General features: G+C 38.5%; 46 protein-coding genes and 2 pseudogenes (1 of these 48 running past the window's edge). 15 read left to right on the plus strand and 33 right to left on the minus strand.

The features are described 5' to 3' along the window. Nucleotides 1-245: 245 nt before the first annotated feature. Complete coding sequence (locus tag BN2425_RS18345) at nt 246-932, minus strand: response regulator (protein WP_042462496.1); 687 nt, start codon at nt 930-932, stop codon at nt 246-248. Between the two features lie 97 nt (nt 933-1,029). After that, entirely contained in the window at nt 1,030-2,172 is a 1,143-nt protein-coding gene (locus BN2425_RS18350; protein WP_042462498.1) for a sensor histidine kinase, read from the minus strand. A gap of 246 nt (nt 2,173-2,418) precedes the next feature. On the opposite strand from BN2425_RS18350, the gene BN2425_RS18355 reads away from it, so the two are divergent. Next, nucleotides 2,419-3,060: a YigZ family protein gene (locus BN2425_RS18355; protein WP_042462500.1), complete on the plus strand. Its 642-nt coding sequence runs from the start codon at nt 2,419-2,421 to the stop codon at nt 3,058-3,060. Between the two features lie 154 nt (nt 3,061-3,214). Here the strand turns inward: BN2425_RS18355 and BN2425_RS18360 are convergent, their stop codons facing one another. The 13 genes from BN2425_RS18360 to BN2425_RS18420 all read right to left on the minus strand — a co-directional run bounded on the left by BN2425_RS18360 (nt 3,215) and on the right by BN2425_RS18420 (nt 16,446). Continuing rightward, nucleotides 3,215-4,135, minus strand: coding sequence for an acyltransferase family protein (locus BN2425_RS18360; protein WP_042462502.1), 921 nt, complete (start codon nt 4,133-4,135; stop codon nt 3,215-3,217). 101 nt (nt 4,136-4,236) lie between these two features. After that, nucleotides 4,237-5,298, minus strand: coding sequence for a glycosyltransferase family 4 protein (locus BN2425_RS18365; protein ID WP_042462504.1), 1,062 nt, complete (start codon nt 5,296-5,298; stop codon nt 4,237-4,239). Nucleotides 5,299-5,436: 138 nt separating this feature from the next. Further along, nucleotides 5,437-6,501 carry a glycosyltransferase family 4 protein gene (locus tag BN2425_RS18370; RefSeq protein ID WP_042462505.1) on the minus strand — a complete coding sequence of 355 codons (1,065 nt, stop codon included), beginning with the start codon at nt 6,499-6,501 and terminating at the stop codon, nt 5,437-5,439. Nucleotides 6,502-6,831: 330 nt separating this feature from the next. Beyond that, complete coding sequence (locus tag BN2425_RS18375; RefSeq protein ID WP_042462507.1) at nt 6,832-8,286, minus strand: oligosaccharide flippase family protein; 1,455 nt, start codon at nt 8,284-8,286, stop codon at nt 6,832-6,834. Between the two features lie 29 nt (nt 8,287-8,315). After that, on the minus strand, nt 8,316-9,062 hold the full coding sequence (locus tag BN2425_RS18380) for a LicD family protein (RefSeq protein ID WP_052352955.1): 747 nt from the start codon (nt 9,060-9,062) through the stop codon (nt 8,316-8,318). A 44-nt stretch (nt 9,063-9,106) separates the two neighbouring features. After that, nucleotides 9,107-9,958, minus strand: a complete 852-nt coding sequence (rfbD, locus tag BN2425_RS18385) for a dTDP-4-dehydrorhamnose reductase (RefSeq protein ID WP_042462510.1) — start codon at nt 9,956-9,958, stop codon at nt 9,107-9,109. After that, a complete protein-coding gene (gene rfbB, locus BN2425_RS18390; protein WP_042462512.1) occupies nt 9,958-10,980 on the minus strand; it encodes a dTDP-glucose 4,6-dehydratase in 1,023 nt (340 codons plus the stop codon). The genes rfbD and rfbB overlap by 1 nt, the downstream gene beginning before the upstream one ends. A 10-nt stretch (nt 10,981-10,990) precedes the next feature. Continuing rightward, entirely contained in the window at nt 10,991-11,551 is a 561-nt protein-coding gene (rfbC, locus tag BN2425_RS18395; protein WP_042462514.1) for a dTDP-4-dehydrorhamnose 3,5-epimerase, read from the minus strand. A 14-nt stretch (nt 11,552-11,565) separates the two neighbouring features. Further along, nucleotides 11,566-12,444 (minus strand): glucose-1-phosphate thymidylyltransferase RfbA, encoded by an 879-nt coding sequence (rfbA, locus tag BN2425_RS18400; protein ID WP_042462516.1) that lies wholly within the window; start codon nt 12,442-12,444, stop codon nt 11,566-11,568. Between the two features lie 115 nt (nt 12,445-12,559). Then, nucleotides 12,560-13,270 (minus strand): glycosyltransferase family 2 protein, encoded by a 711-nt coding sequence (locus BN2425_RS18405; RefSeq protein ID WP_042462518.1) that lies wholly within the window; start codon nt 13,268-13,270, stop codon nt 12,560-12,562. A gap of 14 nt (nt 13,271-13,284) precedes the next feature. After that, entirely contained in the window at nt 13,285-14,121 is an 837-nt protein-coding gene (locus tag BN2425_RS18410; protein WP_042462520.1) for a glycosyltransferase, read from the minus strand. Then, complete coding sequence (locus BN2425_RS18415) at nt 14,118-15,470, minus strand: hypothetical protein (RefSeq protein ID WP_042462522.1); 1,353 nt, start codon at nt 15,468-15,470, stop codon at nt 14,118-14,120. Before BN2425_RS18415 ends, BN2425_RS18410 begins: the two co-directional genes overlap by 4 nt. 190 nt (nt 15,471-15,660) lie before the next feature. Beyond that, on the minus strand, nt 15,661-16,446 hold the full coding sequence (locus BN2425_RS18420; RefSeq protein ID WP_042462524.1) for a glycosyltransferase family 2 protein: 786 nt from the start codon (nt 16,444-16,446) through the stop codon (nt 15,661-15,663). A 478-nt stretch (nt 16,447-16,924) separates the two neighbouring features. Here BN2425_RS18420 and BN2425_RS18425 point away from each other — a divergent pair, with 478 nt between their 5' ends. Continuing rightward, nucleotides 16,925-17,920, plus strand: a complete 996-nt coding sequence (locus BN2425_RS18425; RefSeq protein ID WP_081798130.1) for an LCP family glycopolymer transferase — start codon at nt 16,925-16,927, stop codon at nt 17,918-17,920. Between the two features lie 181 nt (nt 17,921-18,101). Here BN2425_RS18425 and BN2425_RS18430 read toward each other — a convergent pair whose 3' ends face one another. The 5 genes from BN2425_RS18430 to BN2425_RS18450 form a co-directional block, all read right to left on the minus strand. After that, the gene (locus BN2425_RS18430) at nt 18,102-20,123 is read right to left on the minus strand and encodes a DUF2142 domain-containing protein (protein WP_042462526.1); all 2,022 of its coding nucleotides are present in this window, start codon (nt 20,121-20,123) and stop codon (nt 18,102-18,104) included. A gap of 20 nt (nt 20,124-20,143) precedes the next feature. Next, the gene (locus tag BN2425_RS18435) at nt 20,144-20,494 is read right to left on the minus strand and encodes an EamA family transporter (RefSeq protein WP_154663549.1); all 351 of its coding nucleotides are present in this window, start codon (nt 20,492-20,494) and stop codon (nt 20,144-20,146) included. Between the two features lie 5 nt (nt 20,495-20,499). Then, complete coding sequence (locus tag BN2425_RS18440; RefSeq protein ID WP_042462528.1) at nt 20,500-20,868, minus strand: DUF2304 domain-containing protein; 369 nt, start codon at nt 20,866-20,868, stop codon at nt 20,500-20,502. A 30-nt stretch (nt 20,869-20,898) separates the two neighbouring features. Next, complete coding sequence (locus BN2425_RS18445; RefSeq protein ID WP_042462530.1) at nt 20,899-21,597, minus strand: glycosyltransferase family 2 protein; 699 nt, start codon at nt 21,595-21,597, stop codon at nt 20,899-20,901. A gap of 185 nt (nt 21,598-21,782) precedes the next feature. Then, on the minus strand, nt 21,783-24,659 hold the full coding sequence (locus BN2425_RS18450) for an Ig-like domain-containing protein (RefSeq protein ID WP_042462531.1): 2,877 nt from the start codon (nt 24,657-24,659) through the stop codon (nt 21,783-21,785). Between the two features lie 265 nt (nt 24,660-24,924). Here BN2425_RS18450 and BN2425_RS18455 point away from each other — a divergent pair, with 265 nt between their 5' ends. From BN2425_RS18455 to BN2425_RS23575, 7 genes are all read left to right on the plus strand, one after another. Continuing rightward, entirely contained in the window at nt 24,925-25,914 is a 990-nt protein-coding gene (locus tag BN2425_RS18455) for a winged helix-turn-helix transcriptional regulator (protein ID WP_074433092.1), read from the plus strand. Continuing rightward, complete coding sequence (locus BN2425_RS18460; RefSeq protein ID WP_052352957.1) at nt 25,901-27,517, plus strand: phosphotransferase; 1,617 nt, start codon at nt 25,901-25,903, stop codon at nt 27,515-27,517. The genes BN2425_RS18455 and BN2425_RS18460 overlap by 14 nt, the downstream gene beginning before the upstream one ends. A gap of 37 nt (nt 27,518-27,554) precedes the next feature. Further along, nucleotides 27,555-28,802: an ethanolamine utilization protein EutH gene (eutH, locus tag BN2425_RS18465; RefSeq protein ID WP_042462533.1), complete on the plus strand. Its 1,248-nt coding sequence runs from the start codon at nt 27,555-27,557 to the stop codon at nt 28,800-28,802. Nucleotides 28,803-28,871: 69 nt separating this feature from the next. Further along, nucleotides 28,872-30,491, plus strand: coding sequence for a phosphotransferase (locus BN2425_RS18470; protein ID WP_052352958.1), 1,620 nt, complete (start codon nt 28,872-28,874; stop codon nt 30,489-30,491). A 43-nt stretch (nt 30,492-30,534) separates the two neighbouring features. Beyond that, nucleotides 30,535-31,800, plus strand: a complete 1,266-nt coding sequence (gene eutH / locus BN2425_RS18475) for an ethanolamine utilization protein EutH (RefSeq protein ID WP_042462537.1) — start codon at nt 30,535-30,537, stop codon at nt 31,798-31,800. 55 nt (nt 31,801-31,855) lie between these two features. Continuing rightward, entirely contained in the window at nt 31,856-32,545 is a 690-nt protein-coding gene (locus BN2425_RS18480) for a CTP--phosphocholine cytidylyltransferase (RefSeq protein WP_042462540.1), read from the plus strand. Between the two features lie 333 nt (nt 32,546-32,878). Continuing rightward, nucleotides 32,879-33,046, plus strand: coding sequence for a hypothetical protein (locus BN2425_RS23575; RefSeq protein WP_406603205.1), 168 nt, complete (start codon nt 32,879-32,881; stop codon nt 33,044-33,046). A gap of 353 nt (nt 33,047-33,399) precedes the next feature. Here the strand turns inward: BN2425_RS23575 and BN2425_RS18490 are convergent, their stop codons facing one another. The 8 genes and pseudogenes from BN2425_RS18490 to BN2425_RS18520 all read right to left on the minus strand — a co-directional run bounded on the left by BN2425_RS18490 (nt 33,400) and on the right by BN2425_RS18520 (nt 44,387). Next, nucleotides 33,400-33,903: a hypothetical protein gene (locus BN2425_RS18490; protein WP_042462543.1), complete on the minus strand. Its 504-nt coding sequence runs from the start codon at nt 33,901-33,903 to the stop codon at nt 33,400-33,402. A gap of 440 nt (nt 33,904-34,343) precedes the next feature. Beyond that, a pseudogene (locus tag BN2425_RS18495) lies at nt 34,344-36,233 on the minus strand (RHS repeat-associated core domain-containing protein); the annotation flags it as partial. An 819-nt stretch (nt 36,234-37,052) separates the two neighbouring features. After that, a complete protein-coding gene (locus tag BN2425_RS18500) occupies nt 37,053-37,301 on the minus strand; it encodes a MafI family immunity protein (RefSeq protein ID WP_042462545.1) in 249 nt (82 codons plus the stop codon). A 22-nt stretch (nt 37,302-37,323) separates the two neighbouring features. Then, nucleotides 37,324-37,788: an EndoU domain-containing protein gene (locus tag BN2425_RS23580; protein WP_406603206.1), complete on the minus strand. Its 465-nt coding sequence runs from the start codon at nt 37,786-37,788 to the stop codon at nt 37,324-37,326. After that, a pseudogene (locus BN2425_RS23625) lies at nt 37,768-39,555 on the minus strand (RHS repeat-associated core domain-containing protein); the annotation flags it as partial. The pseudogene BN2425_RS23625 and the gene BN2425_RS23580, both read right to left, overlap by 21 nt. A 787-nt stretch (nt 39,556-40,342) precedes the next feature. Beyond that, nucleotides 40,343-41,218 (minus strand): UTP--glucose-1-phosphate uridylyltransferase GalU, encoded by an 876-nt coding sequence (galU, locus tag BN2425_RS18510; RefSeq protein WP_042462547.1) that lies wholly within the window; start codon nt 41,216-41,218, stop codon nt 40,343-40,345. Between the two features lie 120 nt (nt 41,219-41,338). Then, nucleotides 41,339-43,957, minus strand: a complete 2,619-nt coding sequence (locus BN2425_RS18515; protein WP_052352961.1) for an Ig-like domain-containing protein — start codon at nt 43,955-43,957, stop codon at nt 41,339-41,341. Nucleotides 43,958-44,090: 133 nt separating this feature from the next. Continuing rightward, the gene (locus BN2425_RS18520) at nt 44,091-44,387 is read right to left on the minus strand and encodes a hypothetical protein (protein WP_042462549.1); all 297 of its coding nucleotides are present in this window, start codon (nt 44,385-44,387) and stop codon (nt 44,091-44,093) included. Between the two features lie 312 nt (nt 44,388-44,699). Here BN2425_RS18520 and BN2425_RS23380 point away from each other — a divergent pair, with 312 nt between their 5' ends. Next, the gene (locus BN2425_RS23380) at nt 44,700-44,828 is read left to right on the plus strand and encodes a hypothetical protein (RefSeq protein ID WP_264757818.1); all 129 of its coding nucleotides are present in this window, start codon (nt 44,700-44,702) and stop codon (nt 44,826-44,828) included. Between the two features lie 331 nt (nt 44,829-45,159). Beyond that, nucleotides 45,160-45,783: a hypothetical protein gene (locus BN2425_RS18525; protein WP_042462551.1), complete on the plus strand. Its 624-nt coding sequence runs from the start codon at nt 45,160-45,162 to the stop codon at nt 45,781-45,783. Between the two features lie 39 nt (nt 45,784-45,822). Here BN2425_RS18525 and BN2425_RS18530 read toward each other — a convergent pair whose 3' ends face one another. Both BN2425_RS18530 and BN2425_RS18535 read right to left on the minus strand, forming a co-directional pair. Next, complete coding sequence (locus BN2425_RS18530; protein WP_042462553.1) at nt 45,823-46,731, minus strand: CPBP family intramembrane glutamic endopeptidase; 909 nt, start codon at nt 46,729-46,731, stop codon at nt 45,823-45,825. Nucleotides 46,732-47,050: 319 nt separating this feature from the next. After that, nucleotides 47,051-48,061 carry an acyltransferase gene (locus BN2425_RS18535; RefSeq protein ID WP_042462555.1) on the minus strand — a complete coding sequence of 337 codons (1,011 nt, stop codon included), beginning with the start codon at nt 48,059-48,061 and terminating at the stop codon, nt 47,051-47,053. A gap of 308 nt (nt 48,062-48,369) precedes the next feature. On the opposite strand from BN2425_RS18535, the gene BN2425_RS18540 reads away from it, so the two are divergent. Then, on the plus strand, nt 48,370-48,666 hold the full coding sequence (locus BN2425_RS18540) for a hypothetical protein (RefSeq protein ID WP_042462557.1): 297 nt from the start codon (nt 48,370-48,372) through the stop codon (nt 48,664-48,666). Nucleotides 48,667-48,705: 39 nt separating this feature from the next. On the opposite strand, the gene BN2425_RS18545 is transcribed toward BN2425_RS18540, so the two are convergent. The 3 genes from BN2425_RS18545 to BN2425_RS22605 are packed head-to-tail and all read right to left on the minus strand — an operon-like array spanning nt 48,706 to nt 51,560. Beyond that, nucleotides 48,706-50,472 (minus strand): hypothetical protein, encoded by a 1,767-nt coding sequence (locus BN2425_RS18545; RefSeq protein WP_042462560.1) that lies wholly within the window; start codon nt 50,470-50,472, stop codon nt 48,706-48,708. A 13-nt stretch (nt 50,473-50,485) separates the two neighbouring features. Further along, on the minus strand, nt 50,486-51,418 hold the full coding sequence (locus tag BN2425_RS18550; RefSeq protein WP_042462561.1) for a hypothetical protein: 933 nt from the start codon (nt 51,416-51,418) through the stop codon (nt 50,486-50,488). Continuing rightward, nucleotides 51,411-51,560, minus strand: coding sequence for a hypothetical protein (locus tag BN2425_RS22605; protein WP_154663551.1), 150 nt, complete (start codon nt 51,558-51,560; stop codon nt 51,411-51,413). Before BN2425_RS22605 ends, BN2425_RS18550 begins: the two co-directional genes overlap by 8 nt. Nucleotides 51,561-51,780: 220 nt before the next feature. Between BN2425_RS22605 and BN2425_RS18555 the strand changes: the two genes are divergently transcribed. The 3 genes from BN2425_RS18555 to BN2425_RS18565 form a co-directional block, all read left to right on the plus strand. Continuing rightward, the gene (locus BN2425_RS18555; protein ID WP_042462563.1) at nt 51,781-53,550 is read left to right on the plus strand and encodes a vWA domain-containing protein; all 1,770 of its coding nucleotides are present in this window, start codon (nt 51,781-51,783) and stop codon (nt 53,548-53,550) included. A gap of 112 nt (nt 53,551-53,662) precedes the next feature. Continuing rightward, on the plus strand, nt 53,663-57,046 hold the full coding sequence (locus BN2425_RS18560) for a tubulin-like doman-containing protein (protein ID WP_042462566.1): 3,384 nt from the start codon (nt 53,663-53,665) through the stop codon (nt 57,044-57,046). Between the two features lie 93 nt (nt 57,047-57,139). Beyond that, nucleotides 57,140-57,671, plus strand: partial view of a hypothetical protein gene (locus tag BN2425_RS18565; protein ID WP_042462569.1) — the start only. It continues 1,820 nt past the right edge of the window; the window shows 532 of its 2,352 coding nt (coding positions 1-532); the start codon lies at nt 57,140-57,142; its stop codon lies beyond the right edge, outside the window.

Consider the following 57,671-nt stretch of genomic DNA (forward strand, 5'->3'; position numbering starts at 1 on the left):
GGGACTGGGGAGACCCCGCAGGCGCTAAAGCGCCGAGGAGGCTCCCCGGCACGCCCGCGGAAAGCGAAGCACCTGGAGCGGAAATCAATAGGCCCCATTGCAGGCGATAATCAATTCTAAAAATCATATTTTAATTCAAGTAAAATGAAAAATTGCCGAGAAAAATAACCTTTCTCGACAATCTGACAGCATACATCAAGTATGCCCTTTTATACATCTGCCATCATTTATTGTGTTGTTGTTTACTATCGAACTTCTACCCAGCCATTTTTAATGGCAGATACAACGGCTTGGGTACGGTCATTAACATTCATTTTCTGCAAGATATTACTTACATGGTTTTTAACTGTTTTTTCACTGATATATAAGGCTTCTCCAATACCGCGGTTGCTTTTTCCATCAGCCAGCATTTGCAGGACTTCACATTCGCGGCGGGTTAATAAATGCAGCGGACGGCGAATTTCGACTGTTTGAGCGTAAGCACCGCCTCTGGAAACCCCCGCTGCCAGTTTACGATATTCATTTACAAGATTATGTGTCACCTTTGGATGTAAATAGGAACCGCCATCAGCTACCACACGAACTGCCTCAATCAAGGCATCTGCATCCATTTCCTTTAGCAAATAACCGCTGGCACCGGTCTGCAATGCATGGGTCACATAGTTTTCATCATCATGAATTGATAAGATAATAACCTTTGTATCTGGGTATTTTCCAATCAAATCACGAGTTGCCTCCACACCATTCACTTGTGGCATATTAATGTCCATGATGACGACATCTGGACGGTGCTCCTCAACAATGGTTAACGCTTCACTGCCGTCGTCTCCTTCGGCAACCACTTTAAATGATTTTTCAAATTCTAGTATCCTTTTAACGCCTTCTCTAAATAGTTGATGGTCATCAATAATTGCAATTTTAGTAGTAGTCATATGTAACTCCTCCTAGTTTCTCTGTTTTTCCACGTGAAAGTCTTTATATACATTAATTTTTAGCATGTAATATAAATATTCATAAAGCCCAGAAATATTAACTATTCAATGGAACAGTTATAAATACCTCGGTTCCTTTTCCAATTTTAGAACTTATGGTGATTTCTCCGTCAAGCAAGTCAACACGTTCTCTCATTCCGATTAAGCCGAAAGATTCCGGTTTTTTGTGAGAAGGATCAAAACCAACTCCATTGTCCTTGATTAACACGGTGATTCCATTATCGGCTATTTCGAGCTGTACTTTAATTTGGCAGGCCTTGGCATGCTTCAATGCATTTTGGACCGATTCTTGTATTAAACGGAACAGGGCCACTTCATATTTAGCCGGTAATCGGCACTCAAGACCACTGTTGATAAATATAATTTCAGACTGATTATGATACTCCTCAATCGTCTGGAGATATTTTCTTAGTGTTGGCACTAGTCCTAAGTCATCCAATGCCATTGGACGCAAGTCATAAATGATTCGCCGGACTTCGTAAAGGGCAGCGCGTACCATTTTTTTAAAGCTGCTGATTTCAGAGAAGCCTTCCTCAGGTCCCTTTTCACGAAACACCCGTTCCACTAAATCAGAGCGGACGATGACGTTGGCAAGCATCTGTGCCGGCCCATCGTGAATTTCTCTTGATAGCCGTCTGCGCTCCTCTTCTTGTGCTTCTATGATTTTAAGGCCAAAATCCTCTCTGGCTTTGGCATTTTCAAATGCTTCCCCAAATTGTTTTAAATCACTCTGCAGATAATTCATCACCACAGAAATCTGTGAAATGAGCTGCTCCGCTCGATCAATGGTAGAATGTAGTCCGATTAACCTTCGCTCGAGTTCGTCCCTTTTCTCGAGCAATTGCTTTTTATACTGCCAGTTAATGGAGAGGTCCATTTGCAATTGATGTGCTTTTTCGTAGGCATCTCGAATTTCTTCTTCTGAATAGAGCTTAAAATTCTTGCTGACTTCCGAAAGCTTTTGCCTTGCTTCACTAACTAGAATCTCTAGCTCCTCACCTTCATCCATCAATTTCACCATCATTTGCTGAATGGAAGTAAGTTCATTCGTAATGTTCTCATAGTCATCGCGGCATTGTTCACTAATTCGAAAAATGTCACTCTTACTGCATGTTACCGTATCAAGCATTTCTTCACGGATTTCATCAATAGATTTCACATTCATCTGTTTAATCTTCATTTTGGCTCCTCCAGGGGATGATTTCCCTTTAGGTCTGTTATGCACCTGACATTGTATTGAAAAAATAAAATTGTTACAGCCATTTAGACCCAAGCCTTGTTATGCTTTAAAGTAGTATAATAAATGAAGAATTCATCTTCTACTCCTTTTTGCCTATTACGACTGTATTTATTATACCATTCGAACTTTACACCCAGATTAAAGGTATATTACAGAAACTTTTTTAAAAAAAGGAAGGATTTCACGATGCTGCCTCGTTATTTAACAGTTAAACAATATGGAGAACATGAAATTACCATCCAAAAGTCCCGCTTCATCGCTCATGTATCAAGAGCGGAAACTGAACAAGAAGCTCAGGAATTCATACAAACGATTAAGAAAAAACATTGGGACGCTACACATAATTGCTCCGCCTACCTGATTGGCGAGAACGACCAGCTCCAAAAGGCAAATGATGATGGTGAACCCAGCGGAACTGCAGGTGTACCGATTTTAGAAGTCTTAAAAAAGCGAAAGCTAAAAGATACAGTAGTTGTCGTTACCCGCTATTTTGGCGGAATAAAACTAGGTGCAGGCGGCCTCATCCGCGCTTACGGCAAAGCCACCTCAGAGGGTCTGGATACAACAGGCATTGTCGAAAGACGTCTCGTACAAGTCATGACTGTCAAACTTGATTATACATGGCTTGGGAAAATTGAGAAAGAAATACGGGCCTCTGAGTATAAGCTTAAAGATATACATTATCTAGATATCGTCAATATTGAAACCTTTGTAGATGGTAGTAAGACCCAATCATTTGCTGAGTGGATGGTTGACTTGACGAACGGCCAATGCACGATTGAGGCAGGAGAGTCCGTTTATCTAGAAGAAAACTTTGTAAGAAATTAACAATATCTTTAGGGAAATTATAATAGGACTCGAAAAGGAAAACAATTGGGAAAATTATTGCTTAACGATGATAAATAATGGCTTACGTAAGCAGGATATAATAAAGGCTAACTCATAAAAAGGAGTTAGCCGAATTTCTTTTTGTTAATGCAAACTATATTTTCTTACTTTTAAAGCTTATATTTTTCCCTAAAATAAATGGTAAGTACTTATTAATAATAATAATAACGGGAAGCAATATGACAATGGCGAGGATTGTAAAAAATAATCCCAAAAAGTTAGGATTTTCTATTTTCACGCCAAGTTTCCCCAAAAAGATTAAATTAACCAAACTAAACCCCAGACTAACATGCAATGCTAGCAATATGAGTGAGTTTTTCCCCAAGAAGCTTAGTATGGATATCCTGGTAATAAACTGTGATAAATAAATGACGAAGGAGATCGCAATTAGAGCCCACATAATGGTTACGAGATAAGTCACAACGGCAGATGGCAAATGAATCATATTTAATGCCTGAATCCAGGCTGTATAGATGTTTGGAAATAGTAACATTAGAATATAAAGTATAGAAAGACCGATTAGCCAATAGGACTTCATTAATTTCCCAGCCAATACTCCACTATTTTTAAGCAAGTATCCCAGTCCAAAGTAAAAAATGTAGTAAAGAGACTGATCGAAACTCCACGGGAGAATATTTCCTCCGGCTATAACATCTAGCCTTAAAACGGCAAAGAAACTTACTCCAATAAGCACAACTAAAATCATATAGTTATTTTTAATATATTTTAATAAAAAATAATAAATAACCTCAATTGAAAATAAAGAGGTCAGAAACCATAGTGGGTCATCAAAATAAATATTATTACGACGAGATAAGAGGAGCGAATGGAGAAAGGTCCCGATATTTACAGGCTCATGAAAAAGGATTCTTAGCACCAGAACAGACAGTATCGCAAAAGAAACATAAGGGATAAGCAAAGACTTAGACTTTCCGCTAATCATTGTATGTCCAATTACTACCAGTATAATGCCAATTCCTTTACAGGTATCCACCCATTGTATTCTCTGGGACATTTAGCTTCACCTTCTAAATTCTTGATGTTCTCTTTAATAACCTATTAAGAATACCATGAACTTAGAAATTTTTAAAATATATCAAAAGAATGATTTTAATATCACCGGTTCTTCCCTGCCGGCTCAAGAAAACCACGGATGAATTTTAATAATGGGTGGAAATCCTTTCCTATCAATCCCACAGATTCTGCAAATAATTCAATTAGCAATAACAAAACAATAATTAATAATAATGCACCCCATAACTTTGCAAACGAAAATATTAATGCAAATAATCCAAAACAAGCTGCCATTGCATAAATAATTAATACTGTCTGACGGTGCGAATAGCCAATTCTAAGCAAACAATGATGCAAATGAGATTTATCAGGAGCTGATAATGGTTTTTTCTCAACAATTCTTCTTATTATGGCAAAGATGGTGTCTGATATCGGAACGCCAAGGACGATAACAGGAATAATGAATGAGATAAATGTAACATTTTTAAATCCAAGAAGTGAAAGCACAGAAATGATAAATCCGAGGAAAAGAGCGCCAGTGTCACCCATAAATATTTTGGCTGGATGAAAATTATAAATTAAAAACCCAAGGGTACTAGCCAGAACAACCAATCCAACTGCAACAACAAATAAATTTCCCTGAATAAAGGCGATTACTGAAATGGTTATTAATGCAATGGAAGATACTCCTGCTGCCAGACCATCTAGACCATCAATTAAATTGATAGCGTTGGTAATTCCTACAATCCAGAGTAAGGTAAAAGGAATACTGAATAGTCCAAATTGCAATTGTCCTCCAAAAGGCAAGTTAATGAACATAACTTGCAGGTTACCAACAAATATCACACTAAGTGCCGCAAAAACTTGGCCAATGAGCTTATATTTAGCTGGTAATTCATACAAATCGTCCAATAGTCCAGTTAAAACAATAATTAAGCATCCGAGCAAAATAGCTGGTAAGGAGTGATTTTCCGGTTGGAGTATGATCATGCCTGTCAGAAAGCTGATAAAGATAGCTAACCCCCCCAGCCTTGGCATGATGGATTGATGAACCTTACGTTGGTTAGGCTGGTCAGTGGCACCAATAACGAAAGCTAATTTTTTGATGAGTGGTGTTATGATTACTGATAGGACAAAACACAATATCAAGGTAAGATAGAACATGGCTAAATCCTCCTTGATATAAAGTTTGCCCATTAAACAGCAATAGAAACATTGCAGATTTTGTCAAAAATCCCCCTAAAAAATGAAAAAAGCCTAAAAGGCTCCGAGCTTTTTAGGCTTTAAACATCTCTTTAATTTTTATCGATTCCGGATGTTAATGGGCTTTAACCCCTTCATAAACTTTAATAGTGGTTTATAGTCTTCACGAACCAATCCTATTTTTTCAACGATTAGTTCAATCATAATTAATAGTACAAAGATGACAATTAACGATCCCCATACAGTTGATTGCGAAAAGATAAACGCACTTAAACCAAAAACGGCAGCCATCGCATATATTAACAGAACCGTCTGGCGATGGGTAAATCCTGCTCTCAATAAACAGTGATGCAAATGGGATTTATCCGGAGCAGAGATTGGCTGTTTATTAACCACACGGCGAATAATCGCAAAGAATGTATCAGAAATTGGCACTCCAAGAATAATAATAGGAATAACTAATGATATGAATGTGACATTTTTATATCCTAACAAGGATAATACGGCAATCATATAACCAAGATATAAGGCCCCCGTGTCTCCCATAAAAATCTTTGCAGGATGGAAATTGTAAAAGAGGAAACCTACAGTACTTACGGCGACTATCAATGCCATAACTGTTACATAACCATTTCCCATAACTATTGACATGCCCGCAATTGAAAATAAGGCGATAGATGAAACACCTGCTGCTAATCCATCCAAACCATCTATTAAATTAATGGCATTTGTAATCCCGATAATCCAAATCATAGTCAAAGGAATGCTTAAGTAGCCGAAATCAATTGTTCCGCCAAAAGGCAAATTAATAAACTCCACCTTAAGGCCACCATATATGACTACTACAGCGGCTGCTGCAACCTGACCAGCTAATTTTAGCTTAGGTGAAATCTCTTTTATATCATCTAATATCCCTGTAAGAATAATAAGTATGCTGCCTAATACAATCGGAAGATGGAACTCTCCTGCTGGTTTTAGTATAGCGATCCCGATGATAAAACTTAAAAATATCGAAAGTCCACCTAACCTTGGCATAATTTTTGAATGGACCTTTCTGTAATTCGGTTTATCGGTTGCCCCAATTTTAAAAGCTAGTTTTTTTACTAGCGGAGTGAGGAGTATTGCTGCAAAAAAACAGATTGCTAGATTCATATAAAATAACATAAGCCCCTCCGTGGATTATATCTCAAGCTAATCAGCGTGGATATCTCTGTATTTTAAATTTCAAATTTCAAATCGATAGCAAGTTTACCTTCCCCAATGGATTATAGCACACAGTATTGCTAAAATAAACAGTCTATTGTTAGATAGTTAATGGGAAAAGCCGTGTTTAATAAGTCATTATCTTTCCTTCTTATGTATAGACGATAAACCTTAGTAAAATGTTTCACAATATAGTTCGAAGCTGCCATTTTAATTTTGACCGGATCACACGAATTTGACCAGGAATAAAAGAACCCCTTCCAGTATCTGAATCCGAAAGAGGTTAAAGGATTAAGCTTTACCAAACCGTTTCTTTACTTTATCAAGTAAAATCTGGAGCACAAGATCCTTTGTAATAATTAATATAAGGCCATAAATCAAAACATTAATGGCAACAATGGCGATAAACAAAGGAATCGGCCCTTCAAGAACCTGTCTTATTAGTAAAGATACAGGAATAAAAATCAGTGAATAGAGCAAATATTTAAGTTTGCTAAAATCAAATAATTTAAAATCAACTTTCAAATACCGGCGAATATATCCATATTCCAATAATATAAGGAAAAAGTTTGCTCCTGCTGTTGTAATGATTGCATTCCTTGGTGTGAAAATTCCCAGTTTAATAAGGACAATCTTTAATATTAAATTAATAAAGCCACATAGGAAAACCAACCGTACCAGGATATTTTCCTTCTTTTTCACATAAATGACCTGGTTGGATAGGATGGACTCAAACCCTAGGACCACCATATAAAAAGCAAACACACTTAATACTGGTGCTGCACCAATATATTCCTTCCCGCCATAAATCATTACGCCTATATCAGATAGAATATAGAGTCCTACTGCTGCTGGGAATACGATTGAAAAATAAACCTTAGAGATGTTATTCAAAAGGATATGATAAGAAGCTTCATCATCTGAACTTAATAAATACGAAAGTCTTGGTATCGTTACCTGAATAACGCTAAGCATCAATGTATTAATAATCCCCATAATTTGTTGAGGAATGACGTAAAAAGATACTGCCTTTGAATTAAGAAACTCTCCAAGCATATAGCGGTCAAGTAAGGTATAAAGAACATTGGCGTTAGAAAAAATGACCACAAGAAACATTGGTTTTAAGTGCTTTTTAATTTGTAAATTGGAAAAATCAAATTTAACTTTTCTTTTAATGTAAACAAAGCTGATGACATTGTTCAAAAGGACAGATAAAACCAATAACATCGCATAATGCTGGTAATCTTTTGCCGTATTTACAAAGATAAATATTAATACAAGATAAATACTTCTTACGATGATGGTTTTGATCGTAATAAAGTCGTAGTTCTCCATTGCTTCATTAACCCATTCAACGTAAAAAACATTAATAATAAAGTTTAAGCTGAAGATCCATAAGATTGGATATATGGCAGAATGCTGATAGCCAAAATAAGTTAAACCCACATACAATAATAAAGTGGTAACACCTGTTACAGAGCTTATGGTAAACAAGCTGGTAAACAATTGGCCAACCTTTTGTTTATCATCTTTAATTCGGCTCATTTCCCTCATACCGTATTGATAAACACCAAAGGTTGCAAAAATTAGAAAATAATTATAAATGGATTCAGCCCATTGGACATTACCTAAAGAATCAGGCCCTAGAGCCCTATTCACATACGGTCCGACTAAGATCGGCAAAACCAAATTAAACACATTTAACAATATCTTATACAGTATATTTTTAAAAAGTGATTTTTTCATAAAAGACCCTTCTGGTTGATCCGAGCTTTTTATTTATTAAAGAGAAGTGCTCGTGTATTATCCTGAAACGGAAGAATAGGTATATCTTGCTCACCAAAGTTCCAATTCTCATCCTTAATCATATATGTTGGACCATAGTTGTCCGTTAAATACTCATGATGATTTTCGGGAACAGGGAATTGTTTCCCTTTAAAGTCAATAAGAGTGGTATTTGAAAAAGTACTAGTTACTTTCTTTACCGAAAGACCTGTTACTAGTGTGTACTCATCAAGTTTTTGATAAACCGTATGTTCCCCCTCTTCCAGAGTAAAACAATGAATTTTGTCCTTCTCGCCCTCAGAATAGTAGTAGAAAACATCCAGGTTTACGCCTTTACGAATATAGGTTTCTTCTACGATATTTCCGTCCATCCAGAATTCACGTGATTTCTCAAAACCACGTTTTTTCATAGCATTCTCAAACTTTTTGGCATCCTCATTTCCTGTAAAAAATGTGCCAACATCAATATCCGCATCATGGCCAATAAAATCTTTGTCGCGTATAGCTCCAAGTAACGTTCCGTAATCCAGCCAAAAGTCCCGTTTAATTTCTGCAAATGACTCTTTCGTCAATAATAAGCTTTCTAAGCCATATGTATGAACAGATTCACGTTTTTGGGCTTCTGCCTGATTCCGATAATGTTGATTGATTTTTGAAAGGAGCGGATTTTGCCTCAATGCTTTATAGATCTTCCTATTCCTAAAATAGGATTTTACTTTTTCAAATGCGGTACTCAAATGGTTTCCTCCTCCACTGTTTGAAAAAAGAACTGATAAAAATATCAGTTCTTTTCATTTGTTTCTTTAAGGTACGCTGCCAGTGCTTCCTTCCAATCACGAAGCGGAGTTAAGCCTTGCTCGTCTATCTTCTTCTTGCTTAGTACTGAGTACTTCGGTCTTGCCGCTGGCCGTGGAAATTCCTCCGTCGTCAAAGGATTAACTTTTACATGTAACCCTGCTTGATTAAAAATTTCAACCGCAAAATCGTACCACGAGCAAATTCCGCTGTTAGTAGCGTGATAGATTCCGTATTTTTCTGTTTCCATTAATTCAACCATAAACTTCGCTAAATCAACGGTATAGGTTGGTGAACCCATTTGGTCGTGGACCACACCTACCTCGCCGCGTTCCTTGCCAAGGCGAAGCATGGTTTTAACGAAGTTTTGGCCATAGGCGCCAAATACCCAGGCAGTCCTGACAATATAGAAATTCTCCAGCTGTTCCTTTACGAATTCTTCCCCCGCCAGTTTGGTTCTGCCATAAGCCCCCAGTGGCGCTGTGGGGTGTCCGACTTCATACGGTTCTGTGGCAGTTCCATCAAATACATAATCCGTACTAATGTATAACAGTTTTGCTCCAGCTTGTTTTGCTGCTTTGGCTAAATATTTTGTTCCTAAGCCATTGATTAGGTAGGCTAATTCTTCATTCCCTTCAGCTGCATCCACATTTGTATATGCCGCGCAGTGAAGAATGACGTCTGGTTTTACCTCATTCATAAAGGCCAAAACATCTGCTTCAATGGTAATATCCAATTTGTCACGGTCGGTACCAATGACTTGATGGTTTTTTCTTTCTAACTCTAAAACAACATCCTGCCCTAATTGGCCAGCCGCACCTGTAACAACAACCTTCATTATTCTACCCCTAATCTGTCGCCATACTGCGATTTAAAGTATTCCTGGTATTCACCGGAAATGATATTTTCCCACCATTCGCGATTGTTTAAATACCAATCAATTGTTTCTTTAATACCTGTATCGAAATTATGCTTTGGCTGCCAGCCGAGTTCCGTACGCAATTTTGTGGCATCGATGGCATAACGGCGGTCATGGCCTGGACGGTCTTTTACATATTTAATTAACGACTCAGGCTTCCCAAGCTGTTTTAGGATGGTTTTAACAATATCAATGTTGGTCCGTTCGTTATTGCCGCCAACGTTGTATACCTCACCGTCGCGTCCCTTATGAAGCACAAGGTCAATCGCTTGGCAATGGTCTTCAACATAAAGCCAATCGCGGATATTTAAGCCGTCACCATAAACAGGAAGTTCTTTATCGTTTAATGCATTAATAATCATTAATGGAATCAGTTTTTCTGGGAAATGGTATGGACCATAGTTATTAGAACAACGTGTAATATTGACTGGCAGCCCAAACGTTTCATGATAAGCACGAACAAGCAAGTCAGCCCCAGCTTTACTTGCACTATAAGGACTATTTGCTGCTAATGGAGTTTCTTCTGTAAAATAACCAGTCTCGCCCAAGGTGCCATACACCTCATCAGTTGAAACCTGAAGGTACTTTTTCACATCAAAGCTTTTTGCTGCATCCAATAAAGCAAGAGTACCTTGAATATTGGTTTGAACAAAAATCCCCGGATCTGTGATACTTCTGTCCACGTGTGATTCTGCAGCAAAGTTAATGACAAAATCAAACTTTTCCTCTTGAAATAATCCTTGTACAAAGTCGCGATCAGCAATATCACCACGAACAAACTTGTAGTTTGGCTTATTTTCAATGTCCTTTAAATTTTCTAGATTACCTGCGTAAGTTAGTAAGTCTAAATTAACAATGTTATAATCAGGATATTTATTGACCATGTAGCGGACAAAGTTGCTTCCAATAAAGCCTGCCCCGCCTGTAACTAATAATTTCATATGCTGCCTCCTATTTCTCGTAAACAAAATTGAGATGTGTTGCGTCCTTTAGCCTAGGATGTTTTGTATCCTTTTCAGAAAGAACAGGATTAGTTGTCGGCCAATCTATGCCTAAATCTGGGTCATTCCACAAAATACCGCCATCATGTTCCGGAGAATAATATTCGTCCACTTTATAGGCAACGGTAGTGTCCGGAACCAATGTGCAGAAACCGTGAGCAAAGCCCTTTGGCACTAACAGCTGCCGTTTATTCTCCGAACTCAATATGACTCCAACCCACTGGCCGTAAGTCGGGGATCCCTTGCGAATATCGACGGCTACATCGTAAATGGCCCCAGTAATGCAGCGGACGATCTTTGTTTGTGCTTTAGGATTCAACTGAAAGTGAAGCCCTCTTAACGTCCCTGTTGGTGCAGAGAGAGACTGGTTGTCCTGTACAAAATCATATTGTAAACCAAGGCTTTCAAAAATTTCTTTATTATAGCTTTCCATAAAGTAGCCGCGATGATCTCCGAATACTTTAGGTTCTAGTATTTTTACATCAGGTATTTTTGTTTCAATCATATTCATATCTCTTACCTCGCTTATGGATTGATTCCTTGGGTAGCTATTTTAATTAGATATTGACCATATTGGTTTTTTTTCAGCGGCTCAGCAAGCTCAATAAGCTTTTCCTTAGTAATATAACCCATTTTGAATGCAATCTCTTCAAGACAGGCAATTTTTAATGATTGCCGTTTTTCGACTGTTTCTATAAACTGGGAAGCCTCTAAAAGGGATGCATGTGTCCCTGTATCCAGCCAAGCATAGCCTCGGCCTAGAAGTTCTACATTTAACTCGCCCATTTCCAGATATGCTTTATTAATATCGGTAATTTCCAATTCACCACGTGCCGATGGCTGAATATTCTTTGCTATATTTACAACACGATTATCATAAAAATATAGTCCAGTTACAGCATAATTTGATTTTGGTACCTCAGGCTTTTCTTCAATAGAAATAGCCTTTCCTTCTTGGTCAAACTCAACGACTCCAAACCGTTCTGGATCATTTACATAATAACCAAACACGGTTGCTCCTGCTTCTCGCGCCGCAGCCTTTTTAAGCAGGCTCGTCAGACCGTGTCCGTAGAATATATTATCACCAAGCACCAGTGCGACGTTATCACCACCAATAAACTCATCACCTAAAATAAACGCCTGGGCTAATCCGCCTGGATGCGGCTGAATTTTATATGTAAAGTTCATCCCTAAATCAGAGCCGTCCCCCAAAATTTGTTCAAAACGAGCTGTATCCTCAGGTGTCGAAATAATCAAGATATCTTTAATTCCGGCTAACATTAAAACGGATAGCGGGTAATAAATCATTGGTTTGTCATAAACAGGCAATAACTGCTTTGAAACAACCTTTGTCAATGGATATAGCCTAGTGCCACTTCCTCCGGCTAGGATTATGCCTTTCATTTAATCCAACTCCTTTTTTATTTTTCTACAAAAATCGTCACGTTCCCCTTCCTCATTATAAAGAAGGTTGTTGTGAAAAGACAAACAGGAACACAAATGTAATAAAATCGTAAAATCAGGAACGGTTGGAACGGGTAATGGCAGAAATTGTTCTTAGACGTCCTTTAATCTGCTCTGATAAAGACCTCTTTTTCATCCCGGTAACATTTCCACCGTGGCGGACATATTTCATAAGTGGTTTATCAATAAAGACGATTTTCTTCTTTTTCTTCATACAAACGAGCGCAATCCATTGGTCATGCATTTCAATCGATGCTGGGAATGGTAAGATGTCTGACACCAATTCCTTTCGAAAAGCCATCATTGCTCCAGTGTAAGCATTTTTTACAATATTCCCGATTATCCCCTGTTTCAAGTTGTTATGATTATAATGATTCCAAGATGAATCAAGTGTCTCAAGGTTGCCATTTACGACGGTTGCATCATGAACCACAAGAACAGCATTTTGTTCTTGAAAAGCCTTTAAAACTGTAGCTACTTTATCATCTTCCCAAACGTCATCTTGATCACATAGAAAGATGATATCTCCTTTTGCCAGAGATATCGCCTTTTCAAAACTCTTAATAGCGCCTGAATTCCGCTCATTCACATGGACCTTTACACGCTCACCAAATGTTTGGTGTATTAGCTGAATCGTACGATCCTTCGAACAATCATCAACAACTATGACTTCATCTTCGTTAGTAAGCTGTTTAATCACAGAATTCAACTGGCGAATAACAAATTCTTCTCCATTATAGGTGGCTAAACAAACAGTTAATTTCATTAAATAAAACTCCTCTACACTGAAAAAAGCCGGCGCAATGTATATAAAGCGATTTTTTTATTTTTGACAAGTAATACCTGCTTAATAAGACGTTTAACCAGCTGTTTTCGATAGAATGGATACAAATCTTTTTTAAAATTTTTATAAAAATTAATTTCTGACTCTAAAATACTTTGATACCGTTTTAATGATACTCGACTATAATCCATAACCGATAATTCATGGTTAAGGGAAATCTCCCATAGCCAAACCTTAAATCCCTGCTCATATATTTTATAAAATAGCCAATGGTCCAGATAATCTAACGGGAAGGACTCATTAAACCCGCCTATGGAGTTTAAAAAGTCTACAGAAACAAGTGCTCCAGAGTTTATTGCCATAACAGGTTCATTTTGGATCCCTGCTTCTGGTCGTTTTTCCGCTAGCGGTCTTAGGGTATGACTAAATACTGGCGAAATCATCACGTTCTCACTAATAATTTTCGGGACAACCGCTGCCACTTCCTTAGGAAATGCCGGAATATCCAGTATCTGTTGAATATACTTATCAGTTAACTCAGTGTCATGGTCTAGTAATAAAAGCCATTGGCTCCCATTTTCTTTTGCTCTTGACCAGGCACTATTATAGGCTGTTGCTATTCCCAAGTTTCTGGGATCATGGATATAGGAAATATGTATCCCCCTAGAGAGGGAAGGAACCAGGTTCTGTTTTTCAGGGCTATTATCATAAATAATCAGCTCAAGTTCTGAACAGTCCATGTTGTTCGTAAAAAGGTGCTTTTCTAATGATTGGAATGTTTTACTTTCGTCGAGTTTTTGTTTATATAGGACAACCACCATTGTTATTTTCATACCGTTTCCTCATTTACCCTGTTTTCTTTAATCTTATGGGATACAACAAGTAAAATTAGGAAAAAGATAATACCGATTGGATTATTAATGAATGGATTAATATTAGTTAATAATAAAATGCCCATAAAGACTGACATTAAAGAGATATCTAATGATGTTAACTTATAACCTGTTTTATATGCTTTATAATAGTTATAGTAAATGATTAGGAATAAGTATACCCAAGTCGCAAATCCAATCAACCCTTGTTCCACCAAAACATCCAAAAAGCTCATCTCAAGGCCTGTAATTCTTCCGGCTACTTCTGTTCCATATCCTGTTCCTATGATTAAATTAGCAGGTTGAAGAAGAATATCCTTAGATGCAATTATAAATTCCATTCGAGCATTTACACTGACATCATTCACGGAAGGTTTTTCTGATCCACTTGTGGTTTTTCCTTTATCTGCAGGAACCTCCTGGGCAGGAGTAACTTCAAATCGCTCAAGCGTCATATATTTATACAAAAACGGCACGGCTATCATAACAACAAGAGAAATTATGAACTTCCTAAGAAACTGTTTAGATTGGATTAATTTTTGGACTTTTTTCGATAAACCTTTAATCGGGTCAACGATTACTTTTACATCAAGGATGATGATCATTAATAAGCTCAATAGGAAGGCAAGCAAGAACCCCCTAGTTTCTGACCAAATTAATGAAATAGAGCCGAAAAAGACAATGGCAATGTTCAATTGACCATACTTTCTATTAAGTAGGTCATTTAAAGCAATTATCAAACCGACTAATACAAAGAAATGACTTTTGTAAAACACACTATTGCTTGGTCTAAAATATAAATCATCATTCATGAGCCAATTCATAAAATCATAAAAGGGTTTAAAATTGGCAGCAAATATGGTCTTTCCCAATAATGACACGACAATGGTAAAAACTGCTACAGTTAATGCACTATACTTAATTAAAGTAATGACTTTATTTAAAGAGAATCGATCCTTAGCTATATAATAAGCTAATGGAAAGTACATGACGAAAAAGGATACCCTTAGAAAATCGGTCACAATCGCCCCCAACGGATGCCCTTTTAATAAACCAATTACACTGCTTGCTCCAAACCAAAACAGCAGTAAATAAATTCCAATACTAACTGGATTAAAGTTAATAAAGGTATTTATCTCCTTATTAAAAAAGGATTTATTTTTTAACATACGGTATACAAACGTTACAAAAAGAAGGAGAAACAAAATTTGCCGAATGGACACAAAACCGAAATCAATTAGTCTCCCCCCTCCTCCAACAAAAAGCTCTATAAAAAATATCGTTAATAATATTTTTTCAAACTTATTCATGAAAGTATTCCTCTCCTACTTCCTGATTAAATATTTTAATTTTCCCTCTATCTCGCTGATTCTATTAGTACTTTTAATTGGTATTTAGTAATCTTTTTTAAGAATGGGCTCTGTTAAACGACAACGTTGATTTTTTTAACTCTGTTGGTTGGAGCGGAAATCAACAGCCATATTTAACAGAGCCTAAGAATTAAAACCAACGCCATCCCCATTTATTGAAAAACTTAGCCATTGATTGCATAAAAATTTGAAACAACTTTTTATTCTTATGAGCTCCCCGTTCATAATAATGAACCACTTTAGAAAAAGGAGTATACACAATGCGCTTTCCTCGCTTCTCCAGTTCTAAACAAAAATCATAATCCTCGAAGTACATAAAGTACCGATCATCAAATCCACCTATTTCCTTAAAGTCCCTTCCCCTTAATAACATAAAACAGCCAGACCCAATCCGAATATCCACTTCCCGATCATCCGGTATATTCCTTAACTCATAGGAGGCTAATCGCTTATCAAACATCTTCTTCATAAAACGGAATGGTACAAAACGTAAAAAGTAATCAAATACCGTAACTCGGTTACGCATTAAATGCTGAGTGGAACCATCCGAATTAAGTACTTTAGGTACTAACAATGAAATGGACTCATCACCATCCATAATTTCCAACATTTTAAGTAAATCTTGTTTAACTAATATAATATCAGGGTTGAAAACCAAAAAATATTTTTCCGGGGCATTTAACAAGTTGTAATTATGGCCAAACCCAAAACCATTGTTTTCATGATAAAAAGTAATATCGACAAAATCTTCGTATTGTTTTAGCCGGTTTTTGTATTCTTCACTTGAGTTATTATCAAAGATAATAATACGAAAATTCTCGTCACCTCGAAATTCACTTTTTAAATTTTCAAGAACATCGAAGATATGACTGCTGTTATAAGTAACGATGCTTATTGCAACCTTGGCATTAGTCATTTTTTTCACTCTTTCATTAAATGTTATTTTAAATTGGAACGATTTAATGTGTAACACTTTGATTTAAAATTCGACTATATATAATGAAGTAAATATCCTTTAGAAATCATTTTTTAATAAAACTTACGGTAGTAGCCTTTTATAAAAGGCTCTGTTAAACGATACTGTTAATTTTTCAACTCTGTTTATTGGAGCGGAAGGCGCTCGACTCCTGCGGGAGTACGCGCCGAGGAGGCTCCCCGGCACGCCCGCAGAAAGCGAGCGACTGGAGCGGAAATCAACAGCCATATTTAATAGAGCCTTATAAAAAATTCAAAATCATAACAAGTCTAAATTATAGCATCATCTTGTCAGAATTTGTACTTTATCTGTCGATTTTTTTATTTTCCAGTTGAACTGTGACTAGTTCAATATTATAATTTCTAGTATGATTGTCCTTAGTATCGCCTAAATTTTGAAAAAGAAGGGATTAATATAAATGAATTCTACTAGAGAAAGCAGAAAAACGAAAAAGAAAAAGCGGAAGTGGTTACGTTACAGCCTTTTGTTAATTTTTGTTTTAGTAATTGGAGGAGGCATTTATTTTTATAACGTCTACACCAATGTTGCCAGCGCTGTTGATAAAATGAATAAGCCTATCTCTAGAGAAGTATCCCAGAAACGTGAAACAAAAGTGGAAGTCGAGCAAAAGGATCCTATTTCAATCCTGTTAGTTGGTGTCGATGAACGCGAGGGCGATAGAGGACGTACAGATTCAATGCTAGTCATTACAGTTAACCCTGAAACTAAATCTACTAAAATATTAAGTATCCCTCGTGATACACGCACAAAGCTTATTAATAAAAGCAACCCAAATAAGAACCACATTGATAAGATAAATGCTGCTTATGCCTACGGTGGTATTGAAGAAAGTATTGAAACAGTAGAAAACTTTCTAAATGTCCCAATTGATTACTATGTACAAGTTAATATGGAAGGCTTTAAGGATATTGTTGACGCTGTTGGAGGAATTGATGTAGATAACAAGTATGCTTTTGAATTAGATGGCGTCACATTAAAAAAAGGTCCTCAACATTTGGATGGTATACAGGCACTTCAATATGCCCGGATGAGAAAAGCTGATCCAAGAGGAGACTTTGGCCGTGCCGAAAGACAACGTGAAGTTATTTCAAAAATTATTGATAAAGGTAAATCGATTTCAACACTAACAAAATATGATGATATTCTTGCTGCATTAGAAGATAATATCAAAACCAATTTGACTTTAAGTGACATCATTGATATCCAGTCATCTTATAAAACTGCTGCTGAGACGATTGAAAAGTTAGAAATTCCAGGTGACGGAAAAATGATTAATGGCGGATGGTATTTTATCGTTCAAGATGAAACCAGACAAAGCATATCTGATCAACTACGCCAACATTTAGATCTTCAGACGGAGCAAGTTGCAAGAATTAATATTAACAGTAATTAACAAAAGCCTCCCTTATCTCAAAAAATAAGGGAGGCTTTTGTCTTATAGTAAATCATAAAGTTATAAGCTGATTCCTGCCCAATTTAGGCTCCCCGGTACGCCCGCTGAAAGTGAGCTATTGGGGCGGAATCAACAGCCATATTTAACAGGACCAAGATAATAGGGTGAAAGGTTAATTATCTCAACCATTTATTTGAACCAAATAGGATAGCAACAGAGCATACATGCAACAATGGATAATGGTAAACACAAGCAGGTTACTGTCCTTCTTCTTGTTAAGAATTTGATCATTCGAGATGCTGAGGAAAAGGAATACAGCAATCGGGATAAAATACCTTCCCTGAATCCCCCAGATAATTGAATTCCCCACAGGATTATAGCCAACATACAATGCTGTATATATAAGTAACATAACAGCTAAAAGGATAATTACATAAATAAATTTATCGGTCTTCCTGGTCTTTATTTTTAAATCGTTATCGTCATTCATTAAACCGAATAGCAACATGAGGAACAAAAACGAGTAAATAACAATCGATGGTGCAGCGTACTGATAATTTGCCGCCACTTTTCCAACCAATGCTACTAACTCGGATGGTCCTAGGCTAAGTATTGTGACTAATACGGTTTTTATATAATAAAGAGGATGCGTTAGGACGAAAACTACTTGTCCTCTCGGAGAAACCCCAGGATTAGCTCTTAGATCCGGGACCGACAGATTGGCCACATTCATCAAGTTCCAAATGACAAAGGGAATCACACAGCCAATTATGAATAGGAAGAACTTCTTCCAATAATCCTTCTTATCTTTAAACTTTCGAAATGGGATTAGGAAAAACAAGAGTAGCATCGGAATATAGACGATCTTTGCTAAAGCGATAAATAACCCAATTCCAATTGTAATGAATAAATGTTTATTCCTAATTTGCTCTACAGTTCCATAAGCAAGGTAAAGTATGTATGCTACAAATAAAAGTGCTGTTGAATTGATAATACTATCAGCAGATAAAGATGCTGCATGAATCATTGACATCGGCAATAATGCCAGCAGATAAAATAGTGTTTTTTTGACAGGAACAACCCTCAGTGCTGCATAAACAATAGCAGTGTAAGCAGCAAAATTCAATAATCTCCCCAGATACATCATCAATAGGGGCGAATCAAACAAGAATCGGCCCAAAATCATTCCTAAAGCTTGTGGAATATAGATTAACGGTGCATAAGATGAAGCGTAATTTCGGAAAAAAATACGGTTTTCCGGTTGCAGCTTATTGTGAAACGCCTCTTTTACGATACTATATTTATATCCCGACTGGTGAATGTAACGAACATCATAAACGGTATCAACAAGACTAGCAGGAAGATAATTTCCAAGCCCCTGCTCAATATTTTGGTTGACAAATTTCCCTTCCGATACTTCAAACGCTCTATAATAGTGCTCTAGTTCATCCAACTGATCGAACGGAGGAATAATAACCACAAACGCTAATCCAATTGGGATAGCTGTAACAAGAAACGCCTTGTGGATCTCATTTTTGTAATGTCTTAATCCAAAAATAGATAGCAAATAAAGGAGAAGGATAATCATACCCACTACCACGAACATAGGTTTACTTAATAATGGTTTTAATTCCACTCCCATTACTTTAAAATGTAAATCCCCACTAAACTTCTTCCCATTTATGATTAACTGACCCTGCTTATAATTGTCAGCAGAACTCCTCCAGATAGTTGCCGTATTACCTGGCTGCTGACCGCCGCCAGCTATAATGAATTTAAACTTTTGTCCTTTAGCATTGTGGATGACAGGAAAATCAATGTTGAAGTCAAGACCGTCTTGCAACTCAGTCAGATTGATATCTCTTTTGACAATGGTCTTGCCGCTTGCTAAATCTCTTAATTCAAAAGAGAAGGAGCCTTGCAGCTGTCGATTATAGGTGCCAAATGGTATTTTTATTCGGGAGAAATCATCTTTTTTTGCAATAAATGATTGTGAAATATTCAAATTACCGGTTATTTCACCGATGGTCATATCACTTTTTTTCTGAACGGCCACAGTATGCTCGAATTCCTTAGGAACAATGAAGGTTGCTCTATTTTCATATATGTATAAGGAAAGGAGAAAAAATACAACCGCCGTAATCAACCATTCTAACCAATCGTTTTTTATATTTAAAAGTTGTTTCTTTTTTACCCCGTTCATCGTAACGCTCCTTTGTTTGGTTATCTAACAATTAAATAGACACCAAACATAATAACTCCTGTACCAATCCATCTAGTCATAGGTATTTGTTCTTTAAATATAAAAAGGGATATAAACAATGCTAAGACATAGGCTAAACTTTGTAACGGATACAAAAAACTTAATGGCAATTTGGACAGCAAATACATCCAAATAACTGTCGCAATAATATAAAGACCAAACCCTAAAAGGATTAATGGGGAAAAAACGATTTGAAAGAATTTTTGTATGACCCCACCATGAAGCTGGACATTCTCTAATCCATATTTCCAGGCAGTTTGGCCTAGCACAAGACAAACAATATTTGTCAAAATTAACACATATTTCAACATGATCATTACCTCTCTACTGAATTAGCCTTTAGCAGTTTTTCTACCTCTTTCTTTAATAAGCCAACTTCTTGAACGAGCTGGGTAAATTTATTGGAAACCCGGGATATCGTTAAAGTCAGGCTAAAAATTAGAAAAAACTGAAATATAAAGGACAATAAGAAAATGGCATTGACTGGCTCTTTTATGCTTAATAGGCCGGCAATATTTACTGCAATATTTGAAAAAGCCGCCAACAGAACATTTACTATACAAAAAAACAACCATAGCAATGAATATCTGAGTTCAAGATTGTATTTTCTTATTAAGTTAATAATTACCAAAAACGTTAAAACAGAAGCCAGCAACAGGATTATTTGTAGTTTTATCGTTATCATAAAAAACCCCTCAAAATAATAAATGCCGCATTAAATGAACCTAATTTTACGCATATTATCAATAATAATTGCTAACGTCACCTTGATCATATAATAAATGGATTTAAAGGAACGGATACTTGATTCGCCGCCAAATCGTTCCTTCATAATCACAGGAACCTCTTCTATTCGATAGTTATTCCGTAATAAATAAACAATGGATTCAGGTTCAGGATAATCATTTGGGTAACGAGAACTAAATATATCTATGACTTTCCGATTGCATGCCCGAAACCCTGAGGTAGGGTCTGTTATTCTTTTCTTGTGCAGAAATTGAATTAAATTACTAAAGTAATTAATCCCCACTCTTCTTAACAAGGTGGATTGAAATCCTTCCTTTCTTAGATACCGTGAACCTATTACCATATCGGCTCTTCCTGCTTTTATCGGTTCAATAAGGTCTGTAATATAAGCTGGATCATGCTGGCCATCTCCATCCACTTGTATAGCAATATCATACCCATGAATAAGTGCATACTTATACCCTGCTTGAACCGCTCCTCCAATCCCCAGATTACACGGTAAATCAATGACTTCAAAACCGAGTTCTCTTGCAACGATTGGGGTTGCATCCTTTGAACAATCATTAATAACCAATATGTCAACGTCTTTTATACCTTTGAATTGATCTGCAACTCTAAGTAAACCCTCTTCTTCGTTAAAAGCAGGGACGATTGCTAAAACCTTCAAATTGTTTCCCTCCTAATAAATAACTTTATCCGGGAAAATTATCATTAGCTTTCTCGCTATCCCAAGGAACAAAGCATCTTACAAAAACACACTTCTTATTCAGTGTTCCCAGCAGGAAAACAATTATATACAAAAAAAGGGAATGCTCAGTTACGAGTCATTCCCTTTTTTGAGACATTATGAAATTAAAATTGAAGTCCTCCTCCATACAACCAACCCTCTTGGCCATCAACCAAGACTCTATACCAGCGGTAATCGTATGGATAATTAGAGTTTTCAGCAACATCCGTGTTATATCCTAATACCTTAACAACTACTCCTGAATTAACATACCTTAGGAAGGTTGAAGATGTCGCATAAGGTGTAGACCTAAATGACCAAGGTCCATTGATAACCGTAGCATACGTATCTACTGTATAGTTAATAATGATATTGGATGGAGCTGGCTTCCCTGCTGGAATGTTTCTCCCAAATGATGGAGCAGCAGTAGAAGAACTAGGTAATACACTACTGTTAAAGTATTGGGCAGCATCAAATGGCTTGATTGATTGCATTAAATTGGCTATACCATTTTTCCAGTTAGAATCAGTAGCATAGCGAATATTCATGCCAGTCAAGTTAGGACCATTATAATAGCTTCCTGTTTCGTTTAGATAATCCCTTCTTACAATATATGCCTCATAATTGATTGCATCACTGCCATTAGGGAAATAGTAGCCACAGGTAAACGGACAAGGATCATAGGCGCCATAACCAAACAAGTTATGTTTATACGTTCTTAAATCCGACCCTCCCCAGCCTGTTTCCCAAATTGCATGCGCCACAAGATACTGTGCACTAACACCATATTTATTTTGCGCATCAATGAAACTTTGAGCATAATTCTTTAAAGGGCTATCTGGACGTTTTTGATTAAAGAAATTAACAATATCATTTGCTGTTATATTGGATGGTTTTCTTAAATCAATTTGGAGATAAGGGTTTTGATTATAGATATATACTAAGCTATCAGTGGTATATGATGCCCCATTTTTCCCCGTCTCTCTAATCGACAACGTATGTTTACCATCAGCAAATTGCAAGCTATTAAACGTAAATTGATAACCTGAGTTCACAGTCTTATATTCTGGAAATGCATTTGCAACGTCTGTGCGAGCATCCCCATACTGCGCTTCGCCTATTTTCGCACCATCCATTAGCACTTCAATTTTGGATACACCACTTAAATCTAGCATCCATCCAGTAACGCTAACTGTTTCTCCTTTAATGGTTGCTCCATATGCTGGACCATCAATGGAACCTTTTGGCGGTGGATTTTGGACTTTAATCAGGTTGGAGATTTCACTAATCATTCCATTATTCCCAATTTCTCTTACAGTAATTGTGTGTTGGCCGTTGGTTAACGGTTTGGTATCAAGAGTAAATTGGTATCCTGACTTTGCGTTCCGGTATTCTGGAAAAGCATTGTCAACATCTGGGCGGCTGTTTCCGTAATTCGCCTGTCCAATTCTTTTACCATCCACCAATACCTCTACTTTTGATACACCGCTTCCATCTAAATACCAGCCACGTACAGGAACTTCCCCTTTAATGACTGAACCTTGAAGCGGGGTGTCAATCGAGCCTTTTGCAGGTAAATTATTTACATTTACTACAATGCTGTCAAGCTCTTTCATCGTTCCATTATTCGAGGTTTCCCTTACAGTTACCTTATGCTGTCCGTTGGTTATCAACTTTGTATCTAGTACAAACTGATAACCCGACTTGTCATTTTTATATTCAGGGAAAGCTTTTAGTACGTCAAGGCGCAAGCCTCCATATTTCGCTTGCCCCATATTTTTCCCATCCACTAAGACTTCAATTTTAGCTACACCGTTCACATCTAAAAACCAACCACTTACAGATACTTCCTTTTCAAGAGAAGCACCATTAGCTGGTGCGTCCATGTAACCAACTGTTTTTAAATTTTCAACATTGACTACTAGACTGCCTAATTCAGTGACCAAACCGTTAACCCCAGTCTCTTTAACAGTTAATTTGTGCGAACCATTAGCTAAGTTCTGGGTATTTAAGGTGAATTTGTAGCCCGCATTCGAATTCCCATATTCGGGATATGCTCTACTAACATCCAAACGGGATATACCATATTCAGCTGTCCCCATACTTCGTCCATCCACAAAAACTTCGACCTTGGAGACACCACTACCGTCTAAAACCCATCCATTTACTGGTACTTCCCCTTTTAATAACGCTCCAGTTGATGGAGTATCAACATAACCCCTTACAGGGGAATTTTGAACATTAATAACAATGCTTTCTAATTCTTTTATAGCACCGTTACTTCCTGTTGCTTTAACCGTTAGTTTGTGCTGGCCATTGGTTAAGTTCTGGGTATTTAATGAGAACTGATATCCTGAATTTGCATTTTTATATTCTGGAAATAGTTTGGCTACATCCAGACGAGAAATACCATATTCAGCTACACCGTAGCTTTTGCCGTCTACTTTAATTTCTATCTTGGAAATACCACTTCCATACAAAAACCAACCTCTTACTGGAATCGTGCCTTTGACAACACCACCAGCGGACGGGGTATCAATATAACCTCTAGCCGGTAAGTTTTCAACGTTTTGAATATTTACCAAAAAGCTATTAAGTTCGGTCACAGCCCCATTCTTTCCAGTCTCTCTAACAGTTAGCCTGTGCTGCCCGTTCGTTAGGTTTTTTGTATTAAGAATAAATTTGTACCCCGAGTTTGCATTCTGGTATCCAGGATAAGCCTGACCGACATCAGGACGAGAAATACCATATTGGGCTTCTCCCTTAACATTTCCATCAATCAGTACCTCAATCTTGGACACACCATTAGCATCTAGAAACCAACCACTAATAGCTGTTTCCCCTGATAATACAGCGTTGGACGCAGGGGCATCAATATATCCTTTAGGAAGCAGAACCTCCTCGTTTGCATGTGCATTACTACTAAAATTGAACATTAATAAAATAGTAATAATAGATGCAAACACTAGATATTTTGTTGCTTTACTTTCTATGATATTCACCTCTCCGCAATAATTTTGTAACAATTACAGATTAATAATATCAAACTATCATTTAATCGACAATTTAAAATCCGACAATTTTTTATAAGAAATGTAGACTAATGTTGATATTTCAGCATTTGGTAATTAAATCCCATACCTAAAGATCAAAGTTTTTCCCAAAAAAGCCTTGACTAAATTATTAAATATATTACAATTTTCCTATGTTCAATTTTTGAACGTTCAACATATTATTTATTTTATTTTTGATTAAGGTTGTGATGTTTTGCAGGAAAAAGAGCTTAGAGTTCTCGAAACTCTTAACAGAGACAGCACCTTAAGCCAACGTGAGGTAGCCGTACAGATGAATGTATCTGTCGGAACTGTGAATTCAATTATTAAACAGCTCGTAAAAAAAGGATATATCACGATAAAGAAGGTAGAAAACACTCAACATTACGTTGTCAGTGAGCAGGGAGTCGTGATTTTAGAGGACTATATCAAAGAAACACAAGCAAAAAAAATTGTGTTACCCGAAAAAAAACAGGCTAAAATCCGCCAAGCTGTTATTTTAGCTGCCGGAGAACGACTTGATTTTAAAAAGCCCGTTGGCTTTTTAACCTTAGGTTCGGAGACCATTATCGAGCGGACCATTAAACTTTTGAACGATAGCGGCATTAAGGACATCATTATTATTACCGGATACGAAAGCCGATATTATGAAGAACTCGCCCAATCCTATCCCCGCCTTATTCTTGTAAAGAATGAAAATTATCGCTGGAACGGCACAATGGCGTCATTAGCATTAGCGAAACCCTATATCACTGATGACTTTATTCTTATTGAAAGTGATATTGTTTTTGAAAAAACGGCATTAATGGAATTGATACATAACAAAAACCGTAATTGTCTGCTCATTACCAACGAAAGCGGGTCAGAGGATGAGGTTTTTGTGGAAATTAGGGATCAGTTCATTTTTAAAATGTCTAAAGATCGGCATCAGTTTAATAAAATCGACGGCGAGGTCATAGGGATCTCCAAAGTATCAAAAGATATATACGACAAAATGCTGGAAGAATTCACTCATAATAAAAATCCTTATTTTAACTATGAATACGCTCTTTTAGATGTCGCACGCACTTTCAGCATTGGTTACCTTAAATTAGAAGACCTGATTTGGACAGAAATTGATACCAATTGGCATTATAAAAACCTTATAAATTATATCTACCCAAGGTTATTAGAAAAGGAGACTGAGTCACTTGAGTCAAATTAATCAAGCTGTCATTTTGGCAGCAGGCGAAAGAAAAATGTTTGATTCGCCCGTCGGCTTCCTAGAGTTAGAGGAAAGCACCATCATTGAACGGATCATAACGATATTGAATGCAAATGGCATAGATAAGATCACCATTACGACCGGTTATAAAAAGGAATACTATGAGGAATTGGCAAAGAAGCGGAATCTTAACCTGGTTTATTGCGACCGATATAAATGGACCGGTACAATGAGTTCTTTGGCACTTGCCTCAGAACATATTGATGGCGACTTTTTATTAATCGAGAGTGATATGGTCTTTGAGGAAAGAGCCATAAGCTATCTGTTAAAACACCCAAACAAAAACTGTATGCTGATCACCAGTGAGTCGGGTTCAGGTGATGAAGTATTAGTTGAGATCAGAAATAATTATATTTACCGAATTTCCAAAGATATCCATCAATTAAATAAAATCGATGGCGAATTTATCGGATTATCGAAAATCTCATTAGAAGCCTACCGTGACATGCTTGAAGATTTTAAGCATAATAAAAATCCGTATTTTTATTATGAATACTCGCTGCTGAATCTCATTCATAAACACAACATCGGCTACGAAAAAATTGATGATTTGGTTTGGAGCGAAATTGATTCTGTTGAACATTACCATAACTTGCAATATTTAATTTATCCAAAATTGAAGCGCAAGGAAATGGAAATAAAAGAACGGCATGTAAAAGAACTGCTTGCAGAAGTATTAGAAATCGACCAAGAGTCAGTGAGCAATATTGAAAAGCTTGGCGGCCTAACCAACGATAACTTTAAGGTAACAATAAACGGCCAGGATTATGTGGCAAGAGTTCCTGGCACCGGAACGGAGAAGACCATTGACCGCCGTAATGAGAAATTTAACTCGACCATCGCCTACCAGCTAGGGCTAGACAGCAGGGCGATTTACTTTAATGAAGAAACAGGTTTGAAAATTGCTGAGTTTATTAAAAATGCCGAAACCCTTAACCCCACAACAGCAAAAAGAGAAGACAATATGGAATTAATCGCCGGCGTATTAAGAAGGCTTCATACGAGCGATAAGAAATTCCATGATGATTTTGACCCATTTGATGGAACGGAATACTACCAGCAAGCCCTGTTGACAGCAAATGGCAAATTATACGCTGATTATTTCGAACTAAAGGAAAAATTCATGCCGCTTAAGGGTGAATTGAACCAATTAGGGCTGAAAATTGCCCCGGGGCATCTAGATGCACTGCCTGAAAACTTTATTAAAAGCGGCGAAGATAAGCTTTATTTAATTGATTGGGAGTATAGCGGGAATTACGATATTTTGTATGATGTAGCAGCCGTCTCACTTGAGTGCAGTTATACCGAAGACGAGGAAGAGCTGTTCTTCAAAAAATACTTCGGCACAAAGCCAACTGAACAGGAAAGAAGAAAAATTGAAATCCATAAAATCATGCAGGATATGTACTGGAGTATGTGGAGTGCAGCCAAAGTGGCAATGGGTGACCCATATTTGGCAGATTACTCAGTGGACCGTTATAACCGGGGAAAACAGAACTTATTTAAATATTTAAATGATCCAGCAGCAAGTCTAAGTCGTTAACGATAGCAAAAAAATACCATATAAGGAGCGTGTGACGGTGGAGATAGTTGGAAAAATAGTGATTTATATTATTATGGCATCGGCCATTGTGGGGGCAATTGCCGCAATCCGCAACGATGAAGAAGGGATTGGAAAAGAATTTATCCAGGGCCTCTATTCCATTGGTCCCATCTTTGTTCCTGTTGCCGGAATTATGGCTTCAGTCCCCTACTTATCCAAGTTTATCAGCAGTGTCTTCGGGCCAATTTTTCACGGCATAGGTGCAGATCCTTCCATTGCCGCCACAACCTTCATTGCTGTAGATATGGGTGGGTACCAATTGGCTGATGCCCTTGCCCAATCAAGGGACAGCTGGATTATGGCCATGGTAATCGGATTTATGGCGGGGGCTACGATTGTATTCAGCATTCCTGTCGGATTGACCATGCTGGAAAAACGCGACCATAAATACATGGCCCTTGGAGTCATGTCCGGCATCTTAAGTGTGCCTATTGGGGTGTTTATCAGCAGTATTATTATGAAATTATCCAGTACAAATGTAAGGGAACAGGTTTCCACCAACGCAAAGTCCACCTATGTTTTCAGTCCTGAATTTGGCACCATCCTATTAAACTTATTACCACTCATCATCGTTGTTATCCTGATTGCTCTAGGTCTAAGATTTATTCCAGACAAGATGATTAAAGGATTTATGTGGTTCGGGAAATTAATGGACATTGGCATTAAACTTGTTCTCGTGTTTTCAATTGTCGAGTACTTCACAGGCATTTTCAGCACCATTTTTGGTGCCTGGGGATTCGATCCCATTATTGCAGATAAAGCCGACCAATTTAGGGCTCTTGAAGTAGCTGGATATATTGGCGTTATGTTATGCGGAGCATTCCCAATGATTTACATGATCCGAAAGTATTTGGCCAAACCTTTGGAGGTTATCGGCAACAAGATTGGCTTAAGTCCTGAAGGAAGCGCCGGCCTGCTGGCTGCCTCAGCTAATATTTTGGCGATGTTTAATCTCATCAAGCATATGCGTCCAAAGGATAAGGTCATTTGTATATCATTTTCGGTTACATCCGCTTTCCTTTTCGGAGACCATTTGGCCTTTACCGCAAACTTTCAGCCCAACATGATTTTGCCAGTAATGATTGGGAAGCTAAGCGGTGGAATCATCGCGATTGTACTGGCCTATTGGATTTCTGTACCGAAGGCTTTAGAGCTTGAAAAACAAGACCGAGCAAGTGGAGTCATCGGTAAAGACGAGTATCAACCAAAGGCTTCTGATCAATAAAATAATAAGTAAAACGTGGAAAGAGTCATGTTTTATGGCTCTTTCTTCATCATAGGGGGCAAAGACGAGGTGAACAAAGTAACTCAAGCTGTCATACTAGCAGCAGGTGAAATCAGCGCTTTTCACCAACCGGTTGGCTTTTTGGAATTGGAGGACACCACTGTCATAGAGCGGATGATTACAACACTCAATGCCAATGGCATTAATAATATCACTATTATTACGGGTTATAAAAAGCAATACTACGAAGAACTAGCTAAACACCCTGACGTTAAAATCGTTTATTCTTCCAGATACAAGTGGACTGGAACGATGCATTCTCTTGTAACCGCTTCCGATTATATTAACGGTGATTTCCTTCTAATAGAAGGTGATTTGGTCTTCGAAGAAAGGGCGATAACCCACATATTAAATCATCCAAATCGAAATTGCATGATGCTGACAAGTGAATCTGGCTCGGGCGATGAAGTTTTAGTAGAAATTAGAGATAACTATATTCAGAGAATCTCGAAAGACGTTCATCAGCTTAATAAAATAGATGGAGAATTTATCGGAATCTCAAAAATCTCCATTGAAGCCTACCGCGAAATGATCGAGGAATTTAAGTTTAATAGAAATCCTTATTTTAATTATGAATATGCTCTGTTAAGCATCATCCATAAACATAATATTGGGTATGTAAAATTGGACGATTTGGTTTGGAGTGAAATTGATTCAATCAAGCACTACGACACACTAAAATATGTTATTTTTCCAAAATTAAAAAGAAAAGAAACCGAAGTCCGTACGAGATATGTACGGGACTTACTATCTGAAATTTTAGAATTAAAACCCAATTTGATTAGTCATGTTGAAAAGCTTGGCGGTTTGACCAATAACAACTATAAAGTAAACATAAATGGCCGGGATTGTGTTGCACGGCTTCCGGGTGTCGGAACCGAAAAATTCATCGATCGGACGAACGAAAAGGCAAACGCAGCGATTGCCTACAAACTCGGGCTTGACAGCAAGGCCCTCTATTTTAATGAAGTGACTGGCCTAAAGGTTGTGGAGTGCATCCCAAATGCGGAAACGTTGAATGCCGCTACAGCCAGACATGAGGAAAATATGGAGTTAATGGCTGAAGCGCTTCGAACCCTTCACCATTCAAATGAAACATTCCACCATGATTTCGACCCCTTTGAAGAGATACAACAGTATGAAAAACTCCTATACGAAGCAAACGGAAACCCATTTAACGATTACCATCAGCTCAAGCAACAATTTATGCCGTTAAAAAATGAACTGGAGCATCTGGGGATGAAAAGAGTCCCCTGCCACCTGGATACACTGCCGGAAAACTTTATCAAGAGCGGTGATGAAAAACTGTATCTGATTGATTGGGAATATAGCGGCAACTATGACCCCTTATGGGATGTGGCGGCTGTATCCCTGGAATGCGGTTTTTCAGAAGACGAAGAAGAACTTTTTTTCAGCAAATATTTCGGTGAGAGTCCCGGTGAACTGGAAAGTCAAAAATTAACCATCCATAAAATCATCCAAGATATGTATTGGTACATTTGGAGTGCCGCCAAAATGGCATTGGGAGACCCTTATCTGGCTGAGTTTTCTCTTCATAAATACACCAGCGGGAAAAACAACCTGGAAAACTATCTGGCATCAAGAACTGCATCACTTGTCTACAAATAAAAAAGTGTGTTTTACAAAAAAATCAAAATCGAGTGGTGAAACAATGAGTATTATCGGTAATATTGTCATCTATTTCATTATGGCTTCTGCCATTCTTGGTGCCATCGCGGCCATCCGCAATGATGAATCTGGGTTAGGAAAAGAATTTATGCAAGGGTTATATTCGATTGGTCCGATTTTTGTCCCGACCGCCGGAATCATGGCAGCCAGCCCTTATTTATCTGAATTTATCAAACATGTTTTTGGCCCGGCCTTTGGCGCAATCGGTGCCGACCCTTCCATAGCGGCAACGACCATTATTGCCGTGGATATGGGCGGATATCAATTGGCTGATGCCCTTGCCCAATCCCGGGATAGCTGGATTATGGCCATGGTGACAGGATTTATGGCTGGAGCGACAATTGTATTTAGTATTCCCGTCGGATTGACGATGTTGGACAAGCGTGACCATAAGTATATGGCGCTTGGCGTGATGTCAGGCATTTTAAGTGTGCCGCTAGGCGTGTTTATCAGCAGTCTTATTATGAAGTATTCCGGTACGCAAGTAAGAGAGCATGTTTCTACCAATGGAAAATCAACGTATTTATTCAGTCCGGAATTCGCAACAATTCTGTTAAATTTAACGCCACTCATTATCTTTGTGGTTTTAATAGCATTAGGGTTGCGATTTATTCCGGATAAAATGATCAAGGGCTTCATGTGGTTCGGAAAATTGATGGACATCGGTCTTAAACTTGTGTTAGTATTTTCGATTGTAGAGTATTTTACAGGCATATTTAGCAAATTATTAGGCTCCTGGGGGTTTGACCCGATTATTGCAGATGCCAAGGACCAGTTCCGGGCACTAGAGGTTGCCGGATATATCGGCATTATGCTGGCTGGCGCCTTCCCTATGGTATACCTGATACGAAAACATTTGGCGAAACCTTTGGAGGTTATCGGGAATAAAATCGGCCTGAGTCCGGAAGGCAGCGCCGGTTTACTGGCCGCAGCGGCAAATATCCTGGCCATGTTTAATCTGATTAAACACATGAGGCCAAAGGATAAAGTGATTTGCATTTCCTTTTCCGTCACTTCAGCCTTTTTGTTTGGAGACCACTTATCGTTCACAGCAAACTTTCAACCGAATATGATTTTTCCTGTCATGATGGGAAAACTAGGAGGGGGATTGATTGCCATTGCCATTGCCTATTGGATTTCGGTTCCAAAGGCGTTAGAATTGGAACGAAAAGACCGTGCTGATGGTGTTATCGGGAAAGAGGAATATTTGCCAAAAGCAGACCCCGCCTTACTTCAAAAGGCACAGTAATCATACCATGTTTTTTTAACATCCTATCATGACGGAAATTTTGGAAGGTGACAGAATGAGAGCTATCCTTTTAGCAGCAGGAATGGGAACAAGACTAAGACCGTTGACAAATGACACACCAAAATCATTGGTAAAAGTGGCCGGAGAGCCAATGGCTGAAAGACAAATCCGCTTTTTAAGGGAAAAAGGCATTTCCGAGATTATTGTGGTCACGGGATATCTCCATGAAAAGTTTGACTACTTAAAAGACAAATATGGTGTGAAACTGATACACAATGACAAATACGATTTGTATAACAATGTTTACACCATGTATCTGGTTAGAGAATATCTTCAGGACTCGTATGTAAATGATGCGGATGTGTTCATGACCACTAACTTTTTCAGAAATGATATGGAAACGTCCACCTTCTTTGGCGGCATGAAATATGATTTTAAGTCAGAATGGATTTTAAAGCACGACGAAAATAATAAGGTCCATGAGGTGGTCGTTGCCGACGGATCGGATTATATTAACTCCGGCATTACCTATTGGACTAAACAAGATGGGCTGATTCTCCAGGAAAAACTGGAAGAAGCTATTACTAATGGGGATTTTAAAGATTTGTATTGGGACAATATTGTTCAAGCCAATTTAGACAAATTGAATGTGAAAATCCAAAAGATTGGCACAGAGGATTGGTTTGAGATTGATTCCGTCGTCGATTTAGAACGGGCGAATGAGTATCTCAAAATAAAGAATTAGTTTTAAAAAAGATAAATTCAAACCAAAAAAACGTAAGCCAAATCACAAGCTTGCGTTTTTTTGGTATTTCATTATGAGCGTAAAAAATAATCCCACCTGTCAGCCAAATGGGTATTATTTAATTTTACCAAATAAAAAAACCTTCTTGATCAGTAACAGAGTTTAAAAGACAACAGCCATTCCATCTACCATATTATAATTAAAGTTATTCTGACCATTCAATCAGCATTGAGTATTCATTTAAAGTTTACGAACCTATCATTCTGCAAATATCGACAAATTTTGGGTGGTGACAGGCACCGCAATTAAGGTTTTCAGTTTATGGGAACCCGGATGATAGGACCAAGATACGGTGCCGCCGCGGTCGGTCATGCTGGTGATGCGGTTGCCCACGTCATACTGTTTGTCTTGGATGACGCTGTTGACCGAATCGGTGACCTTTGTTTCATTGCCGTTGGCATCGTATTCGTAGGAGAAAGCGACCTTCCCATTTCGCTTTAATATCTTTACACGGTCAGCGGTGTCATACGTCCATTCAAGAAAGCTGCAATTTTTATGTTAATTTTGATTAGGTTGGTGTTCGTGTCATCTCATGAAATTTACAGAAAGCTTTGTTTCTTTATTTAGGTTCGAATACAAATTGCAATGGATGTCATTCTCAAAAAATCCAGCATCTAATATTGCCTTTTGTACTAGTCCTCATAAAAAATTTAATCTTAAGGTCCTTTATAACCACTTTAGACTTTTTGCTAAAAGTAACACTCTAACAATAAATCTAATTAAAGAGAGGAGCCCTATATTCACCTTATTATCGATGACCTGATTCCTCAATTGACTAATATATTCTAGGGTTATTACATTAAAATAAATCCATCATTAGTCATGTCTTTTATAGTACCAGTAACATACTCTTTAACTATATAGTCTCCGTTTCTTACTTCTAGTAATTTAACATGTTTTTTTAACCACTTAACTAATGCATTGTATTCCTTAATAAGTTTTTGATCTTTATATACCACTTCGCTATATTGATCATAATACTTTGATTCCATCCACAACCTTCCTCTTGTGATTTTTTTTTCTTGGGGTTTAATTAAATTTCTAGTAAATTCAATTACAGGGCTTTGAAGATAATTCAATCTATATGTGAAATTTTCATCAACAATTATGTCACCAAAGATATTTTTATATAAATATAATATATATATATCTGGATTTATGTCCTTCAATTCATTGAACTTAACTAATTTTTTTTCCTTTAAGTCTTCTGCCAAGATAATAAAACCCATACAAAAACAATGTTGAAGAAACTTTTCTTGCAGCTCTGTTTCAATATAGAAATTAATTTGTTTTCCCATCATGTTCTCCTTTCATACTAAGGCAAATATATAATGGGACCAATATTCGAATTATATGGTATAAAGTAAATTGGTGCTCCATTATAACTAGGAGATTTTATAATATCCTTAATTGCTTTGGCTTCACGAGTTATGGGTATTCCATTTTTATTTACTTTACCTACTTGATATATTTTTATAACTTCACCATTCACGATTTCAACTTTGTCTGCATAACGATACGATTTGCTTCCATTCGGAGTACTATATCTATACTCTGTTACCATTCTACCATTTGTTGATGTAGTTTTAATATTTTCAATAGTAGTCTGATGCGCTGTTCCACCTTTTTTGCCATTCGGGTTCGGGATTGATTTAACCTTAGGACTCGTATTGACAGGCGGTCTTCTAAATGAAAAAGATCCTCCAAATCCTCCCCCACCAACATCTTCCATGTTTTTCCTTCCATCCGGATCAAAAAACCTTACAGGGTTATTGCTTACATAGGTATACCCATTCTGCGTTATCGGATCGTCCTCATCACCTGGATTTGGGTCTACTGATAAAAACACCCCATGAGTCGGATGATAGTAGCGGGCCATGAGATAGTAGAGGCCTGTTTCTTTATCGTACATGTATCCTGCAAAGGCAAACGAGTTATCGGTCGCAAGTCCTTGGGTTTCACTTTTTAAGACGTTCCCCCATGCATCGTAGTCATACTTTGCCACGACATTGCCGCTTTGGTCGGTCATCTCGATCACATCGCCATGAGCGTTGTAGTGGTAGTAGAATATTTCGCCTTGAGTCTTCATTGCCAGACGGGCGCCTTTTCCACCATAAATATACTGACGTAGAACATTACCGTTTGCGTCTGTTTCATAGAGGAGATTGATGCTATCGGCATCATAATGATATAGAGTAATTTGTCCATTGACATTTTTTTCGATTCGGCGGCCATCGTCGTCGTATTGGTAGGTGGCAAATGGAATGCTCTCGCCCATTTTGGTGATAGAAACTAGCTGGTCGGCTTCATTCCATGCATATGTGTACTTTCCGTCTGACGTCCGATTGCCATTGGCATCATAGGTGATGGCCTCGTCTCCAAATGCCGTCAGCTGGTTGCCGGTGTTAAACGTGGCCGTCGTGTTAGAAGTGCTGCCATCGGGTTCGGTCACTTTGATACTTGTTCGATTGCTGAAACCGTCATAGGTGAATTCTTGAGTGGTGCCGTCTGGCCGTATTTCCTTTGTCAGTTGATTGACTTTGTCATATTGGTATCGGGTCACTTCCATGGTGGTCCCGACGTTACGCTCCACCGTGGCCCGGTTTCCATTTCCATCATAAGTATATTTTTCTGATGCGATGACCGTACCATCCGATTGGCCAATCGCCAGGTTGGTTACTTTTTGTGTCGCATCATAACCAAACAGGGTTCCGACACCATTACCTGAGAGATAGGAAGTGACATTGCCGAACTCATCATAGCCAAAATCATAGGTCTGGTTGTCATCGACCACCTTCGTGTTTTGGTTTAGGCCGTCATACTCATAGGAAGTGGTTTTATTGTACGCGCCTTGAAGGATACTCAAGGTTTTCAGTTTATGGGATCCCGGATGATAGGACCAAGATACGGTGCCGCCGCGGTCGGTCATGCTGGTGATGCGGTTGCCCACGTCATACTGTTTGTCTTGGATGATGCTGTTGACGGAATCGGTGACCCTTGTTTCATTGCCGTTGGCATCGTATTCGTAGGAGAAAGCGACCTTCCCATTACGCTTTAATTCCTTTACACGTTCAGCGGTGTCATACGTCCATTCCAGGTTGCTGCCATTGGGCAGATTGGTTTTGATTTGATTGCCATTTGCATCGTACTCATGAGTAATGACACGATTTAAGGGGTCAATAAATTTAACCAGCTTATTGTCCACGTCATACTCATATGATACAATCTGAGATTTTCCATTGGCCTTAATGGTCTTTTGGGTGGTATTCCCATTGTCATCATAATGATAATCAACGGTGGTTGAATTGGGCAGGGTGGTTTTGGTCAATTGATTATCCAGATTGTATTCCATCTGTTTCGTATTCCCATTGGGGTCTGTTACCGATGTTTGATTTCCATATTCGTCATAAGAATAGGTTGTCTTACGCCCTTGTTCATCCACTGAAGCAGTCATATAGTCATGGTTATTGTATTCGCTCTTTGTCAGAACATTTCCTTCCATAATCCGGATATCATCATACCAAACGGTTCCCGTATTATGGCCACGGAAAATTAAGTACACATACACTTTTGAAATTGGTTTGTCAGCTGGAATGGTAATGGCCCTGCGGTTCCAGTCCTTTGTTCCCATGGGAAAGGTTATCGGAAAGAATTTTTCGGTGCCATCTGTGTAGATGGGATAAACAAAAATGCCATATTGGGTTTCTTCCTGTAGTCCATCAACATTCTTCGCATTGTCGGCCTTTGACACAGCGGTTACCGTCAAATCCTTGGCTACGGTCTGGTTGACATCCACAATCTGCAAATAATGTTGGTCTGGGTCATTTACCGTATTCCGCTTAATGATTACCCCATTATTTCCTTGAAATCCGGCATCAATTTGCACAGGATTATCCGTTGACCGAAGCCATCCAACCGGTGGGCCATTTCCGTTTTCCTGATTTTCAAAACTGCTGTTAATAACAGGATTGTAAGAAGTAGAAACAGGCCCTTCCTCCAGTTGCACCTTGTCAAACCATGCCAATCCGGTTCCGGCTGAATTGTCGTGGGACAATAACAACAATCACAAACGAATGAAGGCAAAATAAAAAAGATCTGAGTCCAGTAGAATACCGGACTCAGATCTTAGAAGCTGCCTAAAAATATTTGTCTAACTTTATTGAGTCAGAACAAAATCTGTCCTTTTTAGGAAAAAAACCATAAAACCGCTCGGGTTGCACTTATGCATTTCCCTATCCGGTTTTATGGTAAAAGGCAATAATAGTATTGCCAGATATATTTTTCATACCTATTATTATTTCTTGTCGTGCGAAGATTGTCGAACATTACTTACACAAGATTTTACATAGACACCTCCATCCCTAAAAACCAAAAGATGGCGGTTAAATAACCACCATCAATATGATATTATAGCTAGAAAAATACGTTTCTCACAAGACAAACACCTTTACCTAATTTGTTTACTTATTTCTTCCCAGAGTGATTTGTCCATTTCCATGTATAATCCAGCTTCTTCAATTTTACTAAAAATATCTTTATCAACTGGTATATACTCTTGTTCAATGACACTGCAAATTGTTTCTAAAGCTATCCCCCACTCTTCGTGTTCAATAAACTCTAATATATCTTTTTCATCTTTCAAAGGGAGATTTGTAATATTTTTTATTATTTCTTTTAAAAGATTATTTAATTCCATAACATACACTTCCTAGACTAAATTATTTAATAGGGAATGCAGTAATTATATCTTTTCCATCTGTAATTACCTTTATATTAATTCCATCCCTAATTCCTGTAATCTCATATCTTTGTACACCGTTAAGAATTCTTCCCTTATTCCAATTTAGTTTAGGGTCAGTAGCTATATCAGATACATTGTGCATAACCTTTTCTGCATTCCAACTTTTAGGGAATAGTGTTTTTTTAGGGTCTCCAGTTCCAGGCCATAAATGCCCGCCACCTGTTTTATCTCCGTAAAGAATATGCTTTGTCCTTTGCTCACTAGCTATATTTACCAGTTCATCTTTACCCTTACTCTTAGGCTTAGGAAGTATTTTTTTAATGGTGTTTACTACTAACTTATTAGCGGCTTTTATGCGTGTTATTGCAAGCGTAGCTATGAACACGGCACCTTTAGTAATATCGTCAAAAGATAGTGGTCTATTTCCATTTGGATCAACCATTATAACCGGATTATTATTTACATAACTATACCCATTTTGTGTAATTGGATCATCCCTATCACCAGGGAAAGGGTCTACCGACAGGAATACTCCGTGCGTCGGATGGTAGTAGCGGGCCATGAGATAGTAGAGGCCCGTTTCTTTATCGTACATGTATCCTGCATAGCCAAACGGATTATCGGTCGCAAGTCCTTGGGTTTCACTTTTTAAGACGTTCCCCCATGCATCGTAGTCATACTTTGCCACGACATTGCCGCTTTGGTCGGTCATCGTGATCACATCGCCATGAGCGTTGTAGTGGTAATATAAAATTTGTCCTTGGGACTTCATTGCCAGACGAACGCCATTTGCACCGTAGACATACTGACGAAGAACATTACCATTTGCATCGGTTTCATATAGGACATTTATGCTGTCTCCATCGTAATGGTAGCGGGTGATTTGACCGTTGGCATTCTTTTCGATCCGGCGGCCATCGTCGTCGTATTGGTAGGTGGCGAACGGTATGCTCTCGCCCTTTTTGGTGATAGAAATCAGCTGGTCGGCTTCATTCCATGCATATGTGTACTTTCCGTCTGACGTCCGATTGCCATTGGCATCATAGGTGATGGCCTCGTCTCCAAATGCCGTCAGCTGGTTGCCGGCGTTAAACGTGGCAGTCGTGGTCGAGGTGCTCCCATCGGGTTCGGTTACTTTGACACTTGTTCGATTACTGAAACCATCATAAGTGAATTCTTGGGTGGTACCATCTGGCCGTATTTCCTTTGTCAGTTGATTGACTTTGTCATATTGGTACCTAGCCACTTCCATGGCGGTCCCGACGTTACGCTCCACCGTGGCCCGGTTTCCATTTCCATCATAAGTATATTTTTCTGATGCGATGACCGTACCATCCGATTTACCGATATTAATGGTGGTCACCTTTTGCGTGGCATCATAACCAAACAAGGTACCTACACCATTACCTGAGAGATAGGAAGCGATATTGCCGAACTCATCATAGCCAAAATTATACGTCTGGTTGTCATCGACCACCTTCGTGTTTTGGTTTAGGCCATCATACTCATAGGAAGTGGTTTTATTGTACGTGCCTTGAAGGGTATTCAAGGTTTTCAGTTTATGGGAACCCGGATGATAGGACCAAGATATGGTGCCGCCGCGGTCGGTCACGCTGGTGATGCGGTTGCCCACGTCATACTGTTTGTCTTGGATGATGCTGTTGACGGAATCGGTGACCTTTGTTTCATTGCCGTTGGCATCGTATTCGTAGGAGAAAGCGACCTTCCCATTACGCTTTAATTCCTTTACACGTTCAGCGGTGTCATACGTCCATTCCAGGTTGCTGCCATTGGGCAGATTGGTTTTGATTTGATTGCCATTTGCATCGTACTCATGAGTAATGACACGATTTAAGGGGTCAATAAATTTAACCAGCTTATTGTCCACGTCATACTCATATGATACAATCTGAGATTTTCCATTGGCCTTAATGGTCTTTTGGGTGGTATTCCCATTGTCATCATAATGATAATCAACGGTGGTTGAATTGGGCAGGGTGGTTTTGGTCAATTGATTATCCAGATTGTATTCCATCTGTTTCGTATTCCCATTGGGGTCTGTTACCGATGTTTGATTTCCATATTCGTCATAAGAATAGGTTGTCTTACGCCCTTGTTCATCCACTGAAGCAGTCATATAATCATGGTTATTGTATTCGCTCTTTGTCAGAACATTTCCTTCCATAATCCGGATATCATCATACCAAACGGTTCCCGTATTATGGCCACGGAATATTAAGTACACATACACTTTTGAAATAGGTTTGTCAGCTGGAATGGTAATAGCCCTGCGATTCCAATCCTTTGTCCCCATGGGAAAGGTCATAGGAAAGAACTTTTCAGTGCTATCTGCGTAGATGGGATACACAAAGATGCCATATTGCGCTTCTTCCTGCAGCCCCCTTGCATTCTTCACATTGTCGGCCTTTGACATGGCGGTTACCGTCAATTCTTTGGCTATGGTTTGGTTGACATCCACAATCTGCAAATAATGTTGGTCTGGGTCATTTACCGTATTCCGCTTAATGATTACCCCATTATTTCCTTGAAATCCGGCATCAATTTGCCCAGGATTATCCGTTGACCGAAGCCATCCAACCGGTGGGCCATTTCCGTTTTCCTGCTTTTCAAAACTGCTGTTAATAACCGGATTGTAAGAAGTAGAAACAGACCCTTCCTCCAGTTGCACCTTGTCAAACCATGCCAATCCGGTTCCGGCTGCATTGTCGTGGGACAATAACATTTCGACCTTGATCTGTGTGGTATCAGATTCCGTTTGAAAAGTGATTTGCCTTCTGGTCCAATCCTGTGTTCCAGTCATAAATTGGTCTGTGATGTAAGTAGGTTGCAATTGTGCATTTAATAAAGTAACCCGCATAAATGCTTGAGAGTTGTTTACCACTTCTTGGGTTTTTATCCATCCACCCTCTCTTGTTGTAAACAAAAACCCCCATTATCGTCATTGAGGACAATAAGGGGGTTCACTGTTTAAAGGTTTATTCATTTTTCTCCAATTGACTTGCCATGAATTGTAACAATTGGTCTCTTATTTCATCGTTTTGCAGGGCAAATTCGATGGTTGTTTCGATAAAACCAAGTTTTTCCCCGACGTCATACCTTCTGCCTTCAAATTCATAAGCAAACACGCGTTGGATATGGTTGAGATTTTGGATGGCATCCGTTAATTGGATTTCGCCGCCGGCCCCTATTTCTTGTTTTTCTAAAAACATAAAGATTTCAGGGGTGAAGATATATCTTCCGATAATGGCCAAATTAGAAGGAGCTGTTCCTAGTTTTGGCTTTTCAACAAAGTTTCGAACTTGATAGGACCTGCCATTTTGCTCAATCGGATCGATTACTCCATATCGATGTGTTTCTTCTTCTGGTACCTGTTTAACACCTATAACAGAGGAATGAGTCTTGTCATACAAATTAATTAATTGTTTTAAACAAGGTGTTTCCGCTTGAACAATGTCGTCACCAAGTAATACGGCAAAAGGTTCATTTCCTATGAAATTCCGGGCACACCATACCGCATGGCCAAGCCCTTTTGGTTCTTTTTGTCGTATATAGTGAATGTCAGCCATTTTGGAGGGCTCCTGAACCTTCTCTAATAAATCAAGTTTATTTTTATTGATCAATGTTTGCTCTAGCTCATAAGCATAATCAAAGTGGTCTTCTATTGCTCTTTTTCCTTTACCAGTAACAATAATGATATCCTCAATACCAGATTCGACCGCTTCTTCTACTATATATTGAATCGTCGGTTTATCTACGATTGGGAGCATCTCTTTTGGCATGGCTTTGGTTGCAGGTAAAAAGCGGGTGCCCAAACCTGCTGCAGGGATAATCGCCTTTTTTATTTTCTTCATCAACTCTCGACCTTTCCTCCTTTTAATTATCCTGTGAGAAAGGACATTCATCAGGTTTAATAGGGTTATTTTTCCATAATCAAATAAATTATTTCATAAGAAACAAGAACATGTCAAAATTTATTTTCCATTTGAAAATATTACGGTTGCGGGTGCTAACGTAGTGACGCTGCCATTTTCTCCAGTTTCTTTTATGGAAATGGTATGACTCCCATCAGTATATTTTGTTGTATCAATTAAATAATGAAAGCCGGCATTCGCATTTTTAAACTCAGGAAAAGCCGCCTTAACATCTGGACGTCCATCACCATAAATCGCTTGTCCTGCTGCCTGCCCGTCTACTAATACTTCAATCTTGGAAACCCCAGCTACATCTAAATACCAGCCTGACACTTGGGAAGTGCCATTCATATTGATTCCAGATGCAGGGGCGTCTAGATACCCTTTAACATTTGAAATGGTAATGGTTACGGCCGGCAAGGTAGTGACACGGCCATTTCCGCCATTTTCTCTAATAACAATGGAATGGATACCATCATTCCATCCTGTTGTATCTAAGTCATAATGAAAACCGCCATTCGCATTCTTATAATCCGGGAAGGCATGTTTGACATCCAATCTTTGGTCACCATAAACGGCTTGGCCTGCTACCTGTCCGTCAACGACTATTTCAATCTTTGACACACCGCTTCCATCTAGAAACCAGCCTGATACGTTCGTGACTCCTTTTGCGTTGGAACCAACCGCTGGAGCATCCAAATATCCTTTTACTTCATTCGAAAAACTTACCTTTATATCCGGCAATGTTGTGGTTCGTCCATTAATTGCTGTTTCTTTAACAGTAATGGTATGAGTCCCGTTATTGAATCTTGTTGTATCCAATAGATAATGGAAACCTGAATGAGCGTTAGTAAACTCAGGATAAGCCCGGTTGACGTCTTCTCTTTCATCCCCATAATCCGCTGTACCTGCCACTTGTCCATCCACTAGAACTTCAATCTTTGATACTTCACCAATATCCAAGTACCAGCCTGATATAGTGTTTTTCCCTTTTAGTGTGGTATTTGATGCCGGCTGATCTAAATAGCCTTTAACGTTTGAGAAGGATACCGGTACAGACGGCAATGTCGTTACACGCCCATTTGTTCCCGTTTCTCTTAAGGTAATTTCATGTGAGCCGTCACTATATTTGGTTGTATCCAGAGCATAATGGAAGCCGGCACTGCCGTTGTCATATTCAGGAAATGCTGTTTTTACATCTGGTCTTGAATCTCCATAGACCGCTTGGCCGGCCACTTCCCCATCGACGAGAACTTCTACTTTAGAAGTGCCGCTTTCATCCAAGAACCAGCCAGAAATGGTATAGTTTCCTTTCAAACTGTTTCCTGAAAATAAATTATCTAAATACCCTTTTACATTTGCTATCGTTATATTCTTTACTGGCAATGTGATTTCCCGGCCAGTTGCACTTGTTTCTTTAACCGTAATCGTGTGGTTCCCGTCATTATATTGTGATGTATCCAATGCATAATGGAAGCCGGCATTCCCATTATTGTATTCAGGATAGGCTTTTTTCACATCTGGTCTGGCATCTCCATATACCGCTTGCCCCGCCAACGCTCCATCAAGAAGAACTTCTACTTTCGAAACGCCACTTTCATCAAGAAACCAGCCTGATACGTTATGTACGCCTTTTATACTAATATGCTCAGCAGGACTGTCAAGAACTCCATGAGTATTAGATATAGAAAAAGTTCGTTCAGGTAATGTCGTCACATATCCATTTTTCCCAGTTTCCCTTATTGCAACGGTATGATTGCCCCCGGCTAAAGTGGATATATTCAAGAGATAGTGAAAACCTGCATTCCCATTTTGGTATTGGGGATATGCATTTTGCACATCCGGCCTCGAATCCCCATAAACCGCCTGGCCAACCACTCTACCATCCACTAAAACTTCTACCTTCGAAACACCGGTCTCATCTAAAAACCACCCAGATAGGTTATAGTTGGTATTGATTCTTATACCTGGTGCAGGACTATCGAGCATGCCAATGGAAGAAGAATAAGTCATTGCCTGTCTGCCAAATTGTTCCCATCCACGTAAAAAAGCACTACGGGATACTTTACGATTTTTTATGTTTGCTAGCGGGTCGTTAAAGTAAACATAATTGTTATCATACCCCGTTAATACCACACTGTGTTCATGATAAGTCATCGTTAACGGACCAATCGGTGTTTGGATGGTTTGCCATTGGCTGCTAGGCACCGTATCAAATGTGCTTGTTGTAATAACCCAAACTGGCTTGCCACGGTCTAACTGGCTTAAGATGGCATCAAACGAATTTCCTGTTAAATCTATCATATTCGTATATTGGCTTGCCAGCTGATAAACTGGGCCATGATAAGCCGAGTATCCAATAGAGCGGCCAGTAATATCACCTACAAAGCCAGTGTTGGGGTTTCCCCAGTATATCGTGCCTCCAACATTACGATATGGTGTAGGATCTTTCTTCACTTGATTGGCGAGTGTCATTTTGTCTACCAGAATTCCCTTATATCGAAAGAGCATAGCTAAACTAGTGACTTCACAGCCATTTTTTAATTCTGGCAATTGGGAAATCAAAGGAACATTTAGCGGACCCTGCGCATATGTCGATGATGGAACCGATAAACAACAGGTAAACAGTATCCCCAGCATGAAGATAAAAGGAAGAATTCCATTTTTACCAATATTCAATTTTTTCAACTCCTACGATTCTCTTGTGAAAATGTAACGAAAGATCGTTGCAACTATTATTCTAGCAAGAATAACTCGTTATACAAAGATATTTTCACAAAATTCATAGAATGAACCTAACCTCTTTCTTATGCTAATACTCAGATCTAGTCTCTATACTGTTGGGGAAATGCACTGAGCTTATATTGTTTTTATACATTTCTATGGTGACATTGAACTCTTTTAGTATTTTTCTTTGAGCATCTACTTTTCTTCTATACTCGTCGCGAAGCTCTTCTAATGAACAGAGCTCCGAATATTTTAACGAAAGAATGGACTTTTGAATCCATTTGTTTATTCTTTGTTGCTGATTTTCATAATGCTCGATATCTTCTTTAATTAAAGTAAGCACGAATCCTATTTGTTGCTCGGTTTTGACTGACTTTCTCAAAATCCTCACCTCAATACCTTTTTTAAAATTATAATCTCTGATTTGTATTTTTTGATTATAAAGGCTAAATCTTAACAAACCCTTAACAGGAAATTTAAAAAATGATAGGAATAAACATTCCCCTTTCGCATACGGTTGCGTTCTATAAAGGCCATTTAAAGTTTGACAATATGTATGATTTCTCGGGAAATGAGGATGACTAGCTTTGATTATTTCGAATTAAGTCGGAAATTATCGAATTCTATTGGTTTCCTATGTTTTCCAACTGATATATGATAGAAATTAACTACTACTTTTATAGGAGGTTTAAATATGCCCCTATTGCATATGAAAGAGATCTCCACTCCTTTAAAATGGTTTGGCATTAAATTTTTCCGCGATCATGAAGGCTATACATACATCAAAGTTGGAAGCCGGCCCCGTAAACGATTATTTTCCTAGCTAAGTCGTTTTTTTCCATGCATTAAATAAGCCATAGGATTATCAGTACTTTCAATGAATGATATAAAAGGAGTGGACCTCAATCGAAACAGGGTGCCGGAATAGGGACACCCTGTTTCTCATTATGGTATTTGTTGAATTTGTCCTATTGATAAGAGTCACAATAACTCTTAATTGTAGCTTCAGAGATTTTAATACAAATTTCATTACTTTTTTACAAATTTCTCCCTGTTTATGATACATTAGTAGCACAAGACACTGGGACGTTCTCTGCTTCACTATAACGAAAACAAGAACGGCTCCCATGTACAATTGGAACGGAGAGCTTATCATGTTGACGGAAGCCCAACAAAAGGTAAAGCAGGAACTGGAAGAATTGAAGCTAAAAAGTTTGTTCCAAGAAAACACAGAAGTTTTTCTTCCAGTATCGGTGCAGCCCAAAACGAGATGGCCGGTTTATTTAATCACCTTTCTGGTTTTGAGTTTTATTTTTTGCTATATGACGGTATCGCTTTCAAAACCCTCCCAGCAAAATATTCGCTCCTATTTATCCAAAGAATTGGATTATAATCGTAAAAGTAACAGACTCTTGGCTGATGTCCTAGAAGCACATACACTAGAGCCGCAACAGGCAAAAAGTGAACAGCTCCAGTTACTCGAAAAGACTAAAAGCCTTTCAGTTCCTAGTGGCTTCCAAGATCATGGAGAGGATTTTCTTTCGCTGCTAGAACATAGAAGTATGATTTTAGCCAACTTGGCTGAATCTAACAGCATTGATTCTAATACACTTAACCGATACCTAATGGAGTTAGAGGTAAAACAAGAACTAGCACTTGATAGCCTAATGAAGGCATTAGACAAACAAGGTATCCCATATAATTCGAATCGTGATGGTTCAATCCAATACCAGATTGAACAAAAGTCTTTCGAATTTACCTTGAAACCAAAACCCTGACCTACAGAAAAGAGACTGCAACCATTTGCAGCCTCTTCCTTAAAGCTCTTTTGTTATAGCAACAACATCCACTGTCTCCTGCTGCTTCAATTGTCGTTGTCTCGACTTATCCCAACTAAACATAATGATATGAATAATCATGACTAGTAGTCCAAACAGCTCAACCGCGTAATCGAAATAGTACCACGATAAAGTAGCTGTTATATCATAAAACGAATGGATTAGCACTGTCACCCATAGGTTGCGTGTCCACAACAGGATGATCCCAAACAAAAATCCCATATTGGCAAATGTGACAATCGCCCCAATTTTAACTGGCCATGGCTCAACCGTATCTAACGTATGGTCAACACCGAAAAAGATCGATGTCCAAAACAGGGCCAGCATGACGAAGATATCTCTCCTCCCCGTCTCCCAACGGCGTGAAAAGATCTTTTTACAAACTATGAGGATCAGTATCATATAGGAAAGCCGCCAAACCTCTTCTAAGCCAGCAAGCGAATCCGTGTATATATCCGCCCCAATGGTGTCCACTTGATCGATAAGTGTCCAGAGTGGAGTGGGTTGCGCTTCATCTTCTATTCCATAGTCTCCTGAAGTCTGTGTCAAAGTATAATCTTCGACGTATTGCTCATAATTCATGCTGAAATCATCAAATGTGTAGCTTGAGTAAATATTGACTACGTAGCTGCCGAGAAAAAAAATCAAAAAGCCGCCTGTAAATTGGAGCATAAGCCTGCGCTTTGGCCTTTGATCAATCGTTTGTGGCTGAAGGTGGCGATGTAGCTTTAAACCGACAAAAAAGGACGAGACCATCAAAGCATCATATAAGGTACTAGCCAAATAGCTGTAACGATTCAAATAGAGGAGAATTTCTGCCCCAAATGTGACCATCAGGATGGCCACAAACAATTTTTTGGATATCGTTTCGGTTAAATTTGTTGTCATACAAGCCTCTCCCTGGAACAAAATAATGCTTTTTAAAACCTAAATATCACTTATTTTGTTAATAATCGAACAGCCAGTATCCCAAAACTATTTAGTATAACGATGAATATGAAACAAGCAATCATCCACTTCCCAAACCTAGACATGGCCAGCACCCCTTAGACGAGTGTAAATCTCCTGAGAAAAGACTAACATATCATAAGATAATAATAGTAATAATTTAACATATTGCGAGTTAAATATCATTAACAAATATACAAACCGATTTGCATATATTTTTTTCCCCTACTACTTTACTATCATAATTTAACGTTAGATTTTATCTTACCTTAATAAGTTTATGTCGGATTAGAGAAACTAAAAACGACAGACCAAAAGTAGAAAATACGATTGGGACGGCATAATAAATCACCTGAGGCTGCGACTTAAATACATTAGTAAATACATATTGATAAACAAATTTATCTGTAATATTGGAGGCTAAATAAATATCAAGAGACAATATAGAAATAAGCGAAAGGATTTTTGCAATAAAGTTTACTTTAATATTAATGTCATAAAATAAAAGGAAGAAAATTGTTGCATGAATGACAACTACCAGAGAGGAATAATAACCTGCCGCCCCTGTAAAGTTTCCACCGTTAGCATAATGAACCTCAATAAATGTTTCCAACAAGGTGATTAAGAGGAGTGCAACAGCACCGGTCAACTTATTGACTTTCACTTGATACTCCCTGATAAAACTTCCAATCAAATAATAGGTCAATGGATAAATGCCTACCCAAAAGTCAGGAAAAAAAAGGACTTCTCTCGCTTTAAGATTAAAGAATGTTGGAACACCTGTAATAAAAAGGAATACAAGAATTAACACGACCTTTTGTTTCTTGGTTGCAATGTTTTTATAAAGTATATTGATATAAGGGCTAAGTAAGAATAATCCAATAAACATATTTATATACCATGAGTAGTTGTTAGCATTGAAATTTAAAACCATTGCCAACCATTCTATTGCAGTCTTATGTTCTTTAAAATAATATTTTCTTACCATAATCGCTATTATTGAATAAAACAGATAAATGATTAAAATGGGGATAATTTTCTTGAAATACTGTTTGGTTGGCTTTTTTTCAAGTTGCAAATAACCTGTAATAATTAAAAATAAGGGTACACAGATTAAGAAACTCATTCGGGCAAAGACTTGTACATCCATATTTTTCCCAATTAAGGGTGTTGAATAAAACTCAGTATTTAAAAAGAAATGAACAGAGACAACAAAAAACGTAGCAAATACCTTTACTAAGTCAATTCCAGTTTTTCTGTTAGATATCATGTTGAAGGATCCTTCTTCCAGTTCTGATCTACTTGTAAAACTTTCTATGCCACAATAACTATAGTATTAAATTATATAAAGTATAAAATGTCAATAATCTATTTTTCACCGGATACCTGTTCAATATTTAGAAATAACGTTTAGTTATTTTGTAACTATACTCCGAGTACGCTTTCTTATCATCTCCGCTCAAAATCCATTCTATCAATGTTTAATATTGTTATTTTCTGGATACAACGTTCATATGATGTACAAGCCAGCAGTGTCCGACTTCCTAGTTATATAACTTTTGAATAGGGGTCATATAGATGAGACGTTTCATTTCCATTATTTTTGTTTTAATCCTTGTAGTTGTGTTGTCATCTACAAATCCGAAGCGGTCCGAGTATATTGACTGGATGAATCAGCAATCAATGGACCAGTCTTCCAACATTCTGCAGAAGGGCTTTTTGTCAGTGGCCGGAAAAACTATTTTCGATGCGGGAACCACAGAAAAGGACTATTACTTGTTTACCATCTATAAAACAGACTTTTCTGATGTTGGTATGGGAACGGTCACCGCTCTGGGGATCTTTAATCAATTTATTCCGCTCTCAAAAAAATAAAGAAAACAGGCTGACATCCTGTGTCAGCCTGTTTTATGTTTATTCCACCTTTTCCACTTGGAAAACAGGAACCTGTACGGTTTCACCGGTATCCGTTGTGATGGTGTCATAGCTATTAAACGTACCAATGAAATAAGAGCTATAATAGCTATTTATCTGTGAAGCACCCTTAAGGAGTAAATAACTAATTTCAGGCTGGTAAGTAGCATAATTATAGGTTTGGCTAATCTTTACCAGCGGCCCTTTACTGGAGTTCGTTTCAATACTGGCATTAAACCGTACCTTCTGCCCGTAATACTGGGTAATATTCTGAACATTAATATCTATATAATCCACTTTAATTTTTGAAAAGCGGAATTGCCCATAATAGTCTGGTTCATAGTAGGCCAACTCCCCTTCTCCTTGACCGACAGGGTTATCAACCAAAAGCATCCCATCCGGTTCGGCCGTAAGATTATCAGCCTCAACGTTAAGGATTTGGTCCAGCGTGTTGCCCTTGACCTCGTAAGCCATGTAACGGTGCTTGCGGGTGGTAGATTTAGCATCGACAAAAATCATTGGCACATCGGAACCAGTGAAGCTGTTTTTCAAATCCAGCTTATTAACAGTTGTACCACTTGGAAGTGTCCCGTTCGAAACTGTCATATCCTGTTCACCGGTCAGTTTGCCAAAATAAACGCTCCCATCCGCAGCAACAGCAGCCACTGCACTATCTGCCCCCCACTTATTTCGGACATTGACGAACTGTGGAAATTCTTTGTCAGGATATAATCGCTGCAGAACACGAATTGGTTCATATCGATCCCAAGCCAAGTTGGTATCAGCAATTAGCTGTTCGGTGTCCTCTAACGGTTTCAGATCCTCATAGAGTTTCACCGCATCCTCATACTTGTTAACTTCTGCCAATTTCTTGGCATTTGATAGTAACTCATTCTTAGTTTTTTCAATATAGACGATGACATTTGATTCGTCCATTTTCGCTGACAGCTTTTTAATGGAGTTCGCCTGTTCAGCAAAGGCAGCATAGTCCTTAGCTTCCATAGAGGTTTTTAGGACCTTTAGTAAATACTCATCAAGCGTCGAGACCAGCCATTCACTGTCAATCGAGAAGCTAGATAGCATCCCGAACTGGCGGTTGGCTTCTGAGACAAGGTCTATTAATGATTCATCTGCTGTAATCAGTTGGTTCAATTGGTCCTGATAATATTTTAAAAATATGTCTTTAATTTCGTTTGTTTTGGCGAATTTGCCACCATAATATTCTGCAGGAATCTTATTTAGCTTGTTATAGATGGTTTCTTCATTATCCTTATTTTTTAGACTGGCAATCTCTTTACTTTTTATTTTTGAAAAATATGACTGTAAATCCTTATCGAGTCCTGTCAAGGCTAGCATTTCTTGATACATGTCTTTTTTGACTGGGCTTGCCCCAAGCCATTTTTTCTGATTGTTTTGCCATTCCTCATATATAACCACCAATTCTTCCAAATTCTCGTGGTCATAATCGTCGGCTGCTTTTTCATCCCAATCCTCCATTTTCTCGCGGATAGGGGACAGGATGGATAGCTTTTCATTTATTTCCTTATTATGATCGGTAACCGCAACGTTTAGCTTTGCAGCCCGGAACATTTTTTCTGCTGCAACTAAATCACCTTTTTGAAAGAGATTCATGGCCTCTTCAAAAACAGACAGCTTCTCATGAGCAAGAATAATCTTTCCACCAACGAGAACCAGCATAAGGACAAGCAAAATGAGAATAAAATTTCGTGAAAAGTGAACTTTTTTATAGACGGTCAGTTTAAACATATGCTATTCCTTTCTACGAAACAAACCGCTTGAAATCGGGATCGTAATTGTACTTCACAGAAACCAAACTTTTTGTTTTATCGCCTAGGCTTCCCCAATTGATATCAGGATTGGCATGAAGAATACTGCAAAGCCTCAATACCCTTTCTTTTGGGAAATAGTCGAGATATTCCTCAATAAACTCTGAAAACTCCATTATATAAAGCTTCATTCTCAGTGCCGTTCCCGCCACCGTAATCAGGGAGTCCATTCCAAAGTCCCTAATAACCTCTTCTTTAAATTGAACAAAATAGCCAATACATTTTTTGGTCACCAAGCTGCGATTAATTTTGATGGCCTCTAATGTATACGTGACAAAATCTGGGTCATAGCCTGAGGGAACAAGCCCTTCAATCTCCAGTTCCATATCACTGCGCAAGATCATATCATTCAATAACTTTACCTGACGTAACTTTATCGCATCGTTCAAGATAAAGTCGCCAATTTCGCGATACTTTTCATATGCCATTGATAGCATGTTATCCCTCGCTTCTTCCTCGGCCAACACCGTATCATAGTGGATACCGGACTTTATTTTTGAAAGGTCACTACGGAGCAGTAACTTAAGCTGTATGAAGTTTTCAGATTTAAAGTAGAAAAAGGTCAAAACCACATACAATAAACAAAAGACTAACCCGGCTATTAAGGAGTAGTACAGCGTTTTTACAGTAGGCGCACCGACAATTCCTATACAGACCAAGATTAAAATTAGACAAGCTTCATTAAACAACTTATTTCTTACGATGGATTTTATCAGACTATCCAATTCCACAAAGGTGGAGCCGCAAGTTGGGCAGTGATGATCTTTTAACACAGAGTAGCGATTGCATTTTTTGCACATTTTCAGCTTTTGAAAGCGGAACTTGGTCCGATTCTTTTTCGTCAATTGTACTGCCTGCTTAGCCATTGGCTTCCCCCTCATTCAGCATGATGATTAATTCATCATCGACTTCTTGAAAGTTGCCGCTGTTTCGTTTATTTTTCATCAACTTATAAGCTTTCCAACAAAGAATGATTACTAGAAGACTAGTAAAGCCAATGCTATACATATAAAATTCCCCTTTTGTTTTATTATGTGACAATTTTCCACAAAATTTCCCATTATTTTACCAAAAAATACATTACCTTATATTATTCTAGTACTATTATAATATTTCTAGACGAGAATTGTTTGGGAAACTACTGGTAACGGTGGTAAAATGGTAGTATCATGCAATTTTTGCGGTGATGGATCGAAATTACAGGAAAACTGCTTAGTGGGGGTTCACAATGTTTAAAAAATGGATTAGTAGTTTTATTGTCATCACTATTCTTCTTTGGCATTTCAGTTTGCTAAATTCACTGGCGGCCAGCCCGATAAATTCCAGCTCCCGGATTGAGGGAATGCTGGTTGTGGATGTCAGCAATTCGATGAAGAGCAGTGATCCCAATAATATTAGCAGTGAAGCGATGAAAATGTTTGTCGACATGGCCTCCCTTAAAGGAGATAAAATCGGGGCTATCGCCTATGCCGATAAAGTCATGCGTGAAAAGGCGCTTGTCTCGATAAATTCGGAACAAGACAAGCAAGATTTAAAAGACTTCATCGATTCCGTGGACAAATATACTTACACAGATTTATCAGCGGGAGTGAAGGAAGCCGTTAAAGTTTTAGATTCCAGCCATGAACAAGGCTACTACCCGCTAATCGTTCTTTTGGCGGATGGAAATAACGAACTGGACCCTAAAGGCTCCAGGACACTCGACCAGGCAAACGCTGATTTGAATCAAGCAGTTGCCGATGCGAAAGCAAAAGGGTATCCGATTTATACAATCGGGTTAAACGCCAATGGCAAGCTCAATAAAGATGTCCTCTCGAATGTGGCATCCAGCACGAATGGAAAATTCTTTGAGGCGAATTCAGCTGACCAGCTTCCGGATATTCTCAGCGAAATTTTTGCCAATCACTTAAAATTAAAAATCGTTCCGGTGGACGAGATGGTGGCAAATGGTGACTTCCAAGATGTAAAAATAAATGTCCCGAACGAAAATGTCTTAGAAGCCAACATTTCCATGATTTCCAGCCAGCCAGTGGAAGTGAAGCTCGTGGATCCATCTGGCAAAGAAGTCCCTATTCCTTCCGACCAAGCCCTGCTTTCTCAATCACGGACTTATTCGATGGTGAAGCTCACCAAGCCGCTACAGGGAGATTGGACGCTTAAAGTCAAAGGAGTTCCCCAAGATAAGATTGATATCAACCTGATCTTTAACTACGACTTGCAGCTAAAAATGGACCCACTATCCAAGCAAAGTTACAAGTCTGGAGATACGGTGAAAATTAATGCCTATTTTGAAGATAACGGGACCCAATTAACAGATACAGCCATTTATAAATCAATGAAATCCAAAGTTTTAGTAAAGGATCTGGACAATGGAAAAACAGAAGAGGTCAGCTTATCAGCTGGAGATAAAGGCTTTTCCGGCCAGTTTAAACTGGGGAATTCAAGCAGTTATGAAGTAAACGTAAAAGCAGAGGATAACAGTTTCTTCCGTGAAACGGCACCGCAAAAAATTACGGTGCAAAAAAAGGCTGCTGTACCTATAACAAAATCTAAAACAGATGAAGATAAACCATTCCCATGGCTAACAGCAGCTCTCATTGCCTTGGGTGTCCTAATAATGGCTGTCTTGCTCTACTTCCTAGTTAAAAAGTGGAAAGAGAACAACCGCGGCTTCAGCGGACAAATGGTGGTTGAAATAAAGGATGAAGATACCGGTGAACGATCCAATCCGCAATATAGAAAATTAAAAGGGTTTAAAGGAAAATTCCAACTTCATCAGCTATTGGGACTAAATCCGGAATTTGCCGAGACCAATCAAATTGTCTTTAAACCAGCTGCCGGTGATTCGCTACTTATTATAAATCAATCCAACTGCACTATTGAAAAAAGCGGCAGGGCGATTGACGCTAAGAAAGGCCAGATCATTAAACGGAACGACCGCTTGAGAATTGTTTTAAAACAAGTGAATAAATCCGTTTATATTGAATATATCAGTTAAGCAGTCACATCCTGTCAGGTCCATTAACAAGGGCCTGACAAAATAATGAAGCTAAACGTTCATTTTTAACGTCCATATTTTATAGGAATTGCAGCCAAGGAGGAAAAATGGCATGAGAGCAAGTGTAAAAGAACACATTCAACAATTAGATGTCTCCATGGGTGGAGGAATCATTTCAGAGAAGATCCGTGTTGATACGATTGACAATCCGATGCTTGTGATTGGACTTGGCGGTACAGGGATTGATGCCCTATTGAGACTGAAATATCAAGTCAACCGCAGGTTTAAACTACCGGAAGATCCTATTTCCAAAAAGAAAAAGGAAAAGCCCAATAACATTGAATTTTTGGCGTTTGAAACGAATGAACAGGACAAGAACAAAAAGTACAAGGGAATTGGATTAGATCCAATTAAAGAATATGTTGAACTATCTAACCCGGAAATCGGCAGCGTGCTGTCCAACCGCAGCACAATGGAGCCATATATTAAGGACTGGTTATCACCGGAATTGTCGATAACAGATGGAATCAGTGGGGCATCCGGTATCCGTCAAGCAGGTCGACTGCTGATGTTTACTAAAATCAATGAAGTCGTACAAAAGATTGACACGAAAATCAATGCCGTACTCGAAGGAACAGGAAAGCGGCTTTATGTCTTCATCCTCACCGGACTTTCTGGCGGAACAGGAAGCGGCTGTTTCCTTGATATCGCCTACATCGTTAGAGGCATTATGACTAAAAAATATGGATCGGCTGGTTCTGACCGTCTAAACATCCTTGGCTATCTCTTTACCCCAGACGTGAATTTGTCCAAGAAAGGGATCAGCTACCATACAGCCGAATATATCGAAAAGAATGGCTATGCAGCGTTAAAAGAGCTTGACTATTGGATGAATACAGAAGAAAGAAATGAACGATGGATTCAGAAATACGGCAATATGCTGACGGTAAACTCGCAATTACCACCATTTAACCTTTGCCATCTCATCTCAGGGACCAATCTCGGTGGAAAATGGCTGGAGAATGCGTATGATTACTGCATGAATGTAACGGCGGAAAACATCACGAACTTCATGGCCAGTGAAGATAAATTCTCTGATGAATTTGCGATTCATGACTATATCAGTAATATCCACGCAAATATTGCTGGAATGCATAAACCGTATGCAGCTAATTACCTATACAACGTTATCGGCGCTGCTACTGCCGAGATTCCTATTGAAGAAATGACAACATATGTCGGTTATAAGTTATTTGAAAAAATGAACAGTATGTTTGAGTCCAATCCGGACCAAACAGACGTCGATCAATTTGCGAAGAAACTCCGGATTGATCCGGATTCGCTTCACCAACGATTTAATGAGCGTGTTCCTGAAGCCCTTTCCGGCTATGAAAATAGTGAACGGTTCTCCTATAACAATGTGATTAAAACTTCTGTAACCAATTTAGATGAGGAATTATCGAGAGAATATTTACTTAAGGCAAAGGAACAATATCGCAAATGCAAACGACAGCTTCCAGGCGAAATTATGGAAGAGTTCCGCCGCCAAGTCGAAAGAATGTTTTTAAATCCGAAAAAAGGGCCAATATATGCATCACGCCTAATTTACTCCAAGGATAGTTTTTGTTTATTAACCACTATCCAAGTATATATTGATGGTTTGCGCGACCGCTTAGAACGGCTGCCGAAAACAATTCAATCAGAACAGGAGTATGCTTTCAATAAGCTGGAAGATGCCAAAAGTGCCTTCATTTCAAAAGATAAGAAAAAGAACGCTTATATTGAGGCTAAGCTAAATGAGTACTATGCCCGTGCCGAAAAAGAACGAATTGAAGAAATGATTGAGTTCTATGAAGACCTGTCTCAGCAAATCAACAGCCAAAATAACAAGATTTATGAAGTTTATAAAGAAATTCTGGATGCGCTAAAAAATATTTTCCAAAAGAACGCCAATATCTTGATCAATGGTGAAGAAGTTAGACAGGACAATAATGCGACCTACTACTGGCAAGTCGTCAGCGTTCCAGATGTCGCCCGTGAAATCCAGAATATGTTTAACTCAAAAGATGGAGAGCTGCTAATCCAACATTGGTCGGAAATGCTCCTTGAAAAGTCAGCTTTTTGGGTTAATGAAACCGATATTGATATCATCGGCACTGTTTCCGATTTCTTAGGTGACCAGTTCGGCGAATTGATTACCAAATCAATGGAGGACTTTTTACGGATTAAATACGGCGACGATCAGCCAATCGACCGGATTATTGAAGAAAGAATCGCAGCACGCCTTGATAAGGATGCACTGCCTGTATTCCACCTGAGGGACAGTCATGGCTCACTCCACTTTCCAGAGTGGGGATTTGTTTCCCTTCCTGTGAAGGCGCCAAACATTTATGCAGGGATCAAAAATTATCAGAAGAGTTCGTTCTCTAATTTCACGGTTAAGCAAAGTGAACTCAAGAATCGAATTTTCTGGTTAAATACGAAAAATGGCATTCCATTGTATTCCTATTCACCATTGCAAAAGTATGAAGAAACCTATGAAAAAACGATATTAGAAAAAGAAGGAATTGGCCGCCATCTCGTGCAAACAGAGAAGGATAACTGGGCTTATCTCCCTTCCCCAATCCCTGAAAGATCATGGGGAGACACGTACCGGAATGAGCGCCTCCAGGCGTACAACGCCAGCGTTCGCAGCCTATTTGATCAAGCCATCGGGTTTAAGGTGATTACCGAGAAAACGTCTGAGCAAAATACGAGTGCAAGATTCCAATGCCATTTTACAAAAGAAATCAGCATTTCTGACCTATACGCTCAGCATGAAATTGATCCAAAACAACTCAACAAGGCCAGCCTCGGAAGCCTAAAACAAGTTCACCGGAAGCTGAAGGAACTGTTTAACGGCGGCATGGATCCAGACGGCGCTAGCGATATCTTTGGCAGTACCAATGTGGATATGGCCAAGGAGAACTTTATCCGCTCTCCTAAACTGATTGAGCAAGTAAAACAAGAAGTAACTAAATATAGTTTGATCCAAGAAAAAATGACCGAGATTGAACAATTTATTGCTGCTCAAAATGAAAAAGAAGTTTCAATCAACAAATTTATTCAAGCGGTCTATACCAAAACGATCCGCAAACGTGGTGCATTATACGTTTACGATAAGGAGATTGAAGAAGACGCATGGGAGCCGCTAGTTAATTTAATGAAGACTTCCAAATTTGTTGACTTTGAACTTTATCAAGCGTTTAAAGCATTACCGACAAGGAAAATGGACCAGTTGGAAAAGAAATCAGACCAACGAAGCAATGAAATGATTGCCCAAGAGAACGCAACTGAGCTTGTCGCTGCATTAGAAGAAATGGCTGCCACTTATGCAAAGGAAAAAGAATCCCTTGATTACGACTGGCAGGACTTGGTAAATGGCGAAGAGCTTTACAGCTTCTATAAAGAAATCATGATGAAAGTAAATGACATGCTCCGTCAACTAAGGTCTTAGTTTATCGGTTTTTTAGGCCACAAGCGTTATTGCCTGTGGCCTATCATACCTATTTTTTATCGGGAATTGTTTCTCTATGGGGGGAAAACAACATTGAGAGAACTTTTGCAAAAATATGCCATTAACTTTTCTAATCAGCTGGAAAAAATGACAGTTGAAGAAAATGAACAGCGAAGTGTCAACCACCCAATCGTCTTTTTGTTTTTGGGAGATAGCGTCAAAGATGCTATGAAATCAATTATGGAAATCAATGAAGAAAGATGGCAAAACAGCTCAGGTGTGCTCTATTTTCATGCATATCAAACAGAGACACTGCAGAACAGCCAGAACGTTGTTTCCTTCCAGCTTCCAGGCAAAGGACTTGACCGCAAGACGATCCGCCGGGGCTTATATGATGCCTTTAACCAGGACGACAACAAGCTTATTGAACTAAATAAGACCTTTCGAAAACTTTCCACAATGATTGCGGAATATGGAAAGGTTTATTCTTCTTTAATCAAACTAAACCTGTGTGTGGTAACTGCCATTGACGACCCGTCCAATATCCTGATTCAAGAATTGACCCTGCTGCTAAAAAGCATTCTTCAAGAATCGTTTAGAACAGTGGAAGTCGACCTATATGGTT

It is taken from the genome of Neobacillus dielmonensis (assembly GCF_000612665.1).
Classification (GTDB): Bacteria; Bacillota; Bacilli; order Bacillales; family Cytobacillaceae; genus Neobacillus; species Neobacillus dielmonensis.

Excerpts from the sequence above, each read along its gene's own strand:
- BN2425_RS18345 (WP_042462496.1), bottom strand. The coding sequence starts at position 932 with ATGACTACTACTAAAATTGCAATTATTGATGACCATCAACTATTTAGA.
- BN2425_RS18350 (WP_042462498.1), bottom strand. The coding sequence starts at position 2,172 with ATGAAGATTAAACAGATGAATGTGAAATCTATTGATGAAATCCGTGAA.
- BN2425_RS18355 (WP_042462500.1), top strand. The coding sequence starts at position 2,419 with ATGCTGCCTCGTTATTTAACAGTTAAACAATATGGAGAACATGAAATT.
- BN2425_RS18360 (WP_042462502.1), bottom strand. The coding sequence starts at position 4,135 with ATGTCCCAGAGAATACAATGGGTGGATACCTGTAAAGGAATTGGCATT.
- BN2425_RS18365 (WP_042462504.1), bottom strand. The coding sequence starts at position 5,298 with ATGTTCTATCTTACCTTGATATTGTGTTTTGTCCTATCAGTAATCATA.
- BN2425_RS18370 (WP_042462505.1), bottom strand. The coding sequence starts at position 6,501 with ATGTTATTTTATATGAATCTAGCAATCTGTTTTTTTGCAGCAATACTC.
- BN2425_RS18375 (WP_042462507.1), bottom strand. The coding sequence starts at position 8,286 with ATGAAAAAATCACTTTTTAAAAATATACTGTATAAGATATTGTTAAAT.
- rfbD (WP_042462510.1), bottom strand. The coding sequence starts at position 9,958 with ATGAAGGTTGTTGTTACAGGTGCGGCTGGCCAATTAGGGCAGGATGTT.
- rfbB (WP_042462512.1), bottom strand. The coding sequence starts at position 10,980 with ATGAAATTATTAGTTACAGGCGGGGCAGGCTTTATTGGAAGCAACTTT.
- rfbC (WP_042462514.1), bottom strand. The coding sequence starts at position 11,551 with ATGAATATGATTGAAACAAAAATACCTGATGTAAAAATACTAGAACCT.
- rfbA (WP_042462516.1), bottom strand. The coding sequence starts at position 12,444 with ATGAAAGGCATAATCCTAGCCGGAGGAAGTGGCACTAGGCTATATCCA.
- BN2425_RS18405 (WP_042462518.1), bottom strand. The coding sequence starts at position 13,270 with ATGAAATTAACTGTTTGTTTAGCCACCTATAATGGAGAAGAATTTGTT.
- BN2425_RS18410 (WP_042462520.1), bottom strand. The coding sequence starts at position 14,121 with ATGAAAATAACAATGGTGGTTGTCCTATATAAACAAAAACTCGACGAA.
- BN2425_RS18415 (WP_042462522.1), bottom strand. The coding sequence starts at position 15,470 with ATGAATAAGTTTGAAAAAATATTATTAACGATATTTTTTATAGAGCTT.
- BN2425_RS18420 (WP_042462524.1), bottom strand. The coding sequence starts at position 16,446 with ATGACTAATGCCAAGGTTGCAATAAGCATCGTTACTTATAACAGCAGT.
- BN2425_RS18425 (WP_081798130.1), top strand. The coding sequence starts at position 16,925 with ATGAATTCTACTAGAGAAAGCAGAAAAACGAAAAAGAAAAAGCGGAAG.
- BN2425_RS18430 (WP_042462526.1), bottom strand. The coding sequence starts at position 20,123 with ATGAACGGGGTAAAAAAGAAACAACTTTTAAATATAAAAAACGATTGG.
- BN2425_RS18435 (WP_154663549.1), bottom strand. The coding sequence starts at position 20,494 with ATGTTGAAATATGTGTTAATTTTGACAAATATTGTTTGTCTTGTGCTA.
- BN2425_RS18440 (WP_042462528.1), bottom strand. The coding sequence starts at position 20,868 with ATGATAACGATAAAACTACAAATAATCCTGTTGCTGGCTTCTGTTTTA.
- eutH (WP_042462537.1), top strand. The coding sequence starts at position 30,535 with ATGAGTATTATCGGTAATATTGTCATCTATTTCATTATGGCTTCTGCC.
- BN2425_RS18480 (WP_042462540.1), top strand. The coding sequence starts at position 31,856 with ATGAGAGCTATCCTTTTAGCAGCAGGAATGGGAACAAGACTAAGACCG.
- BN2425_RS23575 (WP_406603205.1), top strand. The coding sequence starts at position 32,879 with ATGATAGGACCAAGATACGGTGCCGCCGCGGTCGGTCATGCTGGTGAT.
- BN2425_RS18490 (WP_042462543.1), bottom strand. The coding sequence starts at position 33,903 with ATGGGAAAACAAATTAATTTCTATATTGAAACAGAGCTGCAAGAAAAG.
- BN2425_RS18500 (WP_042462545.1), bottom strand. The coding sequence starts at position 37,301 with ATGGAATTAAATAATCTTTTAAAAGAAATAATAAAAAATATTACAAAT.
- BN2425_RS23580 (WP_406603206.1), bottom strand. The coding sequence starts at position 37,788 with ATGGTTGATCCAAATGGAAATAGACCACTATCTTTTGACGATATTACT.
- galU (WP_042462547.1), bottom strand. The coding sequence starts at position 41,218 with ATGAAGAAAATAAAAAAGGCGATTATCCCTGCAGCAGGTTTGGGCACC.
- BN2425_RS23380 (WP_264757818.1), top strand. The coding sequence starts at position 44,700 with ATGCCCCTATTGCATATGAAAGAGATCTCCACTCCTTTAAAATGGTTT.
- BN2425_RS18525 (WP_042462551.1), top strand. The coding sequence starts at position 45,160 with ATGTTGACGGAAGCCCAACAAAAGGTAAAGCAGGAACTGGAAGAATTG.
- BN2425_RS18530 (WP_042462553.1), bottom strand. The coding sequence starts at position 46,731 with ATGACAACAAATTTAACCGAAACGATATCCAAAAAATTGTTTGTGGCC.
- BN2425_RS18535 (WP_042462555.1), bottom strand. The coding sequence starts at position 48,061 with ATGATATCTAACAGAAAAACTGGAATTGACTTAGTAAAGGTATTTGCT.
- BN2425_RS18540 (WP_042462557.1), top strand. The coding sequence starts at position 48,370 with ATGAGACGTTTCATTTCCATTATTTTTGTTTTAATCCTTGTAGTTGTG.
- BN2425_RS18545 (WP_042462560.1), bottom strand. The coding sequence starts at position 50,472 with ATGTTTAAACTGACCGTCTATAAAAAAGTTCACTTTTCACGAAATTTT.
- BN2425_RS18550 (WP_042462561.1), bottom strand. The coding sequence starts at position 51,418 with ATGGCTAAGCAGGCAGTACAATTGACGAAAAAGAATCGGACCAAGTTC.
- BN2425_RS22605 (WP_154663551.1), bottom strand. The coding sequence starts at position 51,560 with ATGTATAGCATTGGCTTTACTAGTCTTCTAGTAATCATTCTTTGTTGG.
- BN2425_RS18555 (WP_042462563.1), top strand. The coding sequence starts at position 51,781 with ATGTTTAAAAAATGGATTAGTAGTTTTATTGTCATCACTATTCTTCTT.
- BN2425_RS18560 (WP_042462566.1), top strand. The coding sequence starts at position 53,663 with ATGAGAGCAAGTGTAAAAGAACACATTCAACAATTAGATGTCTCCATG.